Raw genomic sequence first — 55,842 nt, 5'->3', positions numbered from 1 at the left:
GAACATCATGCCGATCGGCAAGGTGCGCAGCTCATCTTTGTTTACCAGAATCAGCGGGATCAGAAATTCATTCCAGGTCCAGATAAACAGCAGCAGTCCCAGCGTCGACAGCGTCGGCCAGATAGCGGGCACCAGGATGCCCCAGAGAATTTTGATCCGCGACGCGCCGTCCATGACCGCCGCCTCCACCAGCTCTTTCGGCACCTGCTGGAAAGCGCTGGCGATCATCAGGGTGGTAAAAGGCAGCGACAGGGCGATCTGCGGCAGTATCAGCGCCAGATAGGTGTTGGTCAGCCCCATCCAGCGCAGCTCGTGATAGAGCGGAATGATAAAGGCCTCGCTCGGCAGCACCATCCCCAGCGCCAGCATCGCCGCAATCACCTTTTTGCCAGGGATCTTCAGCCAGGCGAAGCCGAATCCGGCCAGAATGCCCAGCAGCACGCTGCACAGCACCACCGGGATCACCACCAGCACCGAGTTGAGAAAATAGACGTTGAAATGGCCCTGCTGCCAGGCGGTGAGATAATTTTTGAAATTCAGCGAGGCGGGCAGCGTGAACACCCCCTGAAACAGCTCCATCTGGGTTTTGAATGAGGTCATCAGCGCCATCAGAAACGGCAGAATAGTCATCAGCGCCACGATCCAGATCAGCGCGCGTGAAATCACCGGCGTACTTCGCATCAGTAACGCTCCTTTAAGGCCAGATGGATCGCGTAGTTAATCCCCAGCACAATCAGCATGCTGAAGACCGCCACCGACGAGGCGTAGCCGAAGTAGTGCAGGTCAAAGCCCTGCTTATACATAAAGATATTGGTGACCATGGTGGAGGTGCCAGGCCCGCCCTGGGTCATGACGTAAACCAGGTCGAAGGCTTTCAGGCTGGCGATTACCGTTAGCAGCAGGGCGATGCGCAGTTCAGGCCTCAGCCCCGGCAGCGTGATGCGCATAAACTTCTGCCGCCGCGAGGAGCCGTCAAGATCGGCCGCTTCCAGCAGCGACGGATCCATACGCTGCAGGCCCGCCATAAACAGCACCAGACAGAAGCCGAAGAAGTACCAGGTCGCCACCAGCCCCACGGCGGGCAGCGCCCAGGTAAAATCGCCAAGCCATGACATCGCCAGCTGCGGCAGCCCGACGGCGCGCAGCACCTGATCGATCGGCCCGAACGCCGGGTTATAGAGCCAGCGCCATACCACGCCCAGCACCGCCATCGGCATGATGTAGGGCAGAAAGAAGAGGATACGCAGCACGCTGCGTTCGCCGTTGCTGCGGGTCTCATACAAGAAGCTGCACAGCAGCAGGCCCACGCCGATTGGCAGCAGCGTATAAAACAGCATCAGAATGGCGTTATTGCCCAGCGCAATCCAGAACACCGGATCGCTGAACATGCGCAGATAGTTGCTGACGCCACTGAACACCGGCAGCGAGGTGCCATCCCATTCGGTAAAGCTGATGCCCAGCGAAGCGAGCAGCGGCAACAGCAGGAAAACCGCGTAGATCAGCACTGCAGGCAGAACATAGAGAAAATTACGCCAACCGCTTAGATTCAACATAACCGTACTCGTGGCTCAGAACGCTCAGGCCCGGCGGCGCGCCGGGCCACCGGCTTAATGCTTCAGGGTTTTCAGATAGCGTTGATAGTTGTTATCGAAATTAGCCGCCATCTGCTCGGCCGTCTGACGACCCGCCAGCAGCAGCTGGACGTTTTGATTCAGCTCGGCGTTCATGGTAGGCGTCGCCCAGTCCACATAGTGGCCTAAGCCGTCATAGTCGTTAAGCGTCAGCCAGACCTGATAGGCCTCCGCCAGCAGCGGATTGTCGGCGGGCATCTTAGCGGCTTTATTGGTGCTTGCGGGCAGGAAACCGACGTTCAGCCAGCGGTTCGCCATGGCATCGGACACCATATAGTTGATGAACTTCGCCGCCGCATCCTGTTCCGCTTTGCTCTTCGCGGTGCTGGTTACGGAGAAGGCGAGATCGGTACCGCCGACCATCAGCGGCTGCTTCACGCCCTCGCCTGCCGGCATCGCCGCGAAGTGAATATCTTTATTGTCTTTAAACTGCCCCAGGTACCAGGTGCCGCTGACCAGGAAAGCCGCCTGCCCGTTCTGGAACAGGGTGGCAGCGTCGTCATGGCCAATCCCCTGAAAGCCGGGAAAGAAATAGCCTTTGTCGGTCCAGCTCTTCATCATCGTCGCGGCGTTGACCAGCTTGCTCTCTTTGAAGGTGCCGCCCACATCGTAAATCAGATCGTCCAGCGCCTTGCGATCGCGGCTCTCTATCTGCGCCTGCCACAGGGTGCTGAGCAGCTGCTGTCCCATGTTGCCATCCAGCAGGCCCAGCATCATCGGCGCGGTGCCCTGCTGCTTCAGCTTCGCCATCGCGCGCTCAAGTTCCGCCAGGGTTTTCGGCGGCGCGATACCCGCTTTATCCAGCAGCGCTTTGTTGTAGTAAAGCCCGACCATCTCACCCAGGCTGGCGATACCGTAAAGCTTGCCGCTGCCGAACTCCCCGCTGTCGGACCAGCGGTTGCGTTTCAGAATCGAGTCAGGGAAACGGGTGGTCCAGCCGTAGTCGGCGGCGTAGCTGTCGAGCGGCAGCAGCAGTTTATCCTTAACCAGCGAGCCCATATCGCCGCCGCCCTGATTCACCTGGGCGATCTGCGGGCCGTCACCGGCGGTCAGCGCCAGCTTGAGCGGAATGCGCGTATCTTCAAAGGAGTGAACCGAACGGTTAATCACAATACCGGGGTTCTGCTGGGCAAATTCTTTTATCCCCTCGTCAACCGCCGCCGTCTGCTGCGGGTAGTTGTAGATATCCCACTCATTGAGGGTCACGGCAGCGTGGGCGGCGTGGATGACGCTGCCTGCCAGCAAGCCCGCCGCCAGCAGCCGACCCACATTGCGAATTCGGAATAAACGAACGGAGGAAACAGACATTATGCTCACCTTCTTCAGACCAGGATCGGCATCCCTTCATCTCACCGTCTGCTATCCCGCAGACTGACGCCGCACAGCAACGCGCTTACTCATACTTACTTTAATAAAAAAATAAAGTCAAACAACCCACAGCCGGAATTGCAACGCTGTGAGCGCGCGCAAATAAACAGTGCTATGACGGGAAAAGCAGCAGACTGCGCGACCCTTAGCGCCCTTTACCGTGACGGTATAGCGTCAGGCACGCGCTGCGCAGAACAAAAAACCGGAGTGATAATCGCAAATTAACGCCATGATAAAACATATGAAAATCCTATATCGCTCACACTTCCTGCTTTTCTGCGGACGCAAACACTCTCAGGAAGGCCGTCGTCAGGGCGTGGCGGCGATCACAGAAGTGCACGGGAATGTGGGTAAAGGTTGCTGGACAGGCTGGGTTAGTGCGATAAAGTAATTATTCTATCTTGAAAACTAAGTCCGCTTTTACTAACGTAACTTTTCAGCTGTACAACTGCGCAATCCTTAACCTGCTCACTCACGAGAATTGACCATGCTGAATCAAGGTGTCATTCGTCCGGCGACCCCGGCGGACTATCCGGCGCTCTACCGCATCTGCCTGGAAACAGCGGATGCCGGCGGCGACGCCCGTGCGCTCTATTCCGATCCCGACTACCCTGGCCAGCGTTTTGCCGTGCCCTATGCTCGCTTCGCGCCAGACTTCGCCTTTGTGCTGGAGCGGGCGGGCGAGGTGCAGGGTTACGTGGTCGCCGCGCCAGATACGCGCGCCTTCGAGGCGGAGCTGCAGGCGAAATGGTGGCCGCAGCTACAGGAAAAATATCGCGACCGCAGCGCCCGCGCGCCGCTCGACAGCAAGGTGCTCGACGCGATACGCCATCCCGACCAGGCTGCTGACACCCTGGTGACGCAGTGGCCCGCGCATCTGCATATCAACCTGCTGCCCGCGGCGCAGAAAGGCGGCTGGGGCCGCAAAATGATTGAGCATGAGCTGGCGGCGCTGCGGGCAGCAGGCGTCGGCGGCGTGCATCTTGGCGTCAGCCTGCAGAACGAGCAGGTCTGCGCTTTCTATGCGCGCATGGGGTTCACCCCGATTCTGCGCAGCAACGCCATCTATATGGGCCAGTTACTCTGAGTGAGGTAGCCGATGACCAGCCTGCGCCTGCAGAATGTGAAGAAGTCTTACGAGCACGTAAATGTGATTCATGGCATCGATCTGACGATCGACAGCGGCGAGTTTGTGGTGTTTGTCGGGCCTTCCGGCTGCGGCAAATCGACGCTGCTGCGCATGATCGCCGGGCTGGAAGAGATCAGCAGCGGCCAGCTGCTGATTGATGAGCAGGATATGACGCGCCAGCCCGCCACCGAGCGCGGCATCGCCATGGTGTTTCAGTCCTATGCGCTCTACCCCAATATGACGGTGCGCGGCAACCTGGCCTATCCGCTGGAGGTGATGAAAAAGTCAAAAGCGGAGATCAATCAGGCGATTGCGCAGACGGCTGCGCGCCTGCACCTCACCGAACTGCTTGATCGCCTGCCGCGCGCGCTTTCCGGCGGTCAGCGGCAGCGCGTGGCGATTGGCCGGGCGATTATTCGTCATCCGCGCATTTTCCTGTTCGATGAGCCCCTCTCTAACCTTGATGCTGAACTGCGCCTGCAGATGCGGATTGAGATCGCCCGGCTGCACGCCTCGCTCGGTAACACGATGATTTATGTCACCCACGATCAGCTGGAGGCGATGACGCTGGCTGACCGCATAGTGGTGCTGCGTCAGGGCCGCATTGAGCAGGTCGGCGCGCCGCTGACGCTCTATCACGACCCGGATAACCTGTTTGTGGCCGGTTTTATCGGCTCGCCAAAAATGAACTTCCTGCGGGCGGAGATCGGTGCCACCGGCGAAGGTGAAGTGCAGCTACGGGTGCCGGAACTGAAAATTGAGGGGCTGGTATTAAAAATCGCCGCCGACTGCCGCGAAGGCCAGACCGTAACGCTGGGCATTCGTCCCGAACATTTCCAGTCTGCCGCACAGACGCCTGCCGCACAGCGCTTTCACGGCGAGCTGGCCTATGGCGAGAGGCTGGGCCACACCAACTACCTCTACCTGGATATCGGCCGTGAGCAGATGCTGGTGGTTGAAGAGCGCGAAGCGACCGCGCGCGATCTGGGTACGCAGGTTGAACTGGGCTTCTCTGCCGCGCACTGCCTGTTGTTCGACGAGCAGGGGCAGCGCCTGCGCTAGGGGAAAGTAGTGAGATTAACGGGCGCGACGGCGCCCGTTTTTACCGGCGGTGAGCGTCAGGCGATCGGTTCTTCATCAGCCTGCGCCGCCAGCAGATCGAGCAGGCGATTAACGGCGAAACCGGCCGCGCCCAGCGCCCACATCCGGTTCGACTCCGTCAGAAACTGCAGCGGCGTCATGTGCGGCGTCAGCTTTAGCCGATATGCCTGAAAGCTCTGGGTAATGTGATCGAGCAAAATGCGCGACGCCATATGCGGCTCCATCGCCAGATAAACCACATCCGGGTCATAGGCCACCGACAGGTTCGCCAGCGAAATCCCCAGCTCGCGCCCCGCCTCTTCCAGCGCCGCCAGCACCGCAGGCGTGGGGCGCTGATCGAGCGCCTGTAAAGTCACGCCCTCAACGCTTTCCTGCGCGGCGACCCGCTGCAAAATCGCGCGCGAGGAGGCAACATCCTCCAGCAGCCGCAGCGAGCCGTCGCCGACCAGGCCGTTGCCAATCTCGCCCGCTTTGCCGTGGCGTCCCCGATAGAGCTGGCGATTGAGGATAATGCCTGCGCCAATCCCCTTGCCGTAAGTGGCGATAACCGCTGACTGCGCCGCGCCGAGCTGGCCAAACACCAGCGCAGCCATCGCCATCGCGTTGGCGTCGTTCTCGATAAAGACCGGTAGCGAGAAACGCTCTTCCAGCAGCTGCGCAATCGGCACGTTGTCCCAGTCGAGCACTTTTGAACGGATACAGTAGCCATTCTCCGCGTCCACCAGCCCCGACAGCGCCAGACCGATCGCACCGACGCGCTTCTCTTCAACGCTGCGCAGGAATTTCGCCAGCGCATCGCCCAGCTGGCGCGGCGTCAGCGTGCCCGACGGCATTTGCTGCTCGCCCAGCAAGTTGCCGCTAAGATCGGTCATCACGATCAGGTTACGCTCTGCATTAAGCTGGATGCCGATCACGCTGGCGCGGTCGGGATTCAGCCCCAGCAGCGTTTTGGGTCGCCCCATTGAGACGCGACGCAGCCCCAGCTCCTGGACAATCTCTTGCGCCAGCAGGCGGTTAGTCGCTTGCGAAACCGTCGACATGCTGAGCCCGCTGCGAACTTTCAAATCGGACTGACTAATCGGCGCGTTTTCAACAATCAACCGCAGAATACGCGCGGTTACGTTCGGAGCGGTCATAAATTCCTCAAGTAGTCGCCCTGACATTATCAGGACTGGTCGAGCAGGCGGGAAGTGCGCCGGCAAGCTTTAGCGCCCCGCTTAACGCATCGCCCTGTGGCGTCGCCAGACAGGCCTGAATATCCGCGGCCAGCCAGCGGCGAATCGGCGCGGCCAAACCTCCCATCAGCGCCACGCGCCCGCTGCTTATCGCCATCAGGCGACGCACCATCAGGCCGGTATCGGCGGCGGTCTGCGCCAGCAGATCCTGCGCGTGACGATCGCCAGCGTCGGCGGCGGCGAAAACCTGCGGCACAACGCGCGCCCAGTCAGCGGGCGCGGCCGTGCGGGTCCACAGCAGCATGGTTTCCGGAGTATGATCAAATTGCGCCATCAGCTGATGCGTAAAATCGCTTTTTTCTACCACGGCTTCATGGGCCAGCAGCGCCAGACGCAGCGCGCGCCGCCCCAGCTCCGCCCCCGAGCCTTGATCGGAAAGGGCAAACCCCCAGCCGCCCAGCAGCGTAAAGCGCGTGCCGTCCCAGGCGGCGCCCTGACTGCCGGTGCCGGTAATGAATACCGCGCCCGGCTCTCCGCCGTGCGCGCCTGCGCAGGCGATCTCAACATCACTTAACACCTGGAAAGCCGCGCAGGCGGGTTGCCAGCCAGCCAGCCGTGCCTGTACGGAAGCAACGTTGGCACCGGCCAGTCCGGCGACCAGCGCGGTTTGCGCCAGCGTCTGCGGGGCGAGACCAGCCTGTAAAAATACCTTATCGATCAGTGCGCCAACGCGAGTCAGCGCGGCATCATACTCAGACCAGACGTTGGCTGGCCCGCCCGTCGCTTCGGCCAAAACCTTACCGTTAAGGTCGCTTAACCGCGCGCGGCACTGCGTGCCGCCGCCATCAATACCAAGGAGATAGTGTGCCTGCACGCGCTTCCTCACGCCCCCGCTGCTTAAGAGTGATAGCCATCATGAGCGAACGATAGGGTAAAAAAACTTAAATCGCAATAACAAATAAATATGGCAAAAAAGGCTTGTAATTTTATCTTTATTTTACATATTGATAATGGAAATACGCTCACAAAAAACACAGCGCCATATTGACATTAGTTTTTCAGCCGTAATAAGTTGGCTGTCACACAATCATTAGCCGCGCCTGGCAGCGAGCGGGCTCTGCGCCATCCGATTTCAGGATCAGGGGTTTAACATGAAAGTAGGCATCATCGGTCTCGGCTTTCGTCTGTCCCACATTATCAAAGAGTTCGACAAGGCTGACAGCACCTTCTCCGTCGTCGGCTATTACGACCCGACACCCGCCGGGTTGCCCAACCTGCACCGTTTCGGCATTGAACCAGGCCGGGCATTCGATTCGATTGAAGCGTTGCTGCAACACGGCGGAATGGATCTGGTGCTGGTAGGGTCGCCTAACTTCCTCCATCTCGAACATGTGGGCCAGGCGCTGGCAGCAGGTTACACCGTCTTTACCGAAAAACCGGTCGTCATCAACGAAGAGCAAACCATGGAGATGGCGAAGCTGGTGCGCCAGTATGGCGAGGCACGTATTCTGGTTGGTCTGGTATTGCGCTATTCACCGCTTTATCACGATCTGCTGGCTGCGCGCGACGCCGGTCAGTTAGGCGAGATAACGTCCATTGAAGCGACTGAGCATATCAAGCCTTATCACGGGGCCTTCTTTCAGCGCGACTGGCGGCGGCTGGAAAAATATGCCGGCCCCTACATTCTGGAAAAATGCTGCCACGACATCGATCTTTACCAGGGGCTTCTGCAGCAGCGTCCGGCGCGGGTAGCCAGCTTTGGCGGACGTAAATCTTTTACCCCCGAACACGCGCCGCAGGGCGCTGTAACCGCCGATTCCGAGGTCTACCACATCAAACCCAGCGGCTGGTCAAGCACCGATGCGGTGTTTGACAGCGATGCCGATATCGTCGATTACCAGACCGCGCTAATTGAATATGCGGGCGGCGCCACCCTCGCCTTTCATGCCAATCTCAACGTGCCTGATGAGTTTCGTCGTTTCTGCGTGATGGGTACCGCTGGCATGGCGGAAGGCGATTTCGTTCGCAACTACTTCCGCGTACACAACGCGCGAAGCGGCGAGAAAGAGGTTGAGACCGCCTACAGCGGCAACGCCTACGATGGCCATTACGGCGCGGATGCGCTGATGGCGGAAGAGATAGTCAAACACATTAAACAGGGAACGCCGCTGAAAGTTTCAGTGGTGGATGCGCTGGAGGCGGGCCTCACCGCCATCAAGATCGATGAGGCGCGCAAAACGCGCAGCGTGGTGGATATGCGCGAAAGCTGGCAGCGCTTTGACGCCAGTCTGGGAAAGACGGGGGCCTGATGGCGCTCTCCTGAGACGCCTCCTCCCCCGTCGCGTCTCAGGTTTTGATTAGCGGTACCACTGGCCGCTCACGGTAACCGGCCTGTAGGCCGGTTTTTTATCTCTGGCCGTTTTCGTTTTCCAGTTTCTGGCGCTTACGTAGATGCGGAAATAGCACCATCCAGACGCCGACCACCACCAGCGTACCGATGCCGCCAATCGCCGCGGCGGGCACCGCGCCGAACCAGGCTGCCAGCATGCCCGATTCGAACTCGCCGAGCTGGTTTGAGGTATTGATAAAAATGGCATTGACCGCGTTGACGCGGCCGCGCATATCGTCCGGCGTATCAAGCTGCACCAGCGCGCCGCGGATCACCATGCTTACCATATCGAACCCGCCGAGCGCGGCCAGCGCCAGCAGAGAGAGCCAGAGCTGAGTCGAGAGCGCAAACACCAGCGTCGCGATGCCGAATCCCGCCACCGAGCCGAACATAATCATGCCGACATGCTTTTCCAGTTTGTTGCGGCTCAGCCACAGCCCCACCAGCAGCGCCCCTACCGACGGCGCGCCGCGCAGCAGGCCCAGTCCCCAGGGGCCGGTATGCAGGATATCCTGCGCGAATATCGGCAGCAGCGCCGTCGCGCCGCCGAGCAGCACGGCGAAAAGATCGAGCGAAATCACGCCGAGCACATCTTTGCGATCGCGAATAAAACGCACCCCGGCGAAAAGATTGGGCAGATTCATCGGCAGACGCGGCTGCGGCGGACGCTCGTAGCGCAAGCGGGCGACCAGGAAAAGCGACAGCAGATAAAAGGCGGCCGAAACGCCATAGACCACGTCCGGCCCGGCGACATAAAGCAGGCCGCCCAGCGTAGGACCGACGATAACCGCCGCCTGGCTGCCAACCGAGGTCGAAGCCATGGCGCGCGCGAGAATGGCGGGCGGCACCAGCGAAGGAAGCATCGAGGTAATGGCGGGCCACTCCAGCGCTTTCGCCACCGAAATAAGAAACACCAGCCCCCAGATCTCTATTTTGCCAGCCCAGTTGAACAGGGTTAAAAACAGCAGCGCCACCAGCGCGGCGCACTCAATCAGCTGACCCAGCAACACGATGCGTCGCCGGTCGAACTGATCGGCCAGATGGCCAGCGGGCAGCGCCAGCAGCACCGACGGCAAAAACTGCATCAGGCCGATAATACCCAGCGCCATCGCGCTGTTGGTGAGGGCGTAGATCTGCCAGCTAATCGCGACAGAGAACATCTGAAAACCAAAGGATGAGCAGGTGCGCGCCAGCCAGAACGCGACAAACGCCCGATGCTTTAACAGCGATTCATCCGCTGCCTGTTCCATAGAATCCATAATTTATCCCGTTAATGACTCAGCCGGTTCACGTCATCGCGCGAACCTCTCTTTTTTAATCTGCGCAGGCGAACGCGCAGCACAGCGTGCTTGATTTCTCATCGGCTGGCAATGTTGGGATGTGCTTTAGCGCGTGGCTTAAATGCGGTGGACAACACCACAGTTATTACTGACTATTATCAGACTATTTATTTCCAGAAAGGCAAAATTAGTACCATTTAATTATCAAAGTATACTTTACGATGCACCTTAATAGCCGCGCAGCAAGGCGCATAAAAAGGGTGACGTCTTTATTAATTCCGTTTTATATTAAGTCCAGCAGTAACCTGAGGGTTACCTTATGAAACAGTTATAATTTTGTCCGACTTGTTCTTTTAACCAGAGATGCATGGAAAATAGCTTGTATAATCCATATGTTACTGAAAATATTTTCAGCCCCGCAGGCACATTGCTGGGTTTTTGCTATTCGAAACCTTACTTACTGGATGATGCAGAGGGAACCAACAATAATGACGATATAGTTGCATGGAAAAATCATTGTGCAGATGAAGCAGCATCAATGATTATTCCCGTCGCCATGAAGCAGCTTAAACAAATCATTGCCGAGCCGGATCAATATCTTTGCTGGCAGCATTCACGCATTCGCCTGGCCATTAACTACGACGCACTAAAAGAGTGCCGCCTCGCCTTACCTGAAATAACCAATATTTTTCAGTTCTGGATGCTCGATTTCGCTCCACCTGGCGCTGACTGGCGGCTGATTGAATCTTTCCCCTTTTCCGGCATCGTGCTAAGCGAAGATTTCTTTAACGCTAATTATCAAAAATTTACCTTCCCCTTCTTATTATCCTCATTTGCTGAAAGGGAAATTAAGGTTATTGTTCGCAGCGCCCAGCCGGCCCCACCCGCCGAGGTAATGAAGGCGCTCAATATAACGGGCTGGCAGCAGCAGCGTCGTACAGGCAGCCTTATCCGCTGAAATACCGAGGAAAAAACCAAACGCTGGCGTTATGAACGCAGCCTGAGCGCCATAACGCAGCGTAAACCCCATAAAATGTCGTACTAATTGCGCGCTCAAGCGCAAAGCGCTAAAAAAATCAAACCTCTTAACGTTTTTACTATAAAATTTAACTCACATGGATTGCGATGCTCACAGGAAGAGCAGCATTGAACACCTGCTTTCTTACGTACTTTATATAACGTGAAAACAGCCTAATGCGTTGTTTTCTGTGTTTTTATGGCAAAAAACGAGGTCGACATTATGGGGAAAAGTTCCTCATCTTTTGGCGTAATTCGTTTCCTGACGGTGCTGTTCGCATTCCTGACGGGCGCGTTTATGCTGATTGGCGGTGGTTGGTTAGCCGCTATCGGAGGTTCCTGGTATTACGTTATTGGCGGTGTGGTGATGCTTATCACCGCCTGGCTGCTGTCACGTCGCAAAAGCACCGCGCTGGTACTCTATGCGCTGCTGCTGATCGGCACCCTGATCTGGGGCGTGTGGGAAGTCGGCACTGACTTCTGGGCCCTGGCGCCGCGTACCGACGTGCTGGTGATTTTCGGCGTCTGGCTGATCCTGCCTTTTGTTTACCGCAGCGTAAACGCCGGCAGCAAAGCCGCACTGGGCAGCATGGCCGTCGCGCTGATCGCCAGCGCCCTGGTACTGGCCTATGCGGTCTTTAACGATCCGCAGACGGTAAACGGCAAGCTGCCGGAAACCGCACAGAACGCCGCGCCAGCGCAGCCGCTGAGCAATATCGACGACGCTGACTGGCCCGCCTATGCGCGCGATCAGCAGGGCACGCGTTTCTCCCCGCTGAAGCAGATCAACGAAGAGAACGTGAAAAACCTGCAGGTGGCCTGGCAGTTCCAGACCGGCGATCTGAAGACCGCGAACGATCCGGGCGAAATTACCGACGAAGTGACGCCGATTAAGATCCGCGACACGGTCTATCTCTGTTCGCCGCACCAGATTCTGTTCGCGCTCGATGCGGCTACCGGCAAGCAGAAGTGGAAATTCGATCCGGGCATGAAGCCGAATCCGACCTTCCAGCATGTCACCTGCCGTGGCGTTTCTTACCACGAAGTGCCTGCAGCGGCCGACGCTGCTAACAGCCAGCCTGCGCTCTGCTCGCGCCGTATCTACCTGCCGGTAAACGACGGTCGTCTGTTCGCGCTGGATGCGGAAACCGGCGCGCGCTGCCCTGCCTTCGGCAACAACGGCGAGCTGGATCTGCAGCACAAGCAGCCGGTCACCACGCCGGGCCAGTATGAGCCGACATCGCCGCCGGTTATTACCGATACCACCATAGTTATGGCGGGTGCGGTAACCGACAACTACTCGACGCGCGAGCCATCTGGCGTGATCCGCGGTTTCGACGTCAACACCGGCAAACTGCTGTGGGTCTTCGATCCGGGCGCGAAAGATCCTAACGCGATTCCGGCTGATGAACACACCTTCACCATGAACTCGCCTAACTCCTGGGCGCCGGCGGTTTACGATCCGAAACTGGATATCGTTTACCTGCCGATGGGCGTTTCTACCCCGGATATCTGGGGCGGCAACCGCACGCCGGAGCAGGAGCGCTACGCGAGCAGCGTGCTGGCGCTGAACGCCACCACCGGTAAGCTGGCGTGGTCGTATCAGACCGTGCATCACGACCTGTGGGATATGGATCTGCCGTCGCAGCCGACGCTGGCCGACATCACCGATAAAGACGGTAATACCGTTCCGGTGATCTACGCCCCGGCGAAAACCGGCAACATCTTTGTGCTGGATCGTCGTACCGGCAAGCCGGTCGTGCCAGCCCCGGAAACCCCGGTTCCACAGGGCGCCGCGAAGGGCGATCACGTTTCCCCGACGCAGCCTTACTCCGAGCTGACCTACCGTCCGAAGCAGAATCTGACGGACAAGGATATGTGGGGCGCGACGCTGTATGACCAGCTGGTATGCCGCGTCATCTTCAAGCGTCTGCGCTACGAAGGCCCGTTCACCCCGCCGTCCGAACAGGGCACGCTGGTGTTCCCGGGCAACCTGGGCATGTTCGAATGGGGCGGCATCGCGGTCGATCCGCATCGTCAGATCGCTATCGCCAACCCGATGGCCCTGCCGTTTGTCTCTAAACTGGTGCCGCGCGGCCCGGGCAATCCGATCGAGCCGCCTGAAGGCGCGAGCGGCGGTTCAGGCACCGAAACCGGTATCCAGCCGCAGTATGGCGTGCCGTACGGCGTTGAGCTGAATCCGTTCCTGTCACCGTTTGGCCTGCCGTGTAAGCAGCCGGCCTGGGGCTACGTTTCCGCCGTCGACCTGAAAACCAATGAAGTCGTCTGGAAGAAACGTATCGGCACCACGCGCGACAGCGCGCCGGTTCCGCTGCCGTTCAAGATGGGTATGCCGATGCTGGGCGGCCCAATCGCGACGGCGGGCAAGGTGTTCTTTATTGGCGCGACCGCAGACAACTACCTGCGCGCGTTCAGCACCGAAACCGGCGAGCAGCTGTGGCAGGCGCGTCTGCCGGCTGGCGGCCAGGCGACGCCGATGACCTATGAAGCGAATGGCAAGCAGTACATTGTCATCGCGGCGGGCGGTCACGGCTCCTTCGGCACCAAGCTGGGCGACTATGTCATCGCCTACGCGCTGCCGGACGAGAAATAAGCGCTCGTTAAGCTAAGATGCAACGCTGATGCCGGTCACCTGAGGTGACCGGCTTTTTTTTTGCCGCTTCAGGAGAATTTTTTCAGCAGCGCTTCGCGAACAGAAGGTTTCATGGTTAAGCCGCGATCGAGGAAGGCCTGAAAAAAGCGCAGCGCCTGCGTCTTGCTGATCATATTGCGTTTAACGGCTTCTTCCAGAATGCCGCCATGTCTGGAAACTTTTATCCCTCTTTCCTGACAGGTTTTATAAACCGCGTTATCGGCCGACAGGCAGGTCGCCTGCTGCAGGTGCGCCAACGCATGCTGAACGTCAAGCTGATACTTCACCTTTAGCTCTTCGCAGACATAAGGATCGATCCATACCCCACCGGGAAACAGCTGCCAGATCAGCGGTAAGCAGCCGCACTCATAGAAGTCGGAAAGGACATTGGTATCAATTACGCATCTGGGGCATTGAAAAGGCATCCTCGCCAGCCTCCTGATCGGCGTACCATTTTTCCAGCAGCACGCTTAATTCCTTTCTGTTGAGCTCCAGCAGATCCGACAGGAAAGATTCCGATGCCGTTCCGGCCTCCCACGCCTTGCGTGACAACACCAGCAGGCGCCCTTTATAGCTGAGCGGCTCGCCGATCGAATTGGGTTCTTCCCTGTTCCAGCCTTTATGTCGCGTAATGCCCCACAGCCAGGCCGCATTTTTTGGCGATATCAGCCTGCATTTGCTCAGGCGGTCGACCATGCAGGCAAAGGAGACGCGATAGATGCTTTTCAGCCGAAGGACCGTCTCTTCATACGCCCATCCGCCGCCCTGCATGAAGAACTGCTTGCGTAGCGCGTGCTCAGGAATCAAAAAACAGGCAGCAAAATGATTAGCGACCTTCTCCTCAGGCGACGCTGATTTGCCGCGCGTTTTATAGGCTTTAGTCGGACCGGTATAGTCATCGCGATGGAAAATAATATGCGCGTACTCGTGACAGATGCTGAAAATCTGTCTCTCTACTGAGACGGAAGGATGATTGTTGACGTAGATGGCCGTGCCGTATTTGTCGCTAAATGCCGAAAAACCGGAAACCAGCCCTTCTTCAGACTGATGGCTAAAGGGAATGACCCGGATATCGAACGACTCCAGCAGCGCAACGATATCGCCAACGCAGGTGGCATCGCCAATGCCGAGGCGACGGCGCTCTTCTGCGGCTTTATCCTCAACCCTTAACAGGTCCTCTTCTCTTGCGGTAAAAATCGGAATGGAGTTGGGCAGATCTTCAGGCTGTCTGGCATCGGCGGCCTCTTCAATGGCGTAAATATTTTTTAGCTTGCCGATAAGCGCGTTGCGCAACGTGGTATCCAGCATGGCGGGATTATCCGCCCGCATAGCGAAGCGAAACGAGCCTTCATCGCCATCATAAAAATAGCCGATTGGTTTGTTATAAAGCTTACAGAGCGCAATGAGTTGAGTTACGCTCGGCACACCCAGCGCCTGCTCGAATTTACTGTAGGTTTGCCTTACTACGCCAATCGCATCGGCGACGGCGACGGCGCTTAATCCCGCATCCGCTCGTGCTTCAATCAATCTTTTCGCAATATATTCCTGAACGTTCATAGGTTACTCCCGTTTAACATTATCGGGAACGCTTCAAGCTTTCATGTTAACTATGGCATACAGTATCAGCTCGCCTGTTTTCAGGATAATGATTTAAATTAATTGCTCCGGCTTGCCCGCCAGTTCACTGCCCCGCACAACAGCATCACCGCCGCCGTCAGCAAAAACACCGGCCGCATGCCGAACGCGCCGCCGATAAAGCCGCCGAACAGCGGGCCGCTTACCTGGCCGATATACTGCGCGGAAGTCGAATAGCCCAGCATGCGCCCGACCTGCCCTTCCGGCACGCTATGGCGAATAATCGCCGTGATGCAGGGCAGCAGCCCGCCCAGCGCCATGCCCATTAAGAAGCGCAGCACCACCAGCTGCCACGCGGCGGTGATAAACGCCTGCGGGATCAGCAGCGCCGCACACATCAGCAGACCGCCGCTCAGCACGCGCCAGTGGCCGATGCGGTCGGCCAGCCTGCCCAGCCGCGGCGCGGAAAGAATGCTGCCCAGCGCGGCAGCCGCCATCACCACTCCGGCGGTGACGACGATCGCGCGATCCCCGGCGACAAATTGCCCGATATAGAGCGTGATAATGGGCTCGATCGACATATTGGCGAAAATCAGCAGCATGCCTGACAGCCACATCAGTTTTATCACGCCGCGATTGACGGCCCCGGACGCGTCGCCAGCGGCGCGCGTTGCCGCAGGCGGGCGCGGCAGCTCTTTAAGCAGGAAGGCGGTCGCCAGAAAGGCGAGGAAAATCACCCCACCGGTCAGCCAGAAGGTGTGGCGGATGCCGATCAGCGGCGGCAGCACGCCGCCCAGCAGCGGGCCGACAACGTTGCCCGCCATAATGCCGGAAGAGAGCACGCCGAGCGCCCAGCCGGTCTGCGCCTTCGGCGTCTGTGCCGCCACCAGAATCGTCGAGCCGGAGGCGTAGCCGCCGAGCAGCCCCGCCAGCAGCCGCAGCGCCACCAGCTGCCAGGGCGCGGTGGCCATGCCGATCAGCGCCATCGCCACGGCCATGCCGAGGCTGGCGCGGATCAGCATCAGCTTGCGGCCATAGCGATCCGCCAGCCTGCCCCACAGCGGCGCGGTCAGCGCGGCACTGAAGAAGGTTGCCCCGTAGGCCAGCCCGGACCAGCGTGCAATCGCCGCCGGTTCCGTTACGCCCAGCTCTCGCACATAGAGCGGCAGAAAAGGCAGCAGCAGCGTCATCGCCACAATAGTGCTGAATGAGCCCAGCACGCATACCCATAAGTTACGTTTCCAGATTTGCGCGTCTGGCGCAGCGATCGCTTCCATCATGCCCTCCTTTTGTCTGGCTTTCAGGCTAGCGTCGTTGACGCGGGAACAACAGTCACGGCGCGATAATTACTCAGCGCCGCCCGCTGTTGCCACACAGCAACAATCAGCCGCCCAGCGCCGCGACCAGCGCGTCGCACAGCAGGCTGACCGGCGCGGCAGGCTGCGCCTCTTTCAGCAGCAGATAGCTTTGCAGGCGATCCATCTGCCACTCCGCCAGCAGCTGGATAATCTCGCCGCGCGCCAGCGCCGCCTGCGCCATATAGGAGGGGAGATAGGCGATGCCGCTGCCCGCCTGCGCGGCGTTGAGCAGCGCCATGCTGTTATTGGCGCGAAAGCGGCTGCGCACGTCGATCGCCAGCCGCTGCTTGTCGCGGCGGAAAGGCAGCGCGGCGGTGTGCGCCGGCCCGTGGAACATCAGCAGATCGTGGCGCGGCAGCATATCGGGATGGGTCACCGGCGGGCGCTGCGCCAGGTAGTCCGGCGCGGCGTAGAGTCCCCATTCGATATCGCCTAACAGCCGGACGTGCGCGGTCTGTGGCGCGCGGGCGCGGATCACCACGGCGATATCGGCCGGGTTTTCCCGCTCTTCGCTGCCGCGATCGGTCAGGTCGAGATCGACATTGATATGGATATGGCGACGCAGAAAGGGATTAAGCGCGGGCGCCACGCACTGGCAGCCGTAGGTGACCGGCGCCTGCAGCCGCACGTTGCCCGCGACGTTCTGATGCAGCTGCTGCACAAAGGCGTCGGCGCGATGCATCTCCGCCAGCATGCGGGTGCAGAAGGGATAATAGGCCTGACCCAGCTCGGTCAGCGCCATATTGCGCGTGGTGCGGTGCAGCAGCTTAAAGCCGAGCCGCACCTCAAGCCGGGCGATCTCCCGGCTGACGTGGGATTTCGACAGGCCGAGCGCGCGCGCGGCCTCGCTGAAGCTTCGGCACTCCACGACGCGGGCGAACATCATCATCGCCGTTAAGTTTTCGCTGTGATCCATAATTGTTTTCGTCCGCCGGAAAAGCGCAGACTAAACAATTCCGCTATCGGTTACATCTGTTTGCTGGCGTCAGCTCGCCATGGCCAGCGGAAAAAGCAGCCTGTCCGGCTCGACGCGCCGCTGACGGCGTAGCTGCCCCGGCGTGACGCGGAAATAGTTTTTAAAGGTGCGCGTGTAGGCCTGCTGGGTGTCGAAACCGTAGTTCATCGCCACCTGCAGAATCGCCTCGTTGCTGTTCAGCAGCAGCAGCGCGGACTCCGTCAGGCGGCGCTGGCGAATATATTCCGCCAGCGAAAAGCCGGTATGCTGACGAAACAGACGCTGCAGATGCCAGCGGGAATAGCCCGAGCGACGCGACACCTCATCCAGATGCAGGTCCTGGCCTAAGTTGCTTTCAATCCACTGCAGCAGACTACGAATAAATTCGCGCTGATTCATGAGTTCCTCCTGATACGGCATGATGTCCAGTGAACCCACTTTAGCGCGGAAAATTTATCCCTTAATTAGCGAAAAATTAGCGCAGAATTAGCATTGCGTCTGGCAGGCCTCGCCGTGCGGGGCCTTTAATTCTGTGCTAATAATCCCGGCGTACACTGCCGCCAGTAACTGACGAGGCGATCTTCCATGCGCGTACTTTTGGTTGAAGATGATGAAATGATCGGTGCCAATCTGCAGCAGGCGCTGGAAGCCGCTGGCTGGTCGGTTGACTGGGCGCGCGACGGCGTCTTCGCCCATCACGCCTGGCATGAAGGCGACTACACCTGCGTGCTGCTCGACCTCGGCCTGCCGCGCGACGACGGGCTGCAGGTGCTGAAGCGCGCGCGCGGCCGCGGCGACACCACGCCGGTGCTGATTTTAACGGCGCGCGACACGGTGGCGCAGCGCGTGCAGGGGCTCGACAGCGGCGCCGACGACTACCTTCTGAAACCTTTCGACCTGCAAGAGGTGCTGGCGCGCATGCGTGCAATAACCCGACGCCGCCACGGCGCGGCGGACTCGCTGCTCGGCAGCGGCGACGTTCAGCTGGATATGATGACGCGCGAAGTGCTCTATAAGGGCCAGCGCGAACAGCTTACCGCGCGCGAATATGCGCTGCTTTACGCCCTGCTGGAGCGTCCCGGCGCCATCCTGTCGCGCGAGCAGCTGGAGAACCGCATCTACGGCTGGGGCGAAGAGGTGACCAGCAACGCGGTAGATGTGCTAATCCACGGCATGCGCCGTAAGCTCGATAATGACGCCATCCGCAACGTGCGCGGACTCGGCTGGCGCGTGCCCGCGCTATGAAACCTTTCGCTTTTATGCGCTCCCTGCGCAATAAGCTGCTGAGCACGCTGCTGATTATCCATCTGCTGATGATCGGCGGCGTGACCTGGTATTTCTTCAGCTGCTACGGCGACATGATCGGCACCATGAAGGATGACCAGCTGTCGAAAATCGCCGACGCCTGGGCCACCAATAAAGAGATCCCGGCGCTGATGCCGCTGATGCTGCACGCCGATAAAATGAAAAGCGCCTACGTTGTGCAGCTGTGGGACGGCAACGGCAGGCTGCGCGCCAGCTCCTGGCCAGCGCTGCATGCGCCGCTGCAGGCGCAAAAGGGCTGGCATGATATCGACGTCGGCGACTGCGACGAGTGCGCCTGGCGTATCTATACCCGGCCCGGCGAGCCGGGCAGCGAGATTAAAACCATCCAGGTGATGCATAACCTCAGCCATATGCGTGCCGAGATGGTGAGGCGCGCACTGGCGGCGATTATTCCCCTGATTTTGATGATGCCGCTCTCGCTGCTGGTGATCTGGCTGGTGGTGCGCAAAATCACCCGCGATCTGCGCGTCGCCTCGCGCGAAATCGCCGCGCAGGAGACGTTGCATCCACACCTGGTGTCGCCTGAAGGGCTGCCGGACGAGATCCTGCCGCTGGTCGAGGCCTACAATTCGCTGCTCAACAAGCTGCGCGCCGCCTGGTCGTCGCAGCGTCAGTTTCTGGAGGATGCGGCGCACGAGCTGCGCACCCCGGTCACGGCGGTGACGCTGCAGCTGGAGAATCTGCGCCAGCATATTCAGCCGGGCGAAGCGAGCCGCCAGTTCGATCAGCTGGAAGCGGGCGTAACGCGCACGCGTCATCTGGTGACGCAGCTGCTCAATATCTCGCGCCAGGAAGATAAAACCGTGGTCGCTTCGGTAGAGAATATCGAGCTGGAGGATCTGCTGAAAGAGAGCATTGAGCAGCTGATGGTGGTGGCCGACAAGCGCGGCATCGATATCGGCTTCAACGGCTCGACGCACTATCGTTTGCAGGCAAGCCGCTCCGAGCTGCGCAGCCTGTTTGATAATCTGATCGGCAACGCCATGCTGCATACCCCGGAAGGCAGCCTGGTGGACGTCTTGCTGCATCGCGTCGGCGATCGCACGGTGGTCGATATTGTCGATAACGGCCCCGGCATGCCGGAGGCGTTTATCGATCGCGCCTTTGACCGCTTTACCCGCTCGCCGACGGTGAAGGCGCAGGGCAGCGGTTTAGGTTTGTCGATCGTGCGCAGCGTGGCGCAAAAGCACCATATCCATGTTTCCCTCTCCAACTGCCTTAATTCCCAGGGCGCTATCTGCGGTTTACAGGTTCGCGTCACCCTGCCCTGATTTTCACGTTCGCGCGCGATGCCGACAACGTAAACGGTTGCGGCGTTCCGTTCGCTACGGCTTATTTTCGTGATACGCTTCACATTTTCACGTAAATGCAATGCAACACATTTTGACAAACGTGAGCAAAATCTATTTTCTATCGCCCTGTAACGGTCAGGCTACGCAGGTCAAAAACCGGCTGTAAAAAACGGTTACATCTTCGCCGCCCACTCTGGGATCGATTTCACTCTGACTGCGCCGCTGCGCGGTCAAAAGCATGTGGTTAATGATAATGAAATTTAAAAGCTTGATAGCAGGCGCCTTGCTGGCAACCTCCCTGAGCAGCGGCGCGCAGGCCGCCGAAAGCGATCCGCAATATCTCTCTGACTGGTGGCACCAGAGCGTCAACGTAGTGGGCAGCTATCACACCCGCTTTGGACCGCAGTTCAATAACGACGTCTATCTGGAATATGAAGCCTTCGCGAAAAAAGACTGGTTCGATTTTTACGGCTACCTCGATCTGACCAACTTTTTCGGCATGGGCAACAGCAACGCCAACGGCATTTTCGACCACGGTTCGCCGATGTTTATGGAAATCGAGCCGCGCTTCTCTATCGATAAGCTGACCGGCACCAGCCTGGCCTTCGGTCCGTTCAAAGAGTGGTACTTCGCCAACAACTATATCTACGATATGGGCCGCAACAGCGATAACCGCCAGAATACCTGGTATATGGGTCTCGGCACCGACATCGACACGCACAGCGACGTCGGCCTGTCGCTTAACGTCTACGCCAAATATCAGTGGGAAAACTACGGCGCGGCGAATGAGAACAGCTGGGATGGCTATCGCTTCAAGGTGAAATATATGGTGCCGATCGGTACGCTGTGGGGCGGCAACCTCAGCTATATCGGCTTTACCAATTTTGACTGGGGCTCCGATCTGCGCGACAAATCCGACGCGTCGCGCACCAGCAACTCCATCGCCTCCAGTCATATTCTGTCGCTGGGCTACGACCACTGGCATATTTCCGCCGTGGCGCGTTATTTCCACAACGGCGGCCAGTGGGCGGACGGTCAGGAGCTGAACTTCGGCCGTGGGCCGTTTGAAGTGAAATCGACCGGCTGGGGTTACTACCTGGTGGCGGGTTATAACTTCTGATAAATCGGGCTAACAGCACCGATCTTACAGAGCGGCGAGGCTGAGCCGAAGAGCAAAGCGTCCCGCGACAGAGACAAAAGCGCCGGGAGCGTTTTTGAACAGCGCAGCGCGTTGGCCCGTTTACGGGCGCACCTCAGGGACGAGGTGCGTATCCGCGCGGGCCAGGCGAGCATGGAGGCCTTGAGCGACTTTGCAATCGGATCAGGCTCGCCGCGCCATCACACTCCCTGAACCGACTTATTCCTGCGGCTTCTCTACGTTGATGCGCCACGGGATGTTGAACTTATCAATAAACATCGCAAAGCCGTTCGACCAGAAGGTCTCCTGCCACGGCGTCGTTACCTTGCCGCCCGCCGACAGTTTCTCGAACCAGGCTTTACCCTCTTCGACGTCGTTAGTCGACAGGCTGACCGCATAACCGGCGTGCTCTGATGCCGGCGGCTTCTCGGTATTGCCGTCGCTCAGCATCAGCTCACCGTCGCCGATGCGCAGTTGCGCATGCATGATTTTTTCCGGCGGCTGCGGCGCTGCAGATTGATCGCCCACCTGCTCACCCTGATCCGGCATATCGCCGAACGTCATTTTAGAGATTAACTCTCCACCGGTAGCCTGCAGGTAAAAGTCGATAGCCTCTTCACAACGGCCATAGAGAAACAGATAAGGGCTGACTTGCATCTTCACCTCTGTATTGTCGGTTGGATTTCTTACAGTACTCTAAGAGTGTAGACGATCGACTTTATCCTTTGTTTTTACTGACAATAACGACGAAAGAGTTGCGCCATATAGGCGCTCATCGGCGTCAGCGCCGTCTCCTTTCGCTGGATCAAATAGAAGGTTGCCTTCGGCAAGGGCTCGTCCAGATCCAGCGCCACCAGCTGCTGGCCGAGCACCGCATCGTTGATGACATCAACCGACAGAATGCTGACAAAATCGCTCTGCGCCACCAGGCTGGTGCAGGCCATAAAGGTTTCGCAGGAGACCACAATTTTGGGCGCCATGCCGCGCTCGGCAAAGAGATCGTGCAGCAGGCGATAGTAGCTGCCCTTCGGCGTCGGCATCGTCCAGTTGCACTGCTGAAGTGCCTTAAGCGACCGCGCCTTCTCCATCGGGTGCCCCCTGCGCACCACCACTTTGTAGTCGCGCTGCATCATTTTTTCAAAACTCAGCTCCTGGTCAAGATGGCTCTGATCGTAGGTATTGATGGTGAAATCGAGCTCGCCCTGGCGCAGCTCCGGGATCATCGACACCAGCTGGCCTTCCACAATCCGCACCTTAACCAGCGGATACTCGCGATGAAACTGGGTGATAACCTGCGGCATGATGGTGCGCGCCACGCTGCCGCCCACGCCAATATTCACCTGGCCGCCCGCCAGTCCAAGCCGCTGCTGAATATCCTCCTGCGCCACACGTAATTCTTCCAAAACCAGACTGGCATGGCGAAAAAAGTTATCACCCACGTCGGTCAGCACCACACCTTGCTGGCGGCGAACAAAGAGTTTTGCACCTAAAACCTGCTCCAGTTCCTGAATCGCTTTGGTCAGCGCCGGCTGAGAAAGCCCGGAAAGACGGCTTGCGGCGCGGATGCTGCCCTGACGCGCAACCTCAACGAAGGCGCGTAGCTGATGCAATTTTAGCTGTGACGGCATGATAACCACTGTTTATCAGGAGAAAGATATTCGCATCTTATGCGGCCTGCACGGCTTGTGTAAATTCGGGAGCGTGCATAAAAAACCATCAATAAGGATCTCCTATGACTACCCTCTCTGAGCAGATTCAGGCGCTGGCGCCGCAGATGCAAAGCTGGCGGCGCGATCTCCATCAGTTTGCCGAGTCCGGCTGGCTGGAATTTCGCACCGCGACGCGCGTGGCCGACGTGCTGCATAAGCTGGGCTATCAGCTACAGCTGGGTCGTGAGGTGATTAACGCCGAGGCGCGTATGGGACTCCCCGACGCTGACGTGTTGAAACAGCACGAGGCGCGCGCGCTGCAGCAGGGCGCGCTGGCGCAGTGGCTGCCCTCTTTCTCCGGCGGCTTTTGCGGCGTCGTCGCCACGCTGGAAACCGGCCGTCCCGGCCCGGTAATGGGATTCCGCGTCGATATGGATGCGCTCGATCTCAACGAGAGCCAGGCGCCCGATCACCTGCCGCAGCGCGAAGGTTTTGTCTCCTGCAATCCCGGCATGATGCACGCCTGCGGCCATGACGGCCATACCACTATCGGGCTGGCGCTCGCCAGCGTGCTGATGGCGATGAAGTCGCAGCTGAGCGGCACGATCAAGCTGATCTTCCAGCCTGCCGAGGAGGGGGTGCGCGGCGCGAAGGCGATGGTAGAGGCGGGCGTGGTCGACGATGTCGACCTCTTTACCGCCATCCATCTCGGCACCGGCGTGCCCGCTGGCGAGCTGGTGTGCGGCAGCGACAGCTTCCTCGCCACCACCAAGCTGGATGTGCATTTCACCGGCGTCGGCGCCCATGCGGGCGGCAGGCCTGAAGAAGGGCGTAACGCGCTGCTGGCGGCGGCGCAGGCCACGCTGGGGCTGCACGGCCTGCCGCAGCACAGCGGCGGCGTCGCGCGCGTCAACGTCGGCGTGCTGCAGGCGGGCACCGGCCGCAACGTGGTGGCCGACACCGCGCTGATGAAGGTTGAGACGCGCGGCGTCAGCAACCAGGTTAACGACGACATCTACCAGCAGGCGCTGCGCGTGATCGCCGGCGCCGCGGCGATGTACGGCGTGGAGTATGAGGTGAAACTGATGGGCGCGGCGCGCAGCTGCACGCCGACCCAGCCCTGGGTCGATTTCCTCCACCAGCAGGCGGAGGCGCTCGGCATCTTCGACTCGGTGGTAGATCGCAAGGCGCAGGCCGCCGGTTCAGAAGACGCCACCTATATGATGGAGCGCGTTAAGCAGCGCGGCGGCCAGGCGACCTACGCCATCTTCGGCTGCGATCTGGCGGCGGGCCACCATAACGCCCGCTTCGACTTTGACGAAAGCGTGATGGGCAAAGCGGTGCAGACGCTGGCGACGCTGGCGCTCAATCAGGCGCAATTTGGAGGCGCTCGATGAACGCTGACTTCCTGGCCGACTATATCGACGCCCATCAGGCGCGCTTTACCGCCCTCAGCGACGCCATCTGGGACACGCCGGAAACCCGCTTCGCCGAAACGCGCTCCAGCGCGCTGCTGGCCGATGCGCTGGAGCAGGAGGGCTTCGCCGTGACGCGCGGCGTCGGCCATATCGAGACCGCCTTTATCGCCAGCGCGGGCGAAGGCCAGCCGGTGCTCGCCATTCTCGGCGAGTTCGACGCGCTGGCCGGACTCAGCCAGCGAGCGGGCTGCGCGCGGCCAGAGCCGCTGGAAGAGAACGGCAACGGCCACGGCTGCGGCCATAACCTGCTCGGCACCGCCGGCGTGGCGGCGGCGTGCGCCCTGAAAGCCTGGATGCAACAGCACGGCGGACGCGGCACGGTGCGTTTCTACGGCTGTCCCGGCGAAGAGGGCGGATCGGGCAAAACCTTTATGGTGCGCGAGGGGCTGTTCGACGATGTCGACGCCGCCGTCACCTGGCATCCCGAAGGCTTCAGCGGCCTGTTCAACCTCAGCACCCTCGCCAATATCCAGGCAGCGTTTCACTTTAAAGGCGTGGCGGCGCACGCGGCCAACTCGCCGCACCTCGGCCGCAGCGCGCTCGATGCGGTGACGCTGATGAACACCGGCGCCAACTTTTTGCGCGAGCATATCGTGCAGGAGGCGCGGCTGCACTATGCGGTGACCAACAGCGGCGGCGTCTCGCCCAACGTGGTGCAGGCGGACGCCGAAGTGCTCTACCTGATCCGCGCGCCCGAGCTGCCGCAGGCGCAGGCGATCTACCAGCGCGTCATCAATATCGCTCAGGGCGCGGCGCTGATGACCGACACCCAGGTGACGGTGCGCTTCGACAAGGCGTGTTCCAACTACGTGCCGAATCGCGCGCTGGAAGCGGTGATGGAGCGTTATTTGCATCACTTCGGTTTGCCGCATTACAGCGAGGAAGAGCGCGCCTTCGCCGCCGAGATCCGCGCCACGCTGAGCGAGGAGGATCTGCGCAACGCGCGGCTTAACGCGGCACGCACCGGCGGCGAGGCGGGCGCGGCGTGGATTGAGGCGCACGGCGACAAGCTGCTGATGGATGAAGTCGCGCCCTGCGCGGCGACGCGCGAGCTGCTCTACGGCTCTACCGACGTCGGCGACGTCAGCTGGGTCACGCCCGTCGCGCAGTGCTTTTCGCCCTGCTTCGCCTTCGGTACGCCGCTGCACACCTGGCAGCTGGTGGCGCAGGGCCGCACCAGCATCGCACACAAAGGCATGCTGCTGGCGGGCAAAGTGATGGCCGCCACCGTGCTGGAGCTGCTGACCGATGAGCAGGCGCTGGCGCGCTGTCGCGCCGAATTTGAACGGGCGCGCCGCGCGCAGCCCTATAGCTGTCCGATTCCCGAAGGCATTACGCCTTCAAAACTGGCCAACTGAGCCGCGGCCGCGCCGCTGGGCGCGGACCGATAACACAATAAAAAACGCAAACACGACCATACAAGACGAGGAATATCATGACCGTAATGTCGGAGAGTCGCAGCCCTGGGAAAGTGTTCGGCTGGATCGAGCGGGTCGGCAACAAAGTCCCCAATCCTTTCCTGCTGTTTGTTTATCTGATTGTGGTGCTGATGGTGGCGACCGCCATTATCAGCACTCTCGATCTGGCGGTGAAAAACCCCGTCAGCGGCGAGATGGTGCGCGTCAACAACCTGCTGAGCGTCGCGGGCCTGCAGTGGATCCTGCCCAACATCATCAAAAACTTCAGCGGCTTTACCCCGCTCGGCTCAATTCTGGCGCTGGTGCTCGGCGCCGGCCTGGCGGAAAAAGTGGGCCTGCTGCAGTCGCTGATGGTGAAGATGGCATCGCGCGTCAGCCGCCGCTACGCCAGCTATATGGTGCTGTTTATCGCCTTTTTCAGCCATATCTCTTCCGATGCCGCGCTGGTGGTGATGCCGCCGCTCGGCGCGCTGATCTTCCTCGCCGTGGGGCGCCATCCGGTGGCGGGCCTGCTGGCGGCGATCGCCGGGGTCGCCTCCGGCTTTACCGCCAACCTGCTGATCGTCACCACCGACGTGCTGCTCTCCGGCATCAGCACCGAAGCGGCGAAGGCGGTCAGCGACACGGTGCACGTCAGCGTGATCGATAACTGGTTCTTTATGGCCACCTCGGTGATCGTGCTCACCGTGGCGGGCGCCATTCTCACCGACAAGTTTGTCGAGCCGCGCCTGCCGCAGTGGAAAGAGGGCGGCAGCGAGCGGCTGGCGGCCCTGACGCCGCTGGAGAATCGCGGCCTGCGCGCGGCGGGCATCGCGGCGCTGCTCTTTATCGGCGTGATGGCGCTGCTGGTGGTGCCGGAGCATGCGCCGCTGCGCGATCCGAAAACCGGCGGCATCGTACCGTCGCCTTTCATCAGGGGCATCGTGCCGATCATCATCCTGTTCTTCTTTGTGGTGGCGACCGTTTACGGCGCGGTCACGAAGCAGATTCGCCGCCCGGACGATATTCCGCAGCTGCTGGTCGAGCCGATGAAGAGCATGGCGGGCTTTATTGTGATGGTCTTCCCGCTGTCGCAGTTCGTGGCCTTCTTCAACTGGAGCAACATGGGCAAATTTATGGCCATCGGGCTGACCGACGTGCTGGAGAGCGCGGGCATCAGCGGCGCGCCCGCCTTTCTCGGCCTGATGTTCCTGTCGGCGTTTCTCTGTATGTTTATCGCCAGCGGCTCGGCGATCTGGTCGATTCTCGCCCCGGTGTTCGTGCCGATGTTTATGCTGCTCGGCTTTCACCCCGCTTTCGCGCAGATGATTTTTCGCATCGCCGACTCGGCGGTGCTGCCGCTGGCGCCGATGTCGCCCTTTCTGCCGCTGTTCCTCTCGTTCCTGCAGCGCTACCAGAAAGATGCCCAGCTCGGCACCTATTACGTGCTGATCTTCCCCTATCCGGTGGTCTTCTTTATCACCTGGATCGCGCTGCTGCTCGCCTGGTATGCGCTGGGACTGCCTATCGGGCCGGGCGTCTGGCCGCAGATGCCGTAGCCTCTTCGCCAGGGACGGCGAAAAGTGCAACGTATGTTGCTAAAAACTCACCAACAACCCTCTCGGCAAGGATCGCCGAATTGATTATTCTGCACTCTCTTCGCTTGCTAACGGTCATTCTTTTTACAACATCGCCACGCCGTTAGCGAGACAGGCAAACACCGTCACACCGAGGTTTATAAAATAATGACAACCACCTGCACTCCAGGGATGGCGCCGGGGTTCGCTGCGCCGACGCCGAACAACAGCTTAGCGGGGCGCATCGACGCCCTGCCCTCATCGCGCGGCCTGTGGCGTTTTATTACGCTGCTGGCGCTCGGCGGTTTCTTTGAACTCTACGATCTGTTTGAGACCGGCTATATCAGCGCCGGGCTGCTGGCCGCCGGCGTCTTCCACACCGGCAGCGCGGGCGTGTTTGGCATTGCCGATCAGGCCGCTTTTGCCTCTGCCACCTTTCTCGGCCTGTTTGTCGGCGCCAGCCTGCTCGCGCCTTATGCCGACCGCTTCGGCCGACGCCTGACCTTTATGTGCGCGCTGGCGTGGTACGGCACTTTCTCGCTGCTGATGGCCTTTCAGCAGAGCGCGGAGATGATTATTCTGTTTCGCTTTCTGGTGGGCATCGGCCTCGGCATCGAGTTGGTCACCATCGACACCTACCTTTCGGAGTGGGTGCCGACGCATATGCGCAGCCGCGCCTTCGCCTTTTCGTTTTTCGTGCAGTTTCTCTCCGTGCCGACGGTGGCGCTGATCTCCTGGTGGCTGGTGCCGCAGACGCTGCTCAGCCTGGAAGGCTGGCGCTGGGTGGTGATCGCGGGCGCCCTCTGTTCGCTGATTATCTGGTTTATTCGTAAGGATCTGCCGGAGTCGGCGCGCTGGCTGGCGCAGCAGGGCCGTCATCAGGAGGCGCATAAAGTGCTGAGCGCGATGGAGAAACGCTGCGGCGTCGCGCCCGGCGCAGACTTCCCGCCGGATGACGCGGCGGCGCAGCTGCCGAAGCGCGGCCGGTTTAGCGAGATCTGGTCGCCAGCCTGGCGCAAGCGCACCCTGATGCTGGTGGTAATGAACTTCTTTCAGGCGATCGGCTTTTTCGGCTTTGGCAACTGGCTGCCCGCGCTGCTGTCGGGCACAGGCACGACCGTCACCCACAGCCTGCTCTACGCCTTTTTTATCACCCTCGCCTACCCGCTCGGCTCGCTGATCTGCAGCCGCTACGCCGATAAATTTGAGAACAAATGGCAGATCGTTTTCTCCTGCCTGATGACGGTGGTATTCGGCACGCTGTTCGCGTTTCAGACCCACCCGGTGATGCTGATACTCTGCGGCTTTTTAATTACTTACTCCAATGCCTGGCTGACCTTTAGCTATCACGCCTACCAGACAGAGATTTTCCCTACGCATATTCGCGCCCGCGCGGTCGGCTTTTGCTACTCCTTCAGCCGCCTGTCGACGGCGTTCAGCAGTATTTTGATCGGCCTGATTTTGCAGTATGCAGGCAGCCAGGGCGTCATCGCCTTTATCGTGGCGAGCATGCTGATGGTGATGCTGTCAGTGGGGATTTACGGGCCGAGGACGCGCGGCATCGATCTGGAGAATATTTAAGAGAGAGGCGAAAGCGGCATGAAAAAAGCCCGGCGTCAGCCGGGCTTTAGTAGAGGGTTACTGATTTTCGAGCTGATGGATATCCGCGCTGCCCTGATAAGGCTGGATGGTCTTATCTTTACGCAGCTTTGCCACATCCTTCGCGGTGACGTCAGACTTGCCGCCGTTGCCCCAGCTGGTGCGGATAAAGTTCACCACGTCCGCGACCTGCTGGTCGCTTAGCCGCCAGCCGAACGCGGGCATGGTGATGGTTGACGGCGCGCCTTTCACGCCCGGCAAGGTGCCGCCCGCCAGCACGATATGGATCAGCGAAGTGGGATCCTCGGCCATCACCACCGGGTTGCCGCGCAGCGCCGGGAAAAAGCGCTGATAGCCGCTGCCGTCCGTTTTATGGCAGGCCGCGCAGCTATCGACATAGACCGATGCGCCGGTCGCGCTGTCGTCGCCTTTCCACAGCGCTTTCGCCGTGGCGTCATCGACGCTAAACGCCGCCTGGCTCGGATCTTTCGCGCCGAGCGACTTCAGATAGTGGGCGATCGCCGCAATATCCTCATCGCTGAGATGCTGCAGGCTGTGCTCCACCACCTCGGTCATGCCGCCGAACGCGGCGGTATGGTCGTTACGGCCATAGCGCAGGAACTGGCGCAGATCCTCTTCGCTCCAGCGTCCCAGCCCGTCGCGGTTATCGCCGCGCAGGTTGCTGGCGGTCCAGCCATCAATCGGCGCGCTGCTGCCCGCCAGATAGTCGTTGCCTTCGCTGTTGTTCAGCGCTTTCTCCTGCATGGTGATGCTGCGCGGCGTATGACAGGCGCCGCAGTGGCCCAGGCCTTCCACCAGATAGCGGCCGCGCGCCAGCTCAGCATCTTCCTGCGCCATCGGCTGAAACGCTTTGACGTCCGGCGCGAACATTGTGCGCCAGATCGCCAGCGGCCAGCGCATCGACAGCGGCCACGGAATATCGCTTTTGTGGTTAGCCTGCTCGACCGGCGCAACGCCGTGCATAAAGTAGGCGTAGAGCGCCTGCATATCCTCGTCGCTCACCACCGCGTAGGAAGGGTAAGGCATTGCCGGATAAAGCGTATCGCCATTTTTTGCCACGCCGTGACGCACCGCCTTCTGGAAGTCGTCATAGCTGTAGTCGCCAATGCCGGTTTTCTTGTCCGGCGTGATATTGGTGGAGTAAATAGTGCCGATCGGCGTCGCCATCGGCAGGCCGCCCGCAAAAGGTTTGCCCTCTTTGCTGGTATGACAGGCGACGCAGTCGCCCGCGCGCGCCAGATACTCGCCGCGTTGTATCCGATCGCCGCCGTTATCGTCCGCCAGCGCGGCAAAGGTCATCGTGCCCAGCACCAGGGCCAGTAAGCTGTTTTTCATCGCCATTTCCTTATGCCTGCACCAGTGGACCTGGATTTTTCAGGTACTGTTCGCGGATCGCTTTCGCCGACCAGTAGGTCAGCGCCGCCACCATGCCCGTCGGGTTGTAGCCCAGGCCCTGCGGGAACGCCGATGCGCCCGGCACAAAGACGTTCGGCACGTCCCAGCTCTGCAGGTAGCGGTTAACCGCGCTGGTGTTGGGATCCTCGCCCATAATGGCGCCGCCGCTGATATGCGTGGTCTGATAGACCGTGGTGTCGAAATGGCTGCCCGGCTTTTTCGCGCCGCCGATAATCATCTTCGGACTCATCGCTTCGGCGATCTTATGCATCTTGCCGACCATAAACTGCGCCATCTTGATGTCGTTATCCTGCCAGTCAAAGGTCATGCGCAGCAGCGGCTGGCCATAGGCATCTTTATAGTTGGGATCGAGATCGAGATAGTTGGCGCGGTAGGACTGATGCGCACCGTGGGCATCCATCGAGAGATGGTGCGTGTAGGTATCCGCCACCGCCGCCTTCCATTTGCTGCCCCAGTTCGGCGTACCGGTCGGCGTCGGCAGGCCGGAGATCGGCTTGGTGCCCGCCTGGTTGACCCAGAACGGCGAACCGCCGACGAAGCCGTGCGGCCCGTGGTCGAAGTTGTCGGCGTTGAAGTCATCGACGCCGACGCCCGCACCGCCCGCGCCGATAAACGGGTTGGTGGTGGTGTTTTTGTCGAACAGCGCCTTGAGCGTGGAGAGGTTCTGATAGGCGAAGTTACGGCCAACGGTGCCTTCATTGGTGATCGGGTTGTAGGGCTTGCCGATGCCGGAAAGCAGCATCAGGTGCACGTTGTGGAACTGGAACGCCGAGAGGATCACCAGATCCGCTGGCTGCACCACTTCACGCCCCTGCGCATCGACGTAGGTGACGCCGGTGGCGCGCTTTTTATCGTCGGTCAGGTTGACGCGCAGCACGTAGGCGTTGTTGCGCAGCTCAAACTTCGGCTCCTGGCGCAGCGCGGGCAGGATGTTCACGTTCGGCGACGCTTTCGAGTACATGTAGCAGGCGTAGCCGCTGCAGTAGCCGCAGAAGTTGCACGGCCCCATCTGCGCGCCGTAGGGGTTGGTGTAGGGGCCGGAAGTGTTGGCCGACGGCAGATCGTAGGGGTGATAGCCGACTGATTTCGCCGCCTCGGCAAACAGCTGCGCCGAATAAGTGCGCTTCTGTGCAGGCAGCGGGAATTTGTCGGAGCGATCTGGCGCGAACGGGTTGCCGCCGCTCTCCTTGCCAACCACCTGCCCTTTAATGCTCCACGGCGTGCCGGAGGTGCCGAAGACTTTTTCCGCCTTGTCGAAGAACGGCTCCAGCTCGTCATAGGTGACGCCGAAATCCTGGATGGTCATCCCTTCCGGGATAAAGTCTTTGCCGTAGCGCTCTTCATAATGGCTACGCTGGCGCAGCTCGGTTGGGTCGACGCGGAAGTGTACGCCAGACCAGTGCAGCCCGGCACCGCCGGTGCCGGTGCCGGGCAGAAACGCCGCCAGCTGGCGGTAGGGAACCGCCGTCTGCGAGGCGTCGTGACGGATAGTCACGGTGCTTTTCGACAGATCCTGGAAGAGCTTTTTGCGGACGTTATAGGTCAGCTCGTCAATCGACTGCGGATAGGATCCGTCTGGATAGGTATCGCGATGCGGGCCGCGCTCCAGCGCAACCACGTTTAGGCCAGCTTCGGTCAGCTCTTTCGCCATAATTGCCCCGGCCCAGCCGAAACCCACAATTACCGCGTCTGCTTTTTTCATTTCGTTTGCCATGGTTACGCGCGCTCCCCGCGAATAGAGACTGACGGGAAGGGATAACGCTCGCCGCGCTCCACCCAGTCCATAAAGTCGGCGCGTGCGCCAGGAAAACCAATCAGCTTCCAGCCCACCATATTCTGGTTGCCACCGTGGATGGGGTCGCTGAAAAAGCCTTCGCGGGTGTTCTGGATCAGAAAGGCGAAGAAGGTTTTTGCGGGCAGCTGGCGGAAATCGGCCTGGCCGCTCTCCATCGCCTGCAGCAGCGCATCCTGCTGCTCGCCGCTCAGTTCGGCGAAGACCTTGCCGTGCTGGCGCTTGCTGTAGTCGTCGGCGTCGGCCAGTCCCAGACGGTAGATCTGCTGCGGCACCAGCGGCAGCTGATAGCCCAGCTCTTTCGGCAGGTCCGGATTGAACGGCCCCTGCATATACCAGTTGGCGCCAGTGGCATAAGGGGTGTTCATCTGGCGATCGATAAATTCCGGCACGCCCGCTTCCAGCGCGCCTGGGCCGCGCTCGTCATTGGGGATCAGTCGAGCGACGGCCGCCTTGATAAAGGCGAACTCTTCAGCGGTAAACCAGTTGGGCTGGTAATCACGCGCTGGCTGCGCCGCCGCGGGATCGGCAGCCTGCACCGCAGGCGCCACGCTAAAGCCGCCGACAACGGCGCTGCCTGCCGCCATCGCTGGCGCCAGTGCAATGGTCTTTAGCAGAAAATCTCTGCGCGTCTGCCCACGTTTTTGTTCTGACATGACATTGCCTCAGTACCGCCTATAATGCGGCATGAAAGTTAAACAGTTGCGTTGTAATGGTTTTTTTATGCGGATTAAGGGTTACAGCAGGACTGTTACCGGTAACAGCAGGCGCTAGTGTAACACTGTTGTGGTGAAACATTTAGTTCATCGAAACAAATTCAGACAAATTCATTAACATCTCGCCGGAATGCTTTACCTGCCGCAGACGATCACTGTCACCACCAGAAACAACACTCAACAGACAGATAACGCTAAAAGACGTTATAAAAGAGTGCACACAACAGCGGAGAGTTTATGTTTAAGTCCTTTTTTCCCCGGCCAGCGCTGTTTTTCAGCTCGGCGGCGATCTGGAGTCTGATCGCGATTTTTGCCTGGTTCGGCTTTGCCGATGATTTTCCGTCACGCTGGCCAGCGCTGCATGCCGCCATGCAGCAGCCGCTGCCAGCCACCGCCGCGCGCTTTGTCGCCCCCAGCCAGCTCTGGTTTTATGGCTATTACTGGCTGATCGTGGCGATATTCGCCCTGGCCTGGCGCGCGATCGATAATCACCCGTGGCAGCGCTGGTCAGTATGGGGATCGGCACTGATCATCTTCGTTACCTGGTTCGGCGTGCAGGTCGGCGTCGGTATTAACGCCTGGTACGGCCCGTTTTACGATCTGATCCAGCAGGCGCTAACCAAAGCGGGTTCGGTGCCCATTAGCCGCTTTTACAGCGGCCTGGGCGATTTTCTTGGCATCGCCCTGATTTCGGTGGTGGTTGGCGTAACGAATTCCTTTTTCATTAGCCACTGGGTATTCCGCTGGCGCACCGCGATGAACAACTATTACATGCACAACTGGCAGCGCCTGCGTAAGGTCGAAGGCGCGGCGCAGCGCGTGCAGGAAGACACCATGCGCTTCGCCAGCACGCTGGAGGACTGGGGCGTCAGCTTTCTTCAGGCGATTATGACGCTGGTGGCCTTTTTGCCGGTGCTCATCAGTTTGTCGCATCACGTTAAGGATGTGCCGCTGCTTGGCAATATTCCCTATGCGCTGGTCATCATTGCGCTGCTCTGGTCGCTCTTCGGCACCGCGCTGCTGGCGCTGGTGGGCATTAAGCTGCCGGGGCTGGAGTTCCGCAATCAGCAGGTTGAGGCGGCCTATCGTAAAGAGCTGGTCTACGGCGAGGATCATGCCGATCGCGCGACGCCGCCGACGGTACAGGCGCTGTTTAGCCGCGTGCGCTTTAACTACTTCCGCCTCTATTTTCACTACCTCTACTTTAATATCACCCGCATTCTCTACCTGCAGGTTGATAATGTTTTCGGTCTCTTTGTGCTGTTCCCGTCAATCGTAGCGGGCACCATTACCTTCGGTTTGCTTAGCCGGATTACCAATGCGTTCGACCAGGTGCGCTCGTCGTTCCAGTATCTGATCACCTCCTGGTCGACGCTGGTTGAGCTGATGTCGATCTATAAGCGTCTGCGCAGCTTCGAGCAGATCCTGCAGGATGTTCCGCATCAGGAGATGCTGCGCGAAGCGGCGGACAACGAGTAACAGGCTGTCCTTAACCATGCACAGCGTAATAAAGCGTTGTGCATGGCTTACCCCAACGGCGCGTCAGGCGCCTCGCCATTTTCCTTCCCTTTACGCGCTTCGCGCGAATCTGGTCTTGCTTCCTCAAAACCTTTTTGTATTGTTAAAATAATCACACCCACTTCTGCCGTAAAATGCGATTTAACCGTTTGCATCGCGCTTTCAGGTTGTGAAATTTGTCACACCATTAGCTTTAGCAAGCTGCTAATGTGATTTTAATAACATTAAAACCTGACAAATTCACCAGGGAGCAAACAATGGATATCGCGGTTATCGGGTCAAACATGGTTGACCTTATTACCTATACCAGTCAGTTGCCTAAAGCGGGCGAAACGCTGGAGGCGCCAGATTTTGCCCTTGGCTGCGGCGGGAAAGGCGCGAACCAGGCGGTGGCGGCGGCGAAAATGGGCGGACGCGTGATGATGGTGAGCAAGGTCGGCGACGATCTCTTCGCGCCGGAAACCGTCGCCAACCTGCAGCGTCAGGGCGTGGATACGCGCTTCGTCACCACCGCGCCGGGAACCTCGAGCGGCGTGGCGCCGATCTTTGTCGATGAGCAGTCGCAGAACCGCATCCTGATTATCAAAGGGGCCAACCAGCAGCTCAGCGCAGCTGATATCGACGCCGCCGCCCAAGCGCTAAAAGCGTGCCAGCTGATTATCCTGCAGCTGGAGATCCCGCTGGAAACCGTCTACTACGCCATCGATTTCGCCCGCCAGCACGGCATCAAAGTGATCCTCAATCCGGCGCCGGCGGTGGAAAATCTCGATATCGCTTACGCCTGCAAGTGCGACTTCTTTATGCCCAACGAAACCGAGCTGGAGATCCTGACCGGCATGCCGGTTGCCACCGATGAAGAGGTCAAACTGGCTGGGCAGACGCTGCTCAAGCGCGGGCTGAAGAACCTGATCATCACCATGGGCGCGCGCGGTTCGCTGTGGATGAGCGGCGACAGCCTGCACCAGGTGGCGCCGACGGCGGTGAAAGCGGTCGACACCAGCGGCGCAGGCGATGCGTTTATCGGCTGTTTCGCCCAGGCGCTGGTGCAAAGCGGCGATATCGCGGCGGCGATGGCGCAGGCCTCCGCCTACGCCGCCTGCAGCGTGACCGGCCGCGGCACGCAGCGCTCCTATCCCGACGCGGAAACCTTCCAGCGTTTTCTTAACGTTAACTGAGGTCGAGCTATGCAGCAGAACATTGTTCAGCAACCCGACGGCTACTTAAATAAAACGCCGCTGTTCCAGTTCATTTTGCTCTCGTGCCTCTTCCCGCTGTGGGGCTGCGCCGCGAGCCTGAACGATATCCTGATCACCCAGTTCAAAAGCGTTTTCGCGCTCAGCGACTTCGCCAGCGCGCTGGTGCAGAGCGCCTTTTATGGCGGCTACTTTCTCATCGCCATCCCGGCTTCGCTGGTGATCCGCAGCGCGAGCTATAAGCTGGCGATCCTGATGGGGCTGGCGCTCTATATTGGCGGTTGCGTGCTGTTCTACCCCGCCTCGCATATGGCCACCTACACCATGTTCCTCGCGGCTATTTTCGCTATCGCCATCGGCCTGAGCTTTCTGGAAACCGCTGCCAATACCTATAGCGCAATGATTGGCCACCGCGATCGCGCCACGCTGCGCCTTAATGTCAGCCAGACCTTCTACCCGGTCGGCGCGCTGATGGGCATCGTGCTGGGCAAATATCTGGTGTTCCAGGAGGGCGACAGCCTGCAGAGCCAGCTGGCCGGGATGAACGCCGAACAGGCGCACGCTTTCCGCCTCAGCATGCTGGAGCATACGCTGGAGCCCTATAAATATCTGGTAATGGTGCTGGTGGTGGTGATGCTGCTGTTCCTGTTTACGCGCTACCCACGCTGCAAACCGGCATCGAACGAGAAAGCGCTGCCGTCGCTCGGCGAAACGCTGCGCTATCTGGCCGGTAACCGCCACTTTAAGCGCGGCATCGCGGCGCAGTTCCTCTATGTCGGCATGCAGGTGGCGGTGTGGTCGTTCACGATTCGCCTGGCGCTCACGCTTGGCGCCGCCAACGAACGTCACGCCTCTAACTTTATGATCTACAGCTTTATCTGTTTCTTTATCGGCAAGTTCGTCGCCAACTTCCTGATGACGCGCTTCCGCGCCGAGAAGGTGCTGATGGCCTATTCGGCGCTCGGCGTGCTGACCCTGGCGTGGGTGATGTTCGTGCCGAACTTCACCGCGGTCTATGCGGCGGTGTTTGTCAGCGTGCTGTTCGGTCCGTGCTGGGCGACGATTTATGCCAACACTCTGGCCACCGTCGAGAACAAGTACACCGAAGTGGCGGGCGCGTTTATCGTGATGTCGATTGTCGGCGCTGCTTTTATCCCGGCCATTCAGGGCTTCGCTTCCGATCGTCTGGGGTCAATGCAGCTGGCGTTTGGCGTCTCGCTGCTCTGTTTTGCCTGGGTAGGCTTCTATTTCTGGGGCGAGCTGCGCCATAAAAAGCAGGCGCTGCAAACCGGCCGTTTAGTCGAGGAGATGCCATGAAAACCCGTCTGCCGCTCTGTCGCGAACAGTTTCACGCCACGCCGACCACGCTGCTGCAAAACGCCGAGTTCCACGTCGAGCTTTTCCGCTATCCGGCCGGGATCGAAGCGGTGCGTATCAGCAATCAGCGCGGCACGGTAACGGTGCTGCCCTTTTACGGCCAGATGATTTGGGACGCCTGTTTCGACGGCCGGACGCTGACCATGGGCCACAGCTTTAAGCAGCCGCTGCCGGGCAGTTCGATTATCGACACCTACGGCTGCTTTGCCTTCCACTCCGGGTTGCTGGCGAACGGCTGCCCGGCCGAAGAGGATAACCACCCTCTGCATGGCGAAATGGCCTGCGCGCGTATGGACAGCGCCTGGCTGGTGCTGGAGGCGGATCGCCTGTCGCTTGAGGGCGAAACCGAATATGTGAAAGGTTTTGGCCATCACTACCTGGCGGCGCCGGCGGTGCGTATTGAGGCCGGACAGCCGCGCCTGCATATTGAGATGAACGTAACCAACCTGGCAGGCACGTCGATGCCGCTGCAGTATATGTGCCATCTCAACAGCGCATGGATTGATGGCGGCGAGTTCAAGCAGTCGATCCCGCAGCACGCTTTCCAGCTGCGCACCTCGGTGCCAGCACACGTGAAGCCGACGCCGCAGTGGCAGAGCTACACCACTACCCTGGCGCGCGATCCGCAGGCGTTTCAGCGGCTGGACCGGCCGGAGATGTGCGATCCGGAGATCGTCTTCTTCGCCGACGATCTGCCGCAGTATGGCGACGAGATGCAGTTCGAGCTCCATTCGCCGCAGGGCTTTGCGCTGATGACGCGCTTCAGCAGTCGACAGTTTCCACACGCCACGCGCTGGATGCTGCACAACCGCGATCAGCAGGTGGCGGCCTATATTCTGCCAGCCACCTGTCGGCCGGAGGGCTTCAACGCCGCGCAGCGCGCCGGCACGCTGCTGTGGCTGGCGCCGGGCGAACAGCGCCGTTTCAGCGTCGAGACGGGAATATTGTGACGCCGTATGTGATGGCGACCCGCCAGGGTCGCCAGACGGTCAAGTGGTCGCGCGAAGGTTAACCCGCCAGCGCGGCGAAAACCTTCTCCACGGCGTAAGCGCCGGGATCTTTCACCCCCTCCAGCGTCTGCTGATTCAGGTAGGATGAGCGCCCCGCTCTGGCGCTCTGCATCTGCGCGGTGGAGTCGGCGCCCCGGGCCGCCGCCTCTGCCGCCTCCGCCAGCGTTTTGCCCGCCGACAGCGCCTCCAGCGCGGGCTCCAGCGCATCGACCAGCGTGCGGTGGCCAATCTGCGCACCGCCGTAGTGCTTCATCTGCTCCAGCCCCTGCGTCAGCGCCTCCGGCAGCGTACCGCCCTGCGCCAGGCGCTGGCCCGCCGCGGTAAAGAGGATCGACATCAGCACGCCGCTCGATCCGCCCATCACCGTCGCCAGCTGCTCGCCCACCAGCGCGAACAGCGACGGCAGATCCGCCAGCGGCAGCTGCTGCGCCTCCAGCGCGCGCTTCACCTTGCGCGCGCCCGCGGCGAAGGTCGAGCCGGTATCGCCGTCGCCGACCTTCGCGTCCAGCGCGTTCAGCTCGGCTTCAAGGTCGATCAGCGTCTGCGCCACGCGCTCCACCACCTGCGCCGTCCGCGCGTCCTGAGAGGGGGCAAACTCCAGCTTGCTCACCACATGCTGGCTGCTCAGCGTCGTGACCGGCTCCACCGCATGCACAGGCGCCCAGCCCAGCACCTCAACCGGCGCTTTCAGCGCTTCGAGAAACGCCGCCTCCACCTGCAGCACCGTCAGCGAAAAGCCTTTCATATCGAGCGCGCTCACCAGCGTCGCCGGGCCGATCAAGTGGCTTATCTGCGCCGCCAGCGGGCTTTTCAGCACGTCGCGCGTCACCAGCGCCAGCTCCAGCATTGAGAAGCCGCCGAGGTTGTTCACCATCAGCACCGCGCGGGTGCCGGAAGAGAGACTGCTGGCCAGCTTCTCCGTCATGATGCTCACCAGCTGCTGGCTGTTCTGGGTGTCCAGCGTGATCACGCCCGGCTCGCCGTGAATGCCCATGCCCAGCTCGCTCTCGCCCGCTTTCACCCGGTTGTCGCGCGTTTCGCCGGGAATATGGCAGGTGGAAAAGGCGACGCCGATGCTCGCCGTGCCCTTAATGGCGCGCTGCGCCAGGGTTTTCACCTGCGCCAGCGGCTGCCCCTGCTCTGCGGCGTAGCCGGCGATTTTGTGGATCAGCGCGGTGCCGGCGATGCCGCGCGGCTGCGGGTTGTCCGGCAGGGCGATATCGTCCTGCACCATTACCATCTCGACCTTGTAGCCCAGCGCGCGCGCCTTCTCCGCCGCCAGCCCGAAATTGAGCCGGTCGCCGGTGTAGTTTTTCACGATCAGCAGGCAGCCCGCGTCGCCGGTAACGTTAATAATGGCGCTCAGCACCGCGTCGACGCTGGGCGAAGCGAAAATATCGCCGCAGACCGCAGCGGTCAGCATCCCCTTGCCGACGAAGCCGGCGTGGGCCGGTTCATGCCCGGAGCCGCCGCCTGAAATCAGCGCCACCTTGCTTTTATCCCAGTCGTTGCGCACCACCACCCGAATGTCGTCGCCTAAGTCGAGGCGGCTGAGGTTGTGCCACGGCGTGCTCAGCAGCACGCCCTCGATCGCTTCGTTGACCAGATTATTTTTTTCATTCATCAGGAACTGGCTCATTGCATCCTCTCCAATGGTGTTGATGCCGCCAGGCAGCGGCACGCTAATAAAGGTAGCCGAAGAAATACAAAGGGCGGCGCAGCGGCCGCCCCTGAAGAGCAGGGTGAAATTAAAGCGCGATGCGCATCACGCTGTCGGGATTTTTGGGCGGGGCTTTGCGCGATCCCGGCTGCTTGACGCTGACGTAGAGCGCCTTGCCGTCAGCGGAGAGCGCAAGGCTGTTAGGCAGGCCTGCGGTTTTCACCGTGCGTTTCACCTGATAGCTGCTGGCGTCGATGATGCTGACCTCCCCCGCTTTGCGGTGGGTGACGTAGAGCTCGTCGCGCTGCGGATTGAACAGCAGCGCCAGCGACTCTGGCGCGGCGATCGCCCGGATCACCTTGCGATCGCGCAGATCGACCACCAGCACCTGCGGCTGTTTCGAATCGCTGAGGAAGGCGCGCTGCCCCTGCGTATCCAGCGCGATATTCAGGAAGAAATGCGCGTTGTCGTCGCCGATTTTCTGACGCTGTTCAACGGCGTTGGTGCGGGTATTGATGGTGATGAGCTCGCCGTCGGCGTTGGTGACGTAGAGTTTCTGCCGCTCGCTGTCGACCGCCAGGCCGGTGGCCATTTTGCCGGTGTTCGGTACCACGCTAATAAGCTGCAGGGTTTTGCCGTCCACTACCCAGACCACGCTCTGCGGCCCCAGTCCGGTGACGTAAACGCGGTTGGTTTTCACATCAACGGCGATTTCGCGCGGCTGCAGCGGACGTACGCTGTCGCTGCGCTTGCGCCCGTCCAGCACCAGGGTGTTAAGCACCTTGCCGCTGGCGGCGTCGATGGCGGTCAGCGCGCTGTTAACCGTATGGCCGATGTAGAGCACGTTGGTTTGCGGATTGATCGCGGCGCCGAAGCTTTTCAGCTCGGTGGGGATGGTTTGCTTTACGGCCAGACTTTGCGGGTCGAGGCGGAACACCGCGCCGCCCGGCGCGTCGCTGCCCTGCGACGCGGCGAGAAACAGCGCATTGTCGCGGGGGCTAAAGGCGAGCTCATAGGCGCCCTTGCTGATCGGCTGGATACGTTCGTCCGCATGCGCCAGCATGCCGGAGGCGGAAAAGAGTGCGGTGGCGAGTAGCGTCACGCGCAGCGCAGAGGATAAGGATGTCATGATCTCTCCATAGCAAAAATTCACCGCCGTCAGGCAGTGCTGGAAAGCTCACATTGCAAACCCTATAAAAGAAGGAAAGGGCCTTAAGGCCGGCGAAGAACGTTTTTTTGGCAAATCATAAGGATTTATCGCCGAAAGGGAAGCGGTTTCACCCGCCTGAACGCCGCCAGGACGCCCGAAGGCGTCCTGTCAGCAACAGCCGGTCAGACTTATTTCAGCAGCTCAGCCGTCATGTGCACGCCGTTATTATTGTAGGCTTCGGTCACTTTGTACGAGGTGCCTGCTTCTTTCGCCTGCGCCGCGATTTTCGCTTCCGCACCGTCAAGGGTAGAGTCAGTCGCGGTCACGCTCTGTGCGAAGCTGGTCAGCGGAAGAACGGAGAGAGCGATTACAGCAGCAAAAGTTTTGATGGTTTTCATGGTCAATTCCTCAGTAGATGTTTAGTCAGATAAGGCGTTTCGCCTTGTTGATATGAATAATAGACCGGGGAAGAGACGGCGGATAGCGGAGATAATTGCCCTTCTTTATCAAATTTACTGACAATCAAATCGCACATTGGGTGTAGCGGCGCCGCAAAAGGTTAACCCGCTGGGATAAAGAAAAAGGGCAGCATATTCCGCTACCCTTTAGCCTGTTAGCCGTGATGTCGCACGCGCGTGAAGATGGTGAGCGAGGCGAGCAGCATCAGCACGCCGCTGGCGAGAAAGACGCCGCCTGCGCCCTGCAGGTCGAACATCCAGCCGCCTGCCGCCGCGCCGGCGGTGATCGCCAGCTGGATGGTGGCCACCAGCAGGCCGCCGCCCGATTCGGCGTCGTCCGGCACCGCACGCGAGATCCAGGTGGACCAGCCGGTCGGCATTGAACCAAACGCCAAACCCCACAGCGCCACACCCGCGCCAACCAGCCAGGCGACGTCGGCAAAGCTCACCAGCAGCAGCGCGGTGGCGCTCATCACCAGTGCCATCGCGCTCAGCGTCAGCGAGACGCTGCGCGTCACCAGATAACCCGCCAGCGAGGTGCCGAAAAAGTTAGCCACGCCAAACGCCAGCAGCACCAGAGAGAGCTGGTTGAGATTAAGCTGCGCGCTGCTCTCCAGGAAGGGACGCAGGTAGGTAAAGAAGGCGAAGTGGCCGGTAAACATCATAATCACCGCCAGCATGCCCCAGCGCATCAGCCCGCTGCGCAGCAGGTCGAGCACGCCGCCGCTGCGCGCCTTATTCTCCGGTGGCATTGCCGGCAGGGTAAAGCTCTGCCAGATCAGCGCCAGCAGGCCCAGACCAGCGGTCAGCATAAAAATATTGCGCCAGCCGATCAGGCCGCCAAGATAGCTGCCGAGCGGCGCAGCGATAATGGTCGCCAGCGAAATGCCGCTGAAGACGATTGAGAGCGCGCGCGGCACCTGATCGCTGGGCACCAGACGCATAGTGATGGCGGTGGAGAGCGTCCAGAAACCGCCTATTGCCATGCCGAGCAGCACGCGCGCCAGCAGGATCAGCGTCAGGTTGCTCGCCAGCGCCACCAGCAGCGCCGAGGCGACCAGCAGCAGCGTAAAAGCGAGCATGACCACGCGACGATCGAGCCGCCGCGTGACGCTGCCCACCACCAGACTGGTCAGCAGCGCCACCAGCGCGGTTACCGTTACCGTCTGTCCCGCCTGTCCTTCCGACACCTGCAGCGAGGCGGCGATCGGCGTCAGCAGGCTGACCGGCAGAAATTCGGCGGTAATAAGGCCAAAGACCCCAAACGCCATTGAAAAGACCGCGCCCCAGGCGGGACGCACAGGTACGGAAACCTCATCAGCCACTTCGGTACTCAGACTCATGCAGCTTCTCCATCAAAAATTTATTAAGGCTGGAGCATAGAGGGAGCAGGCAAGACGATCTATGATGGCAACACCTTCATTATTGATAATTCGTCTGGAATGCAATGAGCCACTTTGAAGATCTGACCAGCGAGCTGCTGATGGGCATGCGGCTGCACGGCGTGACCTATCAGCGCATTCAGCTCGCGGCGCCCTTCGGGCTGCGCTATGAGCATGCGCCGGGCCGCGCGCAGTTTCACTTCGTCGGGCGAGGCCCGCTGCTGGTGCGCGGCGCGTCGGGCGCAATTTTTACGCTTAATACCGGCGACGCGCTGCTGATCCCCCACGGCAAACCCCATAGCCTGCTCTCCTCGCCCGACGCCGACTGCGCGAATATCGCCGCCTTCAGCAGTAAGCCGATCTGCGACAGCGTCTGCGCCATCGGCGCGCCCGCTGACGCCTGCGACGACGGGGAGAGCGTGATCCTCTTCAGCGCCTGTATGAAGTTCGAGCTGGGCGGCATGCAGCCGCTGATCAATACCATGCCGGATATCATGCTGGTGAGCACCCTGCTGTCGCAGTATCCGGAGATCCAGCCGATTCTCGACGCCATGGAGCGCGAGTCGCGCACGCGCCACGCTGGCTTTGCCGGTATTCTGTCGCGGCTGGCGGACGTGGTCGCAGCGCTGATCGTGCGCGGCTGGGTAGAGAACGGCTGCGGCCAGGGCAGCGGGCTGGTGCAGGCGATGCGCGATCCGCGCCTGAGCAAGGCGATCGCCGCCATGCACCGCGAACCGGGAGAGAACTGGACGGTAGAGCGGCTGGCGCGCGTGGCGGGCTGCTCGCGTTCGGTATTCGCCGAGCGCTTTCAGAACGCCACCACCATGACGCCGCTGCGCTATCTGACCGAGCTGCGCATGCGGCTGGCGGTGCAGCGCATCGTCAATAACGGCGAAGCGGTGGAAGCGGTGGCGTTTCAGCTCGGCTACGGCTCGCTCGCCGCTTTTAGCCGCGCCTTTAAGCGTATTGTTGGTCAGCCGCCCGGCGCGCTGCGCGCCGGGCGGGAGGAGGCGCGCGCCTCTTAGCGGAAGACGCTGATCGCTTCCACCAGGCGGTTGGCCTGGTGCGCCATGCGGCCGGACGCCTCGGCGCTCTCCTGCACGCGCGCCGCGTTGCGGTGGGTGATGTCGTCAAGATCCTCGACCGCCGTCGAGACTTCGCTCAGCGCGGTGGACTGCTCGGCGGTGGCGGCGCTGATCTGCGCGATCAGCGACGAGACGTTCTGCACCTGCGCGACGATGTCCTGCATGGTGCGTCCCGCCGCATCGGCGTGTCGACTGCCGAGCTCAACGCGGCTGGCGCTGGTTTCCACCAGGCTTTTGATTTCGCTGGCGGCCTTCGCGCTGCGCTGTGCCAGATTGCGGACTTCTCCCGCCACCACCGCGAAGCCTTTGCCCTGCTCGCCCGCGCGCGCCGCCTCCACCGCTGCGTTGAGCGCAAGGATATTGGTCTGGAAGGCGATGCCGTCAATCACGCTGGTGATGCTGGCGATGCGCTGCGAGCTTTCGGCGATTTCTGCCATCATGCCCACCATCTCCTGCATTACGTCGCCGCCCTTGCTCGCCGCCTGGCTGGTGCGCGCCGAGAGCGTATTCACCTCGCCCGCCGTTTCGGTGTTGCTTTTCACCGTGGCGGTCATCTCATTCATGGTGGCAGCGGTCTGCTGCACGTTGGCCGCCGCCTGTTCGGTGCGGCGGCTTAGCTCGCTGTTGCTGTTGGCAATCGCGTCGCTGGCGCTCAGCACGTTAATCGCCTGGCCGCTGACGTCATCCACCAGCCAGCGGAACATCAGGCCGAGCTGGCCGATCGCGCGCTGCGTCATCCCCACCTCATCGACGCGATCGATTTGCTCGACCTTATGGCTGGCGCCGGTGGCGACGCTGAGCGCCTGCTGGCACATGCGTTCGATGGGGCGCGAGATTTGCTGTTCCATCCACAGGCTGGTCAGCAGCAGCAGCAGCGCCATGCCGCCGGTAAAGCAGCCCAGCGAGGCGGGCGTCATGCCGAGCAGTGCGGCGCTGAGGGCCGCCAGCGGCAGCAGCGTTATCAGCGGCAGGCGAATGCGCCAGCGCAGCGGCAGCGTTTTCAGCAGTGATCCAACGCGATGCCAGCCGGTGCGGACGATTAGCCCTTTATGGAAGCGGCGCCCTTTTGCGCGACCTTCGCGAAAATCACGGTAGAGCGCTTCAGTGGCGCGAATTTCCGCTTCGCCAGGTTTGGTGCGCACCGACATAAATCCCTGCACTTTGCCGTCGCGCACCACCGGCACCGCGTTGGCGCGCACCCAGTAGTGGTCACCATTTTTACGGCGGTTTTTCACCAGCGCCGACCAGGGTTCGCCCTGCTTCAGCGTCGCCCACATGTCGGCAAACGCCTCTGGCGGCATGTCGGGATGGCGCACCATGTTGTGCGGCTGGCCGTTGACCTCTTCCGGCGTAAAGCCGCTGACCTCGATAAAGGCGTCGTTGGCGTAGGTGATGATGCTGTTGATATCGGTGGTCGACATTAACGTTGCGTCATCGTCAAACACGAATTCGCGCTGGGTGACAGGCTGATTGTTGCGCATGGTGGTCCTTGAAAGGGCTGCTGAATTCCGGAAAATTATCCGTTATGCTTTTTTATCTTTTCGGCAGCGAAAGACCCTGGCTTTAGAGGTGGTAATTAATTTTCACCGCTAAAAAAGCAACTGGCGAGCATTTGACCCGCCAGCCGCTTAATCGCCATTCGTTAGCCCTTTTTAATAATCGCGTTTTTTAGCCCTGCAGCGCGCGGCGGATAAAGCCCTGATGCCTGTTGAGCCGCGCGCGGGCTTCTTCAGCGTCAATGTCAGCCAGCAGCATCAGAATGGCGGTTTTACAGTGGCCGTCGCAGGCCGCCAGCGCGCGGCTGGCGCTCGCTTCGTCGCTGTCGGTGGCCTGCATAACGATGTTGATCTGGCGCTGCACCAGTTTCTGGTTGGTGGCTTCTACGTCGACCATCAGGTTGCCGTAGACTTTGCCGCTGCGGATCATCGCGCCGGTGGTGAGCATGTTGAGCACCAGCTTCTGGGCGGTGCCTGCTTTCATGCGCGAGGATCCGGTGACCACTTCCGGGCCGACCACCGGCGTGATCGCGATGTCCGCCGCCTGCGCCATGGCGCTGTTGGGGTTACAGGTGAGCGCCGCCGTGGTGGCGCCAAGCGTCCGGGCATACTCCAGCGCACCCAGCACGTAGGGGGTGCGGCCGCTGGCGGCGATGCCCACCAGCACATCTTTCGCGCTGAACTGGATGTCGCGCAGATCCTGCGCGCCCTGCTCGCGGTTATCTTCCGCGTTTTCTACCGCCTGCAGTATCGCCCTGTGGCCGCCGGCGATGAGCCCTACCACCTGGCCGCGCGGCGTGCCGAAGGTGGGCGGGCATTCGCTGGCGTCGAGGATGCCGAGTCGCCCGGAGGTGCCTGCGCCGCTGTAGATGAGTCGGCCGCCCTGCGCGAAGGCGGCGACGATGGCGTCGACCGTCTGGGCGATCTGCGGCACGATCGCGTCGACCGCCAGCGCCACTTTTTTATCTTCGTTGTTGATGACGCGCAGCATGGCGTCGGTGGAGAGCTCGTCGATGTTCTGGCTGGCCGGGTTGCGGCCTTCGGTGATGAGCTGGCTGAGGTCGATTGTCATGGGAGATGCTCCGGGCATGATTTATCCAGGCCCGGTTTTAACATATTTACGGGATAAAAAAAGGGTTCAGACGTTGTCTGAACCCTGTTACATGGCCCGATGTTGCCTGGAAAGCCGGAGCCTGCGCGGATAAGACGGCCCGATCGCAAAGACGCAAAAAGCGCCATCCCTGGCAGCTCGGCCCGCAACATCCTTGTTGCGGGACGCTTTGCTCTTCGGGCCGTCTTATCCTCTTGTTTGCAAGAGGAGTCGCCTGTAAGAAACGTTAGCTGGCCGTTTGCGCGCGCAGCTTCAGCTCGTAGGCCTTCGCCTGCTCGGCGTCGAACTGGTTCTCCCAGCGGGCGATAACCAGCACCGCCAGCGCGTTGCCGATGACGTTAAGCGCGGTGCGCGCCATATCCATGATGCGGTCGACGCCCGCGATAAAGGCCAGGCCTTCCAGCGGAATGCCGACGCTGCCCAGCGTCGCCAGCAGCACCACGAATGACACGCCAGGCACGCCTGCGATGCCCTTGGAGGTCACCATCAGCGTCAGCACCAGGATGATTTCGTCGGTCAGCGACAGGTCGATGCCGTAAAGCTGCGCAATAAAGATGGCGGCGATGCTCTGATAGAGCGTTGAGCCGTCAAGGTTAAAGGAGTAGCCGGTCGGTACCACGAAGCTGGTGATCGCCTTCGGTGCGCCGTAGGCCTCCATCTTCTGCATGATGCGCGGCAGCACGGTTTCCGAGCTGGAGGTTGAGTAAGAGAGGATGAGCTCATCTTTCAGGATGCGCATCAGGGTGGTGATGCGCAGCTTACAGAAACGCGCCACGCCGCCGAGGATCACAAACGCGAAGAAGAGAATCGCGGCGTAAACCAGCAGTACCAGCTTCGCCAGCGGCCACAGCGAGGTGAAGCCGAAGTTGGCGATGGTCACGGCGATCAGCGCGAAGACGCCCACCGGCGCGTAACGCATAATCATGTGCGTCACTTTAAACATGGTTTCCGACACGCTGCGGAAGATGTTAACCAGCGGATCGCGCTGCTCCGACGGCAGCGCCGACAGGCCCATGCCGAACAGCACCGAGAAGAAGATAATCGGCAGCATGTCGCCCTTCACCAGCGAGGCGAAGATATTCTGCGGGATCAGCGACAGAATAGTGGCGACCAGGCTGTGAGGCCCGTTCTGCACCGCTTCGGTCGTGGCTTCATACTTAGAGATGTCCACCGTTGCCAGCGTTGACATATCAATGCCGGTGCCGGGTTGAAACACGTTAGCCAGCGTAATGCCGACCACAATGGCAAGGGTGGTGATCACTTCGAAATAGACGATGGTTTTGACGCCGATTCGTCCCAGTTTTTTGGCATCGCCCACGCCGGCGATGCCGACAATCAGCGATGAAATCACGATAGGCACAACGATCATCTTGATCAGATGAATAAAGATATCGCCCGCCGGGCTGAGAATGTTGGTGATTAACCATTCACGATCGTCTGGCTGATTATGCAGCACTGAACCGACAACGATGCCGAGCACCAGCGCAATCAGAATCTGCCAGGCCAGGCTTATTTTAAAACCTTTCATAACGCGTTATTTCCTCAGTCAAAACCCCTATTGCTACGCTGCGAAGGTGCAGAGAAGGATACACACAGGGAAGTGAGCAAAAGCCCGGTAAATTAGAGGGTTATTGAGGACAGCGTCCTCGACGAAAATGCGAAAATTCCCGTACTTTTTTCAGACGCCGTCTGGTTGAGTCCTGCTGAGCAGGGGCGAGATAAGTACCATTTTCACTGTGGTAAATGCAACCCCTGGCGTGTTCGATTAAAGATTAGCCACTCTTATAGCATAAAATGCTGTTTAGTTATAAAAACTCTAACCTGCTGTTCTAAAAAGTAATAGTTACCCGATTCACCGCATAGCTATGCAGCGCTGCGCAAAAAGGCAACGGGTGCGTTTGCTCTCTTTTTCGCCACCGATAAGAGCAGATGGCGCCGTTTGTTCGACGATTTTGCAAGCGATTGCAGGTGGGGCGCGCGCTGTCGTGATCTAAGGCGCAAAAAAGAAACAAAGCACTGGCTCAGGCTTCACTTAACCTTTGATTGACATATTATTAACATCTTCAAGGAGATCCGCCATGAGCCAACAATATAAACACCCGATACCTGCCGACATTGCCGCGAACGCCCTGATCACTGCCGAGCAGTATCAGACGATGTATCAGCACTCCGTCAGTGACCCGGATGCATTCTGGGGCGAACAGGGGAAAATACTTGACTGGATCAAGCCCTATAGCAAAGTGAAAAACAGCTCTTTCGCGCCGGGCAACATTTCTATTCGCTGGTATGAGGACGGCACGCTCAATCTGGCGGCCAACTGCCTCGATCGCCACCTGGAAAAGCGCGGCGATCGTCCCGCCATTATCTGGGAAGGCGATGATGCCAGCGAAAGCAAGACCCTGACCTTTCGTCAGCTGCATAACCAGGTATGCCGCTTCGCCAACGTGCTGCTGTCGCTGGGGGTAAAAAAAGGCGACGTGGTGGCGATCTATATGCCAATGGTGCCCGAAGCGGCGGTGGCGATGCTCGCCTGCGCGCGCATCGGCGCGGTGCACTCGGTGATATTTGGCGGTTTTTCGCCAGATGCCGTGGCGGGCCGCGTGGTGGACTCCAGCGCGAAACTGGTGATTACCGCAGATGAAGGCGTGCGCGCTGGACGCCCTATCCCACTGAAGAAAAATGTCGACGACGCGCTGAAAAACCCTGCCGTCACCAGCGTGAAAAATGTGGTAGTGCTGAAGCGCACCGGCGGGTCGATCGACTGGCAGGATGGCCGCGACCTCTGGTGGTCCGAGTTAATGGATAAAGCGAGCGAGCAGCACGCCCCTGCCGAGATGCAGGCGGAAGATCCGCTGTTTATCCTTTATACCTCTGGCTCTACCGGCAAGCCGAAAGGGGTGCTGCACACCACCGGCGGCTACCTGGTTTATGCGGCGACCACCTTCAAATATGTTTTCGATTATCACCCGGAAGATATCTACTGGTGTACCGCCGACGTCGGCTGGGTCACCGGTCACAGCTATCTGCTCTACGGGCCGCTGGCGTGCGGCGCCACCACGCTGATGTTCGAGGGCGTGCCGAACTGGCCGAAACCGAGCCGCATGGCGGAGGTGGTGGATAAACACAATGTGACCCTGCTCTACACCGCGCCGACGGCGATCCGCGCCCTGATGGCGGAAGGCGACAAGGCGATTGCGGGCACCAGCCGCAAGAGCCTGCGTATTATGGGCTCGGTGGGCGAACCCATTAACCCGGAAGCCTGGGAGTGGTACTACAACAAGATTGGCGACGGCCGCTGCCCGATTGTCGATACCTGGTGGCAGACCGAAACCGGCGGCTTTATGATCGCGCCGCTGCCGGGTGCCATCGAGCTGAAAGCGGGCTCCGCGACCAAACCTTTCTTCGGCGTGCAGCCTGCGCTGGTAGATAACGAAGGCAATCCGCAGGAGGGCGCGGCGGAAGGCAATCTGGTGATCACCGACTCCTGGCCGGGCCAGGCGCGTACGTTGTACGGCGATCATGACCGCTTTGAGCAGACCTACTTCTCTACCTTCAAAAATTGCTATTTCAGCGGCGACGGCGCGCGCCGCGACGAAGATGGCTACTACTGGATCACCGGCCGCGTCGACGACGTGCTCAACGTCTCCGGCCACCGTCTCGGCACCGCCGAGATCGAGTCTGCGCTCGTGGCGCATCCCAAAATCGCCGAAGCGGCGGTGGTGGGCATTCCGCACAGCATTAAAGGCCAGGCGATCTACGCCTATATCACGCTGAACCATGGTGAAGAGCCGTCGCCGGAGCTTTATACCGAGGTGCGCAGCTGGGTGCGGAAAGAGATCGGCGCCATCGCCACGCCCGATATCCTCCACTGGACCGACTCGCTGCCGAAAACCCGCTCCGGCAAGATTATGCGCCGCATTCTGCGCAAGATCGCCGCGGGCGACACCAGCAATCTGGGCGATACCTCAACGCTGGCCGATCCGGGCGTCGTGGATAAACTGCTGGAGGAGAAGCAGGCGCTCCGTATGCCGTAAACCGTCTTACCGGCGGGAAGTCTCTTCTTCCCGCCGCCCTTTCCTTACGCAGTGTGTTTCTGAAGTCACATAACAATATCTGACCAGGCCTTTCTCGCGCAGCAGCGTGAGGCTGCCGCCTGCATAACCTCTGGAGAAACTGTGATGAACGACGCCCTTTCCACGCAGGAGGCGCTCAATCAACGAATTGAGCGTCATCCGCACTTTCAGGAGCTGGTGCAGAAGCGTCAGCGATTCGCCCTGCTGCTGTCGCTGATTATGCTGGTGCTCTACGTCGGTTTTATTTTGCTGATCGCCTTCGCGCCCGGCTGGCTCGGCACGCCGCTGCATGACGGCACCAGCGTGACGCGCGGCATTCCCATCGGCGTGGGCCTGATTGTGATTTCTTTTGTGCTGACCGGCGTTTACGTCTGGCGCGCCAACGGCGAGTTCGATCGCCTGACGAAGCAGATCCTCAGCGAGGTAAAACCATGAAGCGTCTTTCTCTCTGGCTGCTGGCGCTGCTGCCCGCCTCTGCGCTGGCGGACGCCCTGACCGGCGCGGTGCAGCAGCAGGCCACCAACTATCAGGCGATCGGCATGTTCGTGGTGTTCGTCGCCGCCACGCTGGGCATTACGTACTGGGCGTCGAAGCGCACCCGCTCGCGCAACGACTACTATACCGCCGGCGGCAATATTACCGGCTTCCAGAATGGGCTGGCGATGGCGGGCGACTTTATGTCCGCCGCCTCCTTTCTCGGTATCTCCGCGCTGGTTTACACCTCCGGCTACGACGGGCTGATCTACTCGCTCGGCTTCCTGGTAGGCTGGCCGATGATCCTGTTTCTAATCGCCGAGCGCCTGCGCAACCTGGGCCGCTACACCTTCGCCGACGTCGCCTCTTATCGCCTGCAGCAGAAGCCGATTCGCACCCTCTCTGCCTGCGGCTCGCTGGTGGTGGTGGCGCTCTACCTGATTGCGCAGATGGTGGGCGCGGGCAAGCTGATCCAGCTGCTGTTCGGCCTCGACTACCATATCGCCGTGGTGCTGGTGGGGATTTTGATGGTGCTCTACGTGCTGTTCGGCGGCATGCTGGCGACCACCTGGGTGCAGATTATCAAAGCGGTGCTGCTGCTGTTCGGCGCCTCTTTTATGGCGATCATGGTGATGAAGGCGACCGGTTTCAGCTTTAATAATCTCTTTACCCAGGCGATGGCGGTGCACCCGAAAGGCGCGGCCATCATGCAGCCGGGCGGGCTGGTGAAGGATCCGATTTCCGCGCTCTCGCTCGGGCTGGGGCTGATGTTCGGCACCGCCGGGTTGCCGCATATACTGATGCGCTTCTTCACCGTGGCGGACGCGCGCGAGGCGCGTAAAAGCGTTTTCTGGGCCACCGGCTTTATGGGTTACTTCTACTTCCTCACGTTTATTATCGGCTTCGGGGCGATTCTGCTGGTCGGGGCGAACCCCGCCTTCAAAGACGCCAGCGGCGCGCTGATCGGCGGCACCAACATGGCGGCGGTGCATCTGGCGAACGCGGTAGGCGGCAGCACCTTCCTCGGCTTTATCTCCGCCGTGGCCTTCGCCACCATCCTGGCGGTGGTTGCCGGGCTGACGCTGGCGGGCGCGTCGGCGGTCTCGCACGACCTTTACGCCAGCGTCATTCGCAAAGGCCAGGCGACCGAGCGCGAAGAGCTGCGCGTGTCGAAGATTACCGTCCTGGTACTGGGCGTGGTGGCGATTGCGCTGGGCATCCTGTTTGAGAAGCAGAACATCGCCTTTATGGTCGGTCTGGCCTTCTCTATCGCCGCCAGCTGTAACTTTCCGATCATCCTGCTGTCGATGTACTGGTCGAAGCTGACCACGCGCGGCGCGATGATCGGCGGCTGGCTTGGGCTGATCACAGCGGTGGTGCTGATGATCCTCGGCCCGACGGTCTGGGTGCAGGTGCTGGGCCACGCATCCCCGGTTTATCCCTATGAGTATCCGGCGCTCTTCTCAATGATCGTCGCCTTTGTCGGCACCTGGCTCTTCTCCGTTACCGACCATTCGCCGCAGGGCGCGCAGGAGCGCGGCCGCTTCCGGGCGCAGTTTATCCGCTCGCAGACCGGTATCGGCATCTCGCAGGGCAAGTCGCACTAAGTCATCTCTTTCCCGCCAGCGTGAACAGACGCTGGCGTTTTTCTCAGCAGAGAGGCTAAAATAAGTGCGAATCGCACGATTCGCACGATTAAGGAATCACCATGCTGAGTTTTACCGCTAACCAGGCAAAAACGCGTTTTGGCGAGCTGATGAACAAAGCGCAGCACGAGGCCGTTATTATCACTAAAAATGGCCGCGCCGCCTTTGTCTGCCTGCCAGCTGAAGATTACGAAGCCTTTGAGCAATTTAAGCTAGAAAGCCTGCGGGCTAAACTGGCGCACGCTATCGCTCAGGCGGAAAACGGTCAATTGCACGACGGTGAGGCTGTCTTTGAGGAGCTGATGAAGGATCTGTAATGGGACAGTTCAGGCTTACGGATGAAGCGAAGGAAGATTTAAAAGAGGTCAAAGCCCATTCATTAACGCGATGGGGAGCTGTCATCACTCAGGCGTATTTGCAGGGCATGCGTGTGACGATGCAAATGCTCGCCAGCCATCAGGTCGGCATCGACATCAGCAATGAGGCCTGGCCAGGCGTCTTTTACTGGCCGTACGAAAGTCATTACCTCTATTTTCTTCGGGTGCCCGAGGGCATTCAGGTCATCGCGATTATTCATCAGTCGCGTCTGCCAAAAGCGGTGAAAAAGCGTCAGCCCTGACAATAAAAAAGCCGGTCGCGCAAGCAACCGGCTCAAACATGTTTATTACGCTGATTAGAAACGCAGCGAAGCGCCGACGTACGGGCCGTCCACCAGCACGTTGTCTTTACGACCGCCTTTGTTGTTCAGCTCGATATACTGATAGCCCACGCGCAGGTTCAGCAGCGAAATCGGCGTGAAGCTCAGGCCGCCAGCGGCTTCCTGGTAGCTGTCGAGATGGTCGGTCAGACCTTCTGGCGCGTAGTAGTACTCGCCGTACAGGCCCCACATGCTGTTGAAGCTGTACTGCGCGCCGCCGCCCAGCGCCACGGCAAAGCCATCTTTACCATCTTCCGGATGGGTGAAAATGGTCTTGGCGGTCGGCGCCAGACGCAGTCCGCCGATATCGACGTTGTAACCCAGACCCAGGCCGTAGGTGCTGCCGTCGTGATCGCTGCGCAGCCAGTTGCCTTTAAGGAACAGGCCGGGCGAGGTGGTGCCCAGGCCGAGGTTCAGATTAGTGTTGTGCTCGCCGACATCCACGCTGCCTTCGATAGCCTGCGCCGCGCCGCTCAGCAGTACCAGACCCAGTGCGCTCCCGGTAATAAGTTGCTTAAACATGATTCCACTCCGTGAAAGGACAATGATTTCGGCGCAAAGGGTAACAGCCTGAAATCCTCTGACAACTCTATTTGGCAACCTTTACGTAAACAGACATGTCGATCGACAAATTTGTGGTCAGGCGGCCCACATCAGGCGGCCGATAAGCGGCGCCAGCACCACCGTTACGACGCCGGAAAGCATCATCACCAGGCTGGCGACCACGCCCTCCTGCTCGCCGAGCTGCCAGGCGCGCGCCGTGCCGGCCCCGTGCGACGCCGCGCCAAAGCCCGCCCCTTTCGCCACGCCCTGCTTAATCGCGATGCGCAGAAACAGCACGTCGCCGATCGCCATGCCGAACACGCCGGTGATCACCACAAACAGCGCCACCAGATCGGGCTGGCCGCCGATGGGCTTTGCCGCCGCCAGCGCGAAAGGCGTGGTAATGGAGCGCACCGCCAGGCTGCGCTGGATCGACTCAGGCAGCGTCAGCAGGCGCGCCAGCCACACCGAACTGCACACCGCCACCAGCGTGGCGGTCAGTACCCCGGCGCTCAGCGAGAGCCAGTGACGGCGAATAATCGCCATGTTTTCATACACCGGCACGGCGAAAGCCAGCGTTGCCGGGCCAAGCAGCCAGAGCAGCCAGTGGCTTTCGGCGATATAGTCCTGCCAGGAGACGTGCGTCAGCAGCAGCAGCGCCACCAGCAGCACCGGCGTCGCCACCAGCGGCATCAGCAGCAGCGTGCGCCAGCGGCGATAGAGACGCTTGTTGAGAAAGTAGATCAGCAGCGTGACCGCCAGACAGAGCAGGCTCAGGATAACATCACGCATCGCGCTGTTCCCTGCGCGCCGCGCGCGCCACTTCATAGCGGTAGAGACGATCGACCACCAGCGCGGTGGAGGCGAGCACCAGTACGGTGCTGAGCGCAATCACCACGCAGATGCGCCAGCCGTCGACGCGCAGCAGGTCGCCATAGTTCACCACCGCCACCACCGCCGGAATAAAGAACAGCAGCATTTCGGCCAGCAGCCAGCGCGAGCCCGCCCTGACCCAGCGCAGCGGCAGCACGCGCGTGACAATCAGGGCCAGCAGCAGCAGCATGCCGACGATGTTGGCGGGCAGCGGCAGGTGCAGCCAGCTCACCAGACGATCGCAGGCGATAAACATGCCGATATACAGCAGCAGCTGCAGCGGCAGCCAGAGTCGTTGCAGCCTGCCCACAGGCTGCGGACTGAGCGCTAGCGCCATTCTCTTTTCTCCCCTCATCAGATTCGGCGCTTAGTATAAATCCGCAACAGAAGGTGAAAAAAATGAATTAAAATTATTCCAATCATGCCAAAAGGGAATAGTTATGGACGTCCGTGCGTTACGCTACTTCATCGAGGTGGTGCGCCAGCAGAGTTTTACCCGCGCCGCGCAGAAGCTCTATGTGACGCAGCCCACCATCAGCAAAATGCTGCGCCAGCTCGAAGAGGAGCTGGGCTGCACGCTGCTGCTGCGCGACGGCCGCAAGCTGCATCTGACCGACAGCGGCCAGGCGGTCTACCAGCGCGGGCTGGCGATTCTGCAAGAATTCCACCAGCTTGAGGCGGAGATCGGCGACATTAACCAGCTGAAAACTGGCGAGCTGCGCCTCGGCATCCCGCCGATGGTCGGCATGCAGATCGCCGGCTCGATCTCGGCGTTTCGCCGCCGCTATCCTGGCGTCACCCTGAACATCTCCGAATTTGGCGGCCTCACGGTGCAGCAGGCGGTGCTGGCGGGCAGCCTGGATATTGCCCTGACCGCGCTGCCTGTCGATCCCGATCTGCCGCTGAACACGCTGCCCCTGATGCACCATCCGCTCTGCGTGCTGGTGCCGCGCCAGGCCGCCTGGCTTAACCGCAGCCATATCGCGCTGACGGAGCTGGCGGCGCATCCGCTGCTGATTTTCAACGAGGAGTTCTCGCTGAACCGCCAGCTGATGAAGGCGTTC

Annotated in this window: 50 protein-coding genes (2 of these 50 running past the window's edge); 23 read left to right on the top strand and 27 right to left on the bottom strand. The window is 60.2% G+C overall.

The features are described from left to right. The 3 genes in view from ACR6A7_RS07545 to ACR6A7_RS07535 are tightly spaced (at most 54 nt apart) and all read right to left on the bottom strand, a layout consistent with a single transcriptional unit that may run on beyond the window. Positions 1–681 carry the 5' portion of a carbohydrate ABC transporter permease gene (locus ACR6A7_RS07545; RefSeq protein ID WP_434124227.1) on the bottom strand. It extends 135 nt beyond the left edge of the window, so the window shows 681 of its 816 coding nt (coding positions 1–681); its start codon is at positions 679–681; its stop codon lies beyond the left edge, outside the window. Further along, a complete protein-coding gene (locus ACR6A7_RS07540) occupies positions 681–1,553 on the bottom strand; it encodes a carbohydrate ABC transporter permease (protein WP_434124226.1) in 873 nt (290 codons plus the stop codon). Before ACR6A7_RS07540 ends, ACR6A7_RS07545 begins: the two co-directional genes overlap by 1 nt. Positions 1,554–1,607: 54 nt before the next feature. After that, positions 1,608–2,939 carry an extracellular solute-binding protein gene (locus ACR6A7_RS07535; protein WP_434124225.1) on the bottom strand — a complete coding sequence of 444 codons (1,332 nt, stop codon included), beginning with the start codon at positions 2,937–2,939 and terminating at the stop codon, positions 1,608–1,610. A 547-nt stretch (positions 2,940–3,486) separates the two neighbouring features. Here ACR6A7_RS07535 and ACR6A7_RS07530 point away from each other — a divergent pair. Together ACR6A7_RS07530 and ACR6A7_RS07525 are read left to right on the top strand one after the other, a co-directional pair. After that, on the top strand, positions 3,487–4,086 hold the full coding sequence (locus ACR6A7_RS07530) for a GNAT family N-acetyltransferase (protein WP_434124224.1): 600 nt from the start codon (positions 3,487–3,489) through the stop codon (positions 4,084–4,086). A gap of 12 nt (positions 4,087–4,098) precedes the next feature. Continuing rightward, positions 4,099–5,190, top strand: a complete 1,092-nt coding sequence (locus ACR6A7_RS07525; RefSeq protein ID WP_434124223.1) for an ABC transporter ATP-binding protein — start codon at positions 4,099–4,101, stop codon at positions 5,188–5,190. A 56-nt stretch (positions 5,191–5,246) separates the two neighbouring features. Here the strand turns inward: ACR6A7_RS07525 and ACR6A7_RS07520 are convergent, their stop codons facing one another. Then, positions 5,247–6,365 carry an ROK family transcriptional regulator gene (locus tag ACR6A7_RS07520; protein ID WP_434124222.1) on the bottom strand — a complete coding sequence of 373 codons (1,119 nt, stop codon included), beginning with the start codon at positions 6,363–6,365 and terminating at the stop codon, positions 5,247–5,249. 7 nt (positions 6,366–6,372) lie between these two features. Beyond that, positions 6,373–7,278, bottom strand: coding sequence for a glucosamine kinase nucleotide-binding domain-containing protein (locus tag ACR6A7_RS07515; protein ID WP_434124418.1), 906 nt, complete (start codon positions 7,276–7,278; stop codon positions 6,373–6,375). A gap of 277 nt (positions 7,279–7,555) precedes the next feature. On the opposite strand from ACR6A7_RS07515, the gene ACR6A7_RS07510 reads away from it, so the two are divergent. Continuing rightward, positions 7,556–8,713, top strand: a complete 1,158-nt coding sequence (locus ACR6A7_RS07510; protein WP_434124221.1) for a Gfo/Idh/MocA family protein — start codon at positions 7,556–7,558, stop codon at positions 8,711–8,713. A gap of 97 nt (positions 8,714–8,810) precedes the next feature. Here ACR6A7_RS07510 and ACR6A7_RS07505 read toward each other — a convergent pair whose 3' ends face one another. Next, positions 8,811–10,052, bottom strand: a complete 1,242-nt coding sequence (locus ACR6A7_RS07505) for an MFS transporter (protein WP_434124220.1) — start codon at positions 10,050–10,052, stop codon at positions 8,811–8,813. Between the two features lie 388 nt (positions 10,053–10,440). On the opposite strand from ACR6A7_RS07505, the gene ACR6A7_RS07500 reads away from it, so the two are divergent. After that, positions 10,441–11,031 (top strand): hypothetical protein, encoded by a 591-nt coding sequence (locus ACR6A7_RS07500; protein ID WP_434124219.1) that lies wholly within the window; start codon positions 10,441–10,443, stop codon positions 11,029–11,031. A 282-nt stretch (positions 11,032–11,313) separates the two neighbouring features. Continuing rightward, a complete protein-coding gene (locus ACR6A7_RS07495) occupies positions 11,314–13,704 on the top strand; it encodes a glucose/quinate/shikimate family membrane-bound PQQ-dependent dehydrogenase (protein ID WP_434124218.1) in 2,391 nt (796 codons plus the stop codon). Positions 13,705–13,772: 68 nt separating this feature from the next. On the opposite strand, the gene ACR6A7_RS07490 is transcribed toward ACR6A7_RS07495, so the two are convergent. From ACR6A7_RS07490 to ACR6A7_RS07470, 5 genes are all read right to left on the bottom strand, one after another. Next, the gene (locus ACR6A7_RS07490; RefSeq protein ID WP_434124217.1) at positions 13,773–14,168 is read right to left on the bottom strand and encodes a hypothetical protein; all 396 of its coding nucleotides are present in this window, start codon (positions 14,166–14,168) and stop codon (positions 13,773–13,775) included. Further along, the gene (locus ACR6A7_RS07485) at positions 14,137–15,300 is read right to left on the bottom strand and encodes an ImmA/IrrE family metallo-endopeptidase (RefSeq protein ID WP_434124216.1); all 1,164 of its coding nucleotides are present in this window, start codon (positions 15,298–15,300) and stop codon (positions 14,137–14,139) included. The genes ACR6A7_RS07490 and ACR6A7_RS07485 overlap by 32 nt, the downstream gene beginning before the upstream one ends. A 98-nt stretch (positions 15,301–15,398) precedes the next feature. After that, positions 15,399–16,598 (bottom strand): MFS transporter, encoded by a 1,200-nt coding sequence (locus ACR6A7_RS07480; RefSeq protein WP_434124215.1) that lies wholly within the window; start codon positions 16,596–16,598, stop codon positions 15,399–15,401. Positions 16,599–16,701: 103 nt separating this feature from the next. Further along, positions 16,702–17,592, bottom strand: a complete 891-nt coding sequence (locus tag ACR6A7_RS07475) for a LysR family transcriptional regulator (RefSeq protein WP_434124214.1) — start codon at positions 17,590–17,592, stop codon at positions 16,702–16,704. Positions 17,593–17,661: 69 nt separating this feature from the next. Then, positions 17,662–18,030 (bottom strand): helix-turn-helix domain-containing protein, encoded by a 369-nt coding sequence (locus ACR6A7_RS07470; RefSeq protein ID WP_033749207.1) that lies wholly within the window; start codon positions 18,028–18,030, stop codon positions 17,662–17,664. A 186-nt stretch (positions 18,031–18,216) separates the two neighbouring features. Here ACR6A7_RS07470 and ACR6A7_RS07465 point away from each other — a divergent pair, with 186 nt between their 5' ends. The 3 genes from ACR6A7_RS07465 (at position 18,217) to ACR6A7_RS07455 (ending at position 21,369) form a co-directional block, all read left to right on the top strand. Continuing rightward, positions 18,217–18,876 (top strand): response regulator, encoded by a 660-nt coding sequence (locus ACR6A7_RS07465; RefSeq protein WP_434124213.1) that lies wholly within the window; start codon positions 18,217–18,219, stop codon positions 18,874–18,876. Further along, entirely contained in the window at positions 18,873–20,228 is a 1,356-nt protein-coding gene (locus ACR6A7_RS07460) for a sensor histidine kinase (protein ID WP_434124212.1), read from the top strand. Before ACR6A7_RS07465 ends, ACR6A7_RS07460 begins: the two co-directional genes overlap by 4 nt. Before the next feature lie 274 nt (positions 20,229–20,502). Beyond that, complete coding sequence (locus tag ACR6A7_RS07455) at positions 20,503–21,369, top strand: nucleoside-specific channel-forming protein Tsx (protein ID WP_434124211.1); 867 nt, start codon at positions 20,503–20,505, stop codon at positions 21,367–21,369. 237 nt (positions 21,370–21,606) lie between these two features. Here the strand turns inward: ACR6A7_RS07455 and yjdN are convergent, their stop codons facing one another. Beyond that, positions 21,607–22,044 carry a VOC family metalloprotein YjdN gene (yjdN, locus tag ACR6A7_RS07450; protein ID WP_434124210.1) on the bottom strand — a complete coding sequence of 146 codons (438 nt, stop codon included), beginning with the start codon at positions 22,042–22,044 and terminating at the stop codon, positions 21,607–21,609. Between the two features lie 74 nt (positions 22,045–22,118). Further along, a complete protein-coding gene (locus tag ACR6A7_RS07445) occupies positions 22,119–23,015 on the bottom strand; it encodes a LysR family transcriptional regulator (RefSeq protein ID WP_434124208.1) in 897 nt (298 codons plus the stop codon). Positions 23,016–23,119: 104 nt separating this feature from the next. Between ACR6A7_RS07445 and ACR6A7_RS07440 the strand changes: the two genes are divergently transcribed. The 4 genes from ACR6A7_RS07440 to ACR6A7_RS07425 all read left to right on the top strand — a co-directional run bounded on the left by ACR6A7_RS07440 (position 23,120) and on the right by ACR6A7_RS07425 (position 29,069). Next, positions 23,120–24,433, top strand: coding sequence for an amidohydrolase (locus ACR6A7_RS07440; RefSeq protein ID WP_434124207.1), 1,314 nt, complete (start codon positions 23,120–23,122; stop codon positions 24,431–24,433). Further along, complete coding sequence (locus ACR6A7_RS07435) at positions 24,430–25,872, top strand: M20 family metallopeptidase (protein ID WP_434124206.1); 1,443 nt, start codon at positions 24,430–24,432, stop codon at positions 25,870–25,872. The genes ACR6A7_RS07440 and ACR6A7_RS07435 overlap by 4 nt, the downstream gene beginning before the upstream one ends. 77 nt (positions 25,873–25,949) lie before the next feature. Next, the gene (abgT, locus tag ACR6A7_RS07430) at positions 25,950–27,470 is read left to right on the top strand and encodes a p-aminobenzoyl-glutamate transporter (protein WP_434124205.1); all 1,521 of its coding nucleotides are present in this window, start codon (positions 25,950–25,952) and stop codon (positions 27,468–27,470) included. Positions 27,471–27,656: 186 nt separating this feature from the next. After that, a complete protein-coding gene (locus ACR6A7_RS07425) occupies positions 27,657–29,069 on the top strand; it encodes an MFS transporter (RefSeq protein ID WP_434124204.1) in 1,413 nt (470 codons plus the stop codon). Between the two features lie 57 nt (positions 29,070–29,126). Here ACR6A7_RS07425 and ACR6A7_RS07420 read toward each other — a convergent pair whose 3' ends face one another. Genes ACR6A7_RS07420 through ACR6A7_RS07410 form a run of 3 tightly spaced genes read right to left on the bottom strand, consistent with a single transcriptional unit; the run spans position 29,127 to position 32,972 of the window. Continuing rightward, positions 29,127–30,443 carry a c-type cytochrome gene (locus ACR6A7_RS07420; protein WP_434124203.1) on the bottom strand — a complete coding sequence of 439 codons (1,317 nt, stop codon included), beginning with the start codon at positions 30,441–30,443 and terminating at the stop codon, positions 29,127–29,129. Between the two features lie 10 nt (positions 30,444–30,453). Continuing rightward, the gene (locus ACR6A7_RS07415) at positions 30,454–32,238 is read right to left on the bottom strand and encodes a GMC family oxidoreductase (protein ID WP_434124202.1); all 1,785 of its coding nucleotides are present in this window, start codon (positions 32,236–32,238) and stop codon (positions 30,454–30,456) included. 2 nt (positions 32,239–32,240) lie between these two features. Then, positions 32,241–32,972 (bottom strand): gluconate 2-dehydrogenase subunit 3 family protein, encoded by a 732-nt coding sequence (locus tag ACR6A7_RS07410; protein WP_434124201.1) that lies wholly within the window; start codon positions 32,970–32,972, stop codon positions 32,241–32,243. 297 nt (positions 32,973–33,269) lie between these two features. Between ACR6A7_RS07410 and sbmA the strand changes: the two genes are divergently transcribed. Continuing rightward, a complete protein-coding gene (gene sbmA, locus ACR6A7_RS07405) occupies positions 33,270–34,511 on the top strand; it encodes a peptide antibiotic transporter SbmA (RefSeq protein WP_434124200.1) in 1,242 nt (413 codons plus the stop codon). 47 nt (positions 34,512–34,558) lie between these two features. On the opposite strand, the gene ACR6A7_RS07400 is transcribed toward sbmA, so the two are convergent. After that, positions 34,559–34,705, bottom strand: a complete 147-nt coding sequence (locus tag ACR6A7_RS07400) for a hypothetical protein (RefSeq protein WP_434124199.1) — start codon at positions 34,703–34,705, stop codon at positions 34,559–34,561. Positions 34,706–34,807: 102 nt separating this feature from the next. Here ACR6A7_RS07400 and rbsK point away from each other — a divergent pair, with 102 nt between their 5' ends. The 3 genes from rbsK to ACR6A7_RS07385 are packed head-to-tail and all read left to right on the top strand — an operon-like array spanning position 34,808 to position 38,070. Next, a complete protein-coding gene (gene rbsK / locus ACR6A7_RS07395; RefSeq protein ID WP_434124198.1) occupies positions 34,808–35,725 on the top strand; it encodes a ribokinase in 918 nt (305 codons plus the stop codon). 9 nt (positions 35,726–35,734) lie between these two features. Further along, positions 35,735–37,060 (top strand): L-fucose:H+ symporter permease, encoded by a 1,326-nt coding sequence (gene fucP, locus ACR6A7_RS07390; protein ID WP_434124197.1) that lies wholly within the window; start codon positions 35,735–35,737, stop codon positions 37,058–37,060. Further along, positions 37,057–38,070, top strand: coding sequence for an aldose 1-epimerase family protein (locus ACR6A7_RS07385; protein WP_434124196.1), 1,014 nt, complete (start codon positions 37,057–37,059; stop codon positions 38,068–38,070). The genes fucP and ACR6A7_RS07385 overlap by 4 nt, the downstream gene beginning before the upstream one ends. A 58-nt stretch (positions 38,071–38,128) precedes the next feature. Here the strand turns inward: ACR6A7_RS07385 and ACR6A7_RS07380 are convergent, their stop codons facing one another. The 4 genes from ACR6A7_RS07380 to ACR6A7_RS07365 all read right to left on the bottom strand — a co-directional run bounded on the left by ACR6A7_RS07380 (position 38,129) and on the right by ACR6A7_RS07365 (position 42,741). After that, a complete protein-coding gene (locus ACR6A7_RS07380; protein ID WP_434124195.1) occupies positions 38,129–39,769 on the bottom strand; it encodes a dihydroxyacetone kinase subunit DhaK in 1,641 nt (546 codons plus the stop codon). 109 nt (positions 39,770–39,878) lie between these two features. Further along, positions 39,879–40,919, bottom strand: a complete 1,041-nt coding sequence (yncE, locus tag ACR6A7_RS07375; protein WP_434124194.1) for a 7-bladed beta-propeller protein YncE — start codon at positions 40,917–40,919, stop codon at positions 39,879–39,881. 209 nt (positions 40,920–41,128) lie between these two features. Then, the gene (locus ACR6A7_RS07370; protein ID WP_434124192.1) at positions 41,129–41,338 is read right to left on the bottom strand and encodes a YdgH/BhsA/McbA family protein; all 210 of its coding nucleotides are present in this window, start codon (positions 41,336–41,338) and stop codon (positions 41,129–41,131) included. Between the two features lie 215 nt (positions 41,339–41,553). Next, entirely contained in the window at positions 41,554–42,741 is a 1,188-nt protein-coding gene (locus tag ACR6A7_RS07365) for an MFS transporter (RefSeq protein ID WP_434124191.1), read from the bottom strand. 104 nt (positions 42,742–42,845) lie between these two features. On the opposite strand from ACR6A7_RS07365, the gene ACR6A7_RS07360 reads away from it, so the two are divergent. Beyond that, complete coding sequence (locus tag ACR6A7_RS07360; RefSeq protein ID WP_434124189.1) at positions 42,846–43,805, top strand: AraC family transcriptional regulator; 960 nt, start codon at positions 42,846–42,848, stop codon at positions 43,803–43,805. Here the strand turns inward: ACR6A7_RS07360 and ACR6A7_RS07355 are convergent. The 3 genes from ACR6A7_RS07355 to gltP all read right to left on the bottom strand — a co-directional run bounded on the left by ACR6A7_RS07355 (position 43,802) and on the right by gltP (position 48,000). Next, on the bottom strand, positions 43,802–45,346 hold the full coding sequence (locus tag ACR6A7_RS07355) for a methyl-accepting chemotaxis protein (RefSeq protein WP_434124187.1): 1,545 nt from the start codon (positions 45,344–45,346) through the stop codon (positions 43,802–43,804). The two genes, ACR6A7_RS07360 and ACR6A7_RS07355, sit on opposite strands and share 4 nt — an antisense overlap. A 187-nt stretch (positions 45,347–45,533) precedes the next feature. Continuing rightward, positions 45,534–46,433: an N-acetylmuramic acid 6-phosphate etherase gene (murQ, locus tag ACR6A7_RS07350; protein WP_434124186.1), complete on the bottom strand. Its 900-nt coding sequence runs from the start codon at positions 46,431–46,433 to the stop codon at positions 45,534–45,536. A 265-nt stretch (positions 46,434–46,698) separates the two neighbouring features. Continuing rightward, on the bottom strand, positions 46,699–48,000 hold the full coding sequence (gene gltP / locus ACR6A7_RS07345; RefSeq protein ID WP_033749181.1) for a glutamate/aspartate:proton symporter GltP: 1,302 nt from the start codon (positions 47,998–48,000) through the stop codon (positions 46,699–46,701). 550 nt (positions 48,001–48,550) lie between these two features. Between gltP and acs the strand changes: the two genes are divergently transcribed. The 5 genes from acs (at position 48,551) to ACR6A7_RS07320 (ending at position 53,284) form a co-directional block, all read left to right on the top strand. Further along, entirely contained in the window at positions 48,551–50,506 is a 1,956-nt protein-coding gene (acs, locus tag ACR6A7_RS07340) for an acetate--CoA ligase (protein WP_434124185.1), read from the top strand. A gap of 144 nt (positions 50,507–50,650) precedes the next feature. Further along, positions 50,651–50,980: a DUF485 domain-containing protein gene (locus tag ACR6A7_RS07335; protein WP_434124184.1), complete on the top strand. Its 330-nt coding sequence runs from the start codon at positions 50,651–50,653 to the stop codon at positions 50,978–50,980. After that, positions 50,977–52,626 carry a cation acetate symporter gene (locus ACR6A7_RS07330; protein WP_434124183.1) on the top strand — a complete coding sequence of 550 codons (1,650 nt, stop codon included), beginning with the start codon at positions 50,977–50,979 and terminating at the stop codon, positions 52,624–52,626. Before ACR6A7_RS07335 ends, ACR6A7_RS07330 begins: the two co-directional genes overlap by 4 nt. A 101-nt stretch (positions 52,627–52,727) precedes the next feature. Then, positions 52,728–52,982 (top strand): type II toxin-antitoxin system Phd/YefM family antitoxin, encoded by a 255-nt coding sequence (locus ACR6A7_RS07325; protein ID WP_434124182.1) that lies wholly within the window; start codon positions 52,728–52,730, stop codon positions 52,980–52,982. Further along, positions 52,982–53,284 (top strand): type II toxin-antitoxin system RelE/ParE family toxin, encoded by a 303-nt coding sequence (locus tag ACR6A7_RS07320; RefSeq protein WP_434124181.1) that lies wholly within the window; start codon positions 52,982–52,984, stop codon positions 53,282–53,284. Before ACR6A7_RS07325 ends, ACR6A7_RS07320 begins: the two co-directional genes overlap by 1 nt. 54 nt (positions 53,285–53,338) lie before the next feature. On the opposite strand, the gene ACR6A7_RS07315 is transcribed toward ACR6A7_RS07320, so the two are convergent. From ACR6A7_RS07315 to ACR6A7_RS07305, 3 genes are all read right to left on the bottom strand, one after another. Beyond that, positions 53,339–53,884 (bottom strand): YfaZ family outer membrane protein, encoded by a 546-nt coding sequence (locus ACR6A7_RS07315; RefSeq protein ID WP_434124180.1) that lies wholly within the window; start codon positions 53,882–53,884, stop codon positions 53,339–53,341. Between the two features lie 117 nt (positions 53,885–54,001). Further along, positions 54,002–54,697 carry an LrgB family protein gene (locus ACR6A7_RS07310; RefSeq protein ID WP_434124179.1) on the bottom strand — a complete coding sequence of 232 codons (696 nt, stop codon included), beginning with the start codon at positions 54,695–54,697 and terminating at the stop codon, positions 54,002–54,004. Further along, positions 54,690–55,115, bottom strand: a complete 426-nt coding sequence (locus tag ACR6A7_RS07305) for a CidA/LrgA family protein (protein ID WP_434124178.1) — start codon at positions 55,113–55,115, stop codon at positions 54,690–54,692. Before ACR6A7_RS07305 ends, ACR6A7_RS07310 begins: the two co-directional genes overlap by 8 nt. Positions 55,116–55,218: 103 nt before the next feature. On the opposite strand from ACR6A7_RS07305, the gene ACR6A7_RS07300 reads away from it, so the two are divergent. Beyond that, on the top strand, positions 55,219–55,842 hold the 5' portion of the coding sequence (locus ACR6A7_RS07300; RefSeq protein ID WP_434124177.1) for a LysR family transcriptional regulator. 279 nt of this gene lie beyond the right edge of the window; only the first 624 of its 903 coding nucleotides appear in the window; the start codon lies at positions 55,219–55,221; its stop codon lies beyond the right edge, outside the window.

The organism is Pantoea phyllosphaerae (genome assembly GCF_051025595.1).
Taxonomy (GTDB): Bacteria; Pseudomonadota; Gammaproteobacteria; order Enterobacterales; family Enterobacteriaceae; genus Pantoea.
Note: the sequence above shows the minus strand (reverse complement) of the source record. Positions and strands in the feature narration are given on the sequence as shown.

What these genes read in the sequence shown, in the direction of transcription:
- ACR6A7_RS07540 (WP_434124226.1), bottom strand. Translation starts at nt 1,553, where the DNA reads ATGTTGAATCTAAGCGGTTGGCGTAATTTTCTCTATGTTCTGCCTGCA.
- ACR6A7_RS07535 (WP_434124225.1), bottom strand. Translation starts at nt 2,939, where the DNA reads ATGTCTGTTTCCTCCGTTCGTTTATTCCGAATTCGCAATGTGGGTCGG.
- ACR6A7_RS07530 (WP_434124224.1), top strand. Translation starts at nt 3,487, where the DNA reads ATGCTGAATCAAGGTGTCATTCGTCCGGCGACCCCGGCGGACTATCCG.
- ACR6A7_RS07525 (WP_434124223.1), top strand. Translation starts at nt 4,099, where the DNA reads ATGACCAGCCTGCGCCTGCAGAATGTGAAGAAGTCTTACGAGCACGTA.
- ACR6A7_RS07520 (WP_434124222.1), bottom strand. Translation starts at nt 6,365, where the DNA reads ATGACCGCTCCGAACGTAACCGCGCGTATTCTGCGGTTGATTGTTGAA.
- ACR6A7_RS07510 (WP_434124221.1), top strand. Translation starts at nt 7,556, where the DNA reads ATGAAAGTAGGCATCATCGGTCTCGGCTTTCGTCTGTCCCACATTATC.
- ACR6A7_RS07505 (WP_434124220.1), bottom strand. Translation starts at nt 10,052, where the DNA reads ATGGATTCTATGGAACAGGCAGCGGATGAATCGCTGTTAAAGCATCGG.
- ACR6A7_RS07500 (WP_434124219.1), top strand. Translation starts at nt 10,441, where the DNA reads ATGGAAAATAGCTTGTATAATCCATATGTTACTGAAAATATTTTCAGC.
- ACR6A7_RS07495 (WP_434124218.1), top strand. Translation starts at nt 11,314, where the DNA reads ATGGGGAAAAGTTCCTCATCTTTTGGCGTAATTCGTTTCCTGACGGTG.
- ACR6A7_RS07490 (WP_434124217.1), bottom strand. Translation starts at nt 14,168, where the DNA reads ATGCCTTTTCAATGCCCCAGATGCGTAATTGATACCAATGTCCTTTCC.
- ACR6A7_RS07485 (WP_434124216.1), bottom strand. Translation starts at nt 15,300, where the DNA reads ATGAACGTTCAGGAATATATTGCGAAAAGATTGATTGAAGCACGAGCG.
- ACR6A7_RS07480 (WP_434124215.1), bottom strand. Translation starts at nt 16,598, where the DNA reads ATGATGGAAGCGATCGCTGCGCCAGACGCGCAAATCTGGAAACGTAAC.
- ACR6A7_RS07475 (WP_434124214.1), bottom strand. Translation starts at nt 17,592, where the DNA reads ATGGATCACAGCGAAAACTTAACGGCGATGATGATGTTCGCCCGCGTC.
- ACR6A7_RS07470 (WP_033749207.1), bottom strand. Translation starts at nt 18,030, where the DNA reads ATGAATCAGCGCGAATTTATTCGTAGTCTGCTGCAGTGGATTGAAAGC.
- ACR6A7_RS07465 (WP_434124213.1), top strand. Translation starts at nt 18,217, where the DNA reads ATGCGCGTACTTTTGGTTGAAGATGATGAAATGATCGGTGCCAATCTG.
- ACR6A7_RS07460 (WP_434124212.1), top strand. Translation starts at nt 18,873, where the DNA reads ATGAAACCTTTCGCTTTTATGCGCTCCCTGCGCAATAAGCTGCTGAGC.
- ACR6A7_RS07455 (WP_434124211.1), top strand. Translation starts at nt 20,503, where the DNA reads ATGAAATTTAAAAGCTTGATAGCAGGCGCCTTGCTGGCAACCTCCCTG.
- yjdN (WP_434124210.1), bottom strand. Translation starts at nt 22,044, where the DNA reads ATGCAAGTCAGCCCTTATCTGTTTCTCTATGGCCGTTGTGAAGAGGCT.
- ACR6A7_RS07445 (WP_434124208.1), bottom strand. Translation starts at nt 23,015, where the DNA reads ATGCCGTCACAGCTAAAATTGCATCAGCTACGCGCCTTCGTTGAGGTT.
- ACR6A7_RS07440 (WP_434124207.1), top strand. Translation starts at nt 23,120, where the DNA reads ATGACTACCCTCTCTGAGCAGATTCAGGCGCTGGCGCCGCAGATGCAA.
- ACR6A7_RS07435 (WP_434124206.1), top strand. Translation starts at nt 24,430, where the DNA reads ATGAACGCTGACTTCCTGGCCGACTATATCGACGCCCATCAGGCGCGC.
- abgT (WP_434124205.1), top strand. Translation starts at nt 25,950, where the DNA reads ATGACCGTAATGTCGGAGAGTCGCAGCCCTGGGAAAGTGTTCGGCTGG.
- ACR6A7_RS07425 (WP_434124204.1), top strand. Translation starts at nt 27,657, where the DNA reads ATGACAACCACCTGCACTCCAGGGATGGCGCCGGGGTTCGCTGCGCCG.
- ACR6A7_RS07420 (WP_434124203.1), bottom strand. Translation starts at nt 30,443, where the DNA reads ATGAAAAACAGCTTACTGGCCCTGGTGCTGGGCACGATGACCTTTGCC.
- ACR6A7_RS07415 (WP_434124202.1), bottom strand. Translation starts at nt 32,238, where the DNA reads ATGGCAAACGAAATGAAAAAAGCAGACGCGGTAATTGTGGGTTTCGGC.
- ACR6A7_RS07410 (WP_434124201.1), bottom strand. Translation starts at nt 32,972, where the DNA reads ATGTCAGAACAAAAACGTGGGCAGACGCGCAGAGATTTTCTGCTAAAG.
- sbmA (WP_434124200.1), top strand. Translation starts at nt 33,270, where the DNA reads ATGTTTAAGTCCTTTTTTCCCCGGCCAGCGCTGTTTTTCAGCTCGGCG.
- ACR6A7_RS07400 (WP_434124199.1), bottom strand. Translation starts at nt 34,705, where the DNA reads ATGCAAACGGTTAAATCGCATTTTACGGCAGAAGTGGGTGTGATTATT.
- rbsK (WP_434124198.1), top strand. Translation starts at nt 34,808, where the DNA reads ATGGATATCGCGGTTATCGGGTCAAACATGGTTGACCTTATTACCTAT.
- fucP (WP_434124197.1), top strand. Translation starts at nt 35,735, where the DNA reads ATGCAGCAGAACATTGTTCAGCAACCCGACGGCTACTTAAATAAAACG.
- ACR6A7_RS07385 (WP_434124196.1), top strand. Translation starts at nt 37,057, where the DNA reads ATGAAAACCCGTCTGCCGCTCTGTCGCGAACAGTTTCACGCCACGCCG.
- ACR6A7_RS07380 (WP_434124195.1), bottom strand. Translation starts at nt 39,769, where the DNA reads ATGAGCCAGTTCCTGATGAATGAAAAAAATAATCTGGTCAACGAAGCG.
- yncE (WP_434124194.1), bottom strand. Translation starts at nt 40,919, where the DNA reads ATGACATCCTTATCCTCTGCGCTGCGCGTGACGCTACTCGCCACCGCA.
- ACR6A7_RS07370 (WP_434124192.1), bottom strand. Translation starts at nt 41,338, where the DNA reads ATGAAAACCATCAAAACTTTTGCTGCTGTAATCGCTCTCTCCGTTCTT.
- ACR6A7_RS07365 (WP_434124191.1), bottom strand. Translation starts at nt 42,741, where the DNA reads ATGAGTCTGAGTACCGAAGTGGCTGATGAGGTTTCCGTACCTGTGCGT.
- ACR6A7_RS07360 (WP_434124189.1), top strand. Translation starts at nt 42,846, where the DNA reads ATGAGCCACTTTGAAGATCTGACCAGCGAGCTGCTGATGGGCATGCGG.
- ACR6A7_RS07355 (WP_434124187.1), bottom strand. Translation starts at nt 45,346, where the DNA reads ATGCGCAACAATCAGCCTGTCACCCAGCGCGAATTCGTGTTTGACGAT.
- murQ (WP_434124186.1), bottom strand. Translation starts at nt 46,433, where the DNA reads ATGACAATCGACCTCAGCCAGCTCATCACCGAAGGCCGCAACCCGGCC.
- gltP (WP_033749181.1), bottom strand. Translation starts at nt 48,000, where the DNA reads ATGAAAGGTTTTAAAATAAGCCTGGCCTGGCAGATTCTGATTGCGCTG.
- acs (WP_434124185.1), top strand. Translation starts at nt 48,551, where the DNA reads ATGAGCCAACAATATAAACACCCGATACCTGCCGACATTGCCGCGAAC.
- ACR6A7_RS07335 (WP_434124184.1), top strand. Translation starts at nt 50,651, where the DNA reads ATGAACGACGCCCTTTCCACGCAGGAGGCGCTCAATCAACGAATTGAG.
- ACR6A7_RS07330 (WP_434124183.1), top strand. Translation starts at nt 50,977, where the DNA reads ATGAAGCGTCTTTCTCTCTGGCTGCTGGCGCTGCTGCCCGCCTCTGCG.
- ACR6A7_RS07325 (WP_434124182.1), top strand. Translation starts at nt 52,728, where the DNA reads ATGCTGAGTTTTACCGCTAACCAGGCAAAAACGCGTTTTGGCGAGCTG.
- ACR6A7_RS07320 (WP_434124181.1), top strand. Translation starts at nt 52,982, where the DNA reads ATGGGACAGTTCAGGCTTACGGATGAAGCGAAGGAAGATTTAAAAGAG.
- ACR6A7_RS07315 (WP_434124180.1), bottom strand. Translation starts at nt 53,884, where the DNA reads ATGTTTAAGCAACTTATTACCGGGAGCGCACTGGGTCTGGTACTGCTG.
- ACR6A7_RS07310 (WP_434124179.1), bottom strand. Translation starts at nt 54,697, where the DNA reads ATGCGTGATGTTATCCTGAGCCTGCTCTGTCTGGCGGTCACGCTGCTG.
- ACR6A7_RS07305 (WP_434124178.1), bottom strand. Translation starts at nt 55,115, where the DNA reads ATGGCGCTAGCGCTCAGTCCGCAGCCTGTGGGCAGGCTGCAACGACTC.